This window comes from Streptomyces sp. AK08-02 (assembly GCF_033795085.1).
Lineage (GTDB): Bacteria > Actinomycetota > Actinomycetes > Streptomycetales > Streptomycetaceae > Streptomyces > Streptomyces echiniscabiei.
The window spans coordinates 230,686-279,066 of the sequence record NZ_JARAZV010000018.1 but is presented as its reverse complement, the minus strand read 5'-3'; the positions used below and the strand labels follow the sequence as shown (position 1 = coordinate 279,066).

41 protein-coding genes and 2 pseudogenes (1 of these 43 only partly in view) are annotated in these 48,381 nt (G+C 70.9%); 28 read left to right on the top strand and 15 right to left on the bottom strand.

Features of this window, described 5'->3' with window-relative positions; genetic code table 11:
- Positions 1–202 precede the first annotated feature (202 nt).
- The 7 genes from PV734_RS34710 to PV734_RS34680 form a co-directional block, all read right to left on the bottom strand.
- Entirely contained in the window at positions 203–2,932 is a 2,730-nt protein-coding gene (locus tag PV734_RS34710) for a fumarate reductase/succinate dehydrogenase flavoprotein subunit (protein WP_319293451.1), read from the bottom strand.
- A 15-nt stretch (positions 2,933–2,947) separates the two neighbouring features.
- On the bottom strand, positions 2,948–3,715 hold the full coding sequence (locus PV734_RS34705) for an ABC transporter ATP-binding protein (protein ID WP_319095766.1): 768 nt from the start codon (positions 3,713–3,715) through the stop codon (positions 2,948–2,950).
- Positions 3,712–4,566 carry an ABC transporter permease gene (locus PV734_RS34700; protein WP_319095767.1) on the bottom strand — a complete coding sequence of 285 codons (855 nt, stop codon included), beginning with the start codon at positions 4,564–4,566 and terminating at the stop codon, positions 3,712–3,714. The genes PV734_RS34705 and PV734_RS34700 overlap by 4 nt, the downstream gene beginning before the upstream one ends.
- The gene (locus tag PV734_RS34695; RefSeq protein ID WP_319293450.1) at positions 4,563–5,936 is read right to left on the bottom strand and encodes an ABC transporter substrate-binding protein; all 1,374 of its coding nucleotides are present in this window, start codon (positions 5,934–5,936) and stop codon (positions 4,563–4,565) included. Before PV734_RS34695 ends, PV734_RS34700 begins: the two co-directional genes overlap by 4 nt.
- Positions 5,937–5,950: 14 nt before the next feature.
- Positions 5,951–6,178, bottom strand: a complete 228-nt coding sequence (locus PV734_RS34690; protein ID WP_006376935.1) for a ferredoxin family protein — start codon at positions 6,176–6,178, stop codon at positions 5,951–5,953.
- A 55-nt stretch (positions 6,179–6,233) separates the two neighbouring features.
- Complete coding sequence (locus PV734_RS34685; RefSeq protein ID WP_319095769.1) at positions 6,234–7,004, bottom strand: GntR family transcriptional regulator; 771 nt, start codon at positions 7,002–7,004, stop codon at positions 6,234–6,236.
- Between the two features lie 178 nt (positions 7,005–7,182).
- Positions 7,183–8,787 carry a carboxylesterase/lipase family protein gene (locus PV734_RS34680; protein ID WP_319293449.1) on the bottom strand — a complete coding sequence of 535 codons (1,605 nt, stop codon included), beginning with the start codon at positions 8,785–8,787 and terminating at the stop codon, positions 7,183–7,185.
- A 184-nt stretch (positions 8,788–8,971) separates the two neighbouring features.
- Here PV734_RS34680 and PV734_RS34675 point away from each other — a divergent pair.
- From PV734_RS34675 to PV734_RS34660, 4 genes and pseudogenes are all read left to right on the top strand, one after another.
- Positions 8,972–9,274 (top strand): annotated as a pseudogene (locus PV734_RS34675) (transporter); the annotation flags it as partial.
- Between the two features lie 90 nt (positions 9,275–9,364).
- A pseudogene (locus tag PV734_RS34670) lies at positions 9,365–10,076 on the top strand (hypothetical protein).
- Positions 10,077–10,303: 227 nt separating this feature from the next.
- A complete protein-coding gene (locus PV734_RS34665; protein WP_319293448.1) occupies positions 10,304–10,867 on the top strand; it encodes a hypothetical protein in 564 nt (187 codons plus the stop codon).
- A 265-nt stretch (positions 10,868–11,132) separates the two neighbouring features.
- The gene (locus PV734_RS34660; protein ID WP_319293447.1) at positions 11,133–11,594 is read left to right on the top strand and encodes a VOC family protein; all 462 of its coding nucleotides are present in this window, start codon (positions 11,133–11,135) and stop codon (positions 11,592–11,594) included.
- On the opposite strand, the gene PV734_RS34655 is transcribed toward PV734_RS34660, so the two are convergent.
- Positions 11,571–12,266, bottom strand: a complete 696-nt coding sequence (locus tag PV734_RS34655) for a helix-turn-helix domain-containing protein (protein WP_319095773.1) — start codon at positions 12,264–12,266, stop codon at positions 11,571–11,573. The genes PV734_RS34660 and PV734_RS34655 overlap by 24 nt on opposite strands.
- Before the next feature lie 309 nt (positions 12,267–12,575).
- On the opposite strand from PV734_RS34655, the gene PV734_RS34650 reads away from it, so the two are divergent.
- Positions 12,576–13,694, top strand: coding sequence for a S8 family peptidase (locus PV734_RS34650; protein ID WP_319095774.1), 1,119 nt, complete (start codon positions 12,576–12,578; stop codon positions 13,692–13,694).
- 120 nt (positions 13,695–13,814) lie between these two features.
- On the opposite strand, the gene PV734_RS34645 is transcribed toward PV734_RS34650, so the two are convergent.
- Positions 13,815–14,981: a YihY/virulence factor BrkB family protein gene (locus PV734_RS34645; RefSeq protein WP_319095775.1), complete on the bottom strand. Its 1,167-nt coding sequence runs from the start codon at positions 14,979–14,981 to the stop codon at positions 13,815–13,817.
- A 726-nt stretch (positions 14,982–15,707) separates the two neighbouring features.
- Here PV734_RS34645 and PV734_RS34640 point away from each other — a divergent pair.
- The 21 genes from PV734_RS34640 (at position 15,708) to PV734_RS34540 (ending at position 40,519) form a co-directional block, all read left to right on the top strand.
- A complete protein-coding gene (locus PV734_RS34640) occupies positions 15,708–16,940 on the top strand; it encodes a heparan-alpha-glucosaminide N-acetyltransferase domain-containing protein (protein ID WP_319095776.1) in 1,233 nt (410 codons plus the stop codon).
- Between the two features lie 52 nt (positions 16,941–16,992).
- Positions 16,993–19,524: a Pls/PosA family non-ribosomal peptide synthetase gene (locus PV734_RS34635; RefSeq protein WP_319293455.1), complete on the top strand. Its 2,532-nt coding sequence runs from the start codon at positions 16,993–16,995 to the stop codon at positions 19,522–19,524.
- A complete protein-coding gene (locus tag PV734_RS34630) occupies positions 19,521–21,908 on the top strand; it encodes a non-ribosomal peptide synthetase (protein WP_319095777.1) in 2,388 nt (795 codons plus the stop codon). Before PV734_RS34635 ends, PV734_RS34630 begins: the two co-directional genes overlap by 4 nt.
- 54 nt (positions 21,909–21,962) lie before the next feature.
- The gene (locus tag PV734_RS34625) at positions 21,963–23,021 is read left to right on the top strand and encodes a TauD/TfdA family dioxygenase (protein ID WP_319293446.1); all 1,059 of its coding nucleotides are present in this window, start codon (positions 21,963–21,965) and stop codon (positions 23,019–23,021) included.
- Positions 23,018–24,067: a 2,3-diaminopropionate biosynthesis protein SbnB gene (sbnB, locus tag PV734_RS34620; protein ID WP_319293445.1), complete on the top strand. Its 1,050-nt coding sequence runs from the start codon at positions 23,018–23,020 to the stop codon at positions 24,065–24,067. Before PV734_RS34625 ends, sbnB begins: the two co-directional genes overlap by 4 nt.
- Before the next feature lie 94 nt (positions 24,068–24,161).
- Entirely contained in the window at positions 24,162–25,157 is a 996-nt protein-coding gene (gene sbnA / locus PV734_RS34615; protein ID WP_319095780.1) for a 2,3-diaminopropionate biosynthesis protein SbnA, read from the top strand.
- 76 nt (positions 25,158–25,233) lie between these two features.
- Positions 25,234–26,868 (top strand): acyl-CoA dehydrogenase family protein, encoded by a 1,635-nt coding sequence (locus PV734_RS34610; RefSeq protein ID WP_319293444.1) that lies wholly within the window; start codon positions 25,234–25,236, stop codon positions 26,866–26,868.
- A gap of 335 nt (positions 26,869–27,203) precedes the next feature.
- Complete coding sequence (locus PV734_RS34605) at positions 27,204–28,520, top strand: GAF domain-containing protein (protein WP_319095782.1); 1,317 nt, start codon at positions 27,204–27,206, stop codon at positions 28,518–28,520.
- Positions 28,521–28,711: 191 nt separating this feature from the next.
- Positions 28,712–30,109: a hypothetical protein gene (locus PV734_RS34600; RefSeq protein ID WP_319293443.1), complete on the top strand. Its 1,398-nt coding sequence runs from the start codon at positions 28,712–28,714 to the stop codon at positions 30,107–30,109.
- Positions 30,110–30,264: 155 nt separating this feature from the next.
- Positions 30,265–30,837 carry a GNAT family N-acetyltransferase gene (locus PV734_RS34595; RefSeq protein WP_319095784.1) on the top strand — a complete coding sequence of 191 codons (573 nt, stop codon included), beginning with the start codon at positions 30,265–30,267 and terminating at the stop codon, positions 30,835–30,837.
- 150 nt (positions 30,838–30,987) lie between these two features.
- The gene (locus PV734_RS34590; protein WP_309486338.1) at positions 30,988–31,071 is read left to right on the top strand and encodes a putative leader peptide; all 84 of its coding nucleotides are present in this window, start codon (positions 30,988–30,990) and stop codon (positions 31,069–31,071) included.
- 124 nt (positions 31,072–31,195) lie between these two features.
- Complete coding sequence (locus PV734_RS34585; protein WP_319095785.1) at positions 31,196–32,890, top strand: nitrite/sulfite reductase; 1,695 nt, start codon at positions 31,196–31,198, stop codon at positions 32,888–32,890.
- Positions 32,887–33,066 carry a hypothetical protein gene (locus tag PV734_RS34580; protein WP_319095786.1) on the top strand — a complete coding sequence of 60 codons (180 nt, stop codon included), beginning with the start codon at positions 32,887–32,889 and terminating at the stop codon, positions 33,064–33,066. Before PV734_RS34585 ends, PV734_RS34580 begins: the two co-directional genes overlap by 4 nt.
- Positions 33,063–33,773 carry a phosphoadenylyl-sulfate reductase gene (locus tag PV734_RS34575; protein WP_319095787.1) on the top strand — a complete coding sequence of 237 codons (711 nt, stop codon included), beginning with the start codon at positions 33,063–33,065 and terminating at the stop codon, positions 33,771–33,773. The genes PV734_RS34580 and PV734_RS34575 overlap by 4 nt, the downstream gene beginning before the upstream one ends.
- Entirely contained in the window at positions 33,773–34,366 is a 594-nt protein-coding gene (gene cysC, locus PV734_RS34570) for an adenylyl-sulfate kinase (protein WP_319095788.1), read from the top strand. The genes PV734_RS34575 and cysC overlap by 1 nt, the downstream gene beginning before the upstream one ends.
- Positions 34,363–35,304, top strand: a complete 942-nt coding sequence (gene cysD / locus PV734_RS34565; RefSeq protein WP_319095789.1) for a sulfate adenylyltransferase subunit CysD — start codon at positions 34,363–34,365, stop codon at positions 35,302–35,304. The genes cysC and cysD overlap by 4 nt, the downstream gene beginning before the upstream one ends.
- A 1-nt stretch (position 35,305) precedes the next feature.
- Complete coding sequence (locus tag PV734_RS34560) at positions 35,306–36,643, top strand: sulfate adenylyltransferase subunit 1 (RefSeq protein WP_319293442.1); 1,338 nt, start codon at positions 35,306–35,308, stop codon at positions 36,641–36,643.
- A gap of 280 nt (positions 36,644–36,923) precedes the next feature.
- Positions 36,924–38,021, top strand: a complete 1,098-nt coding sequence (locus PV734_RS34555) for an ABC transporter substrate-binding protein (protein ID WP_319095952.1) — start codon at positions 36,924–36,926, stop codon at positions 38,019–38,021.
- Between the two features lie 34 nt (positions 38,022–38,055).
- The gene (locus PV734_RS34550; protein ID WP_319293441.1) at positions 38,056–38,841 is read left to right on the top strand and encodes an ABC transporter ATP-binding protein; all 786 of its coding nucleotides are present in this window, start codon (positions 38,056–38,058) and stop codon (positions 38,839–38,841) included.
- Entirely contained in the window at positions 38,828–39,748 is a 921-nt protein-coding gene (locus tag PV734_RS34545; RefSeq protein ID WP_319095792.1) for an ABC transporter permease, read from the top strand. Before PV734_RS34550 ends, PV734_RS34545 begins: the two co-directional genes overlap by 14 nt.
- 6 nt (positions 39,749–39,754) lie before the next feature.
- A complete protein-coding gene (locus tag PV734_RS34540; protein WP_319293440.1) occupies positions 39,755–40,519 on the top strand; it encodes a sirohydrochlorin chelatase in 765 nt (254 codons plus the stop codon).
- 24 nt (positions 40,520–40,543) lie between these two features.
- Here PV734_RS34540 and PV734_RS34535 read toward each other — a convergent pair whose 3' ends face one another.
- Positions 40,544–41,587 carry a ketopantoate reductase family protein gene (locus PV734_RS34535; RefSeq protein WP_319293439.1) on the bottom strand — a complete coding sequence of 348 codons (1,044 nt, stop codon included), beginning with the start codon at positions 41,585–41,587 and terminating at the stop codon, positions 40,544–40,546.
- A 49-nt stretch (positions 41,588–41,636) separates the two neighbouring features.
- Here PV734_RS34535 and PV734_RS34530 point away from each other — a divergent pair, with 49 nt between their 5' ends.
- Positions 41,637–42,473, top strand: a complete 837-nt coding sequence (locus PV734_RS34530) for an aldo/keto reductase (RefSeq protein ID WP_319095795.1) — start codon at positions 41,637–41,639, stop codon at positions 42,471–42,473.
- A 14-nt stretch (positions 42,474–42,487) separates the two neighbouring features.
- On the opposite strand, the gene PV734_RS34525 is transcribed toward PV734_RS34530, so the two are convergent.
- Positions 42,488–42,895, bottom strand: a complete 408-nt coding sequence (locus PV734_RS34525) for a nuclear transport factor 2 family protein (protein WP_319095796.1) — start codon at positions 42,893–42,895, stop codon at positions 42,488–42,490.
- Entirely contained in the window at positions 42,892–43,473 is a 582-nt protein-coding gene (locus PV734_RS34520) for a DUF1697 domain-containing protein (RefSeq protein WP_319095797.1), read from the bottom strand. The genes PV734_RS34525 and PV734_RS34520 overlap by 4 nt, the downstream gene beginning before the upstream one ends.
- A gap of 235 nt (positions 43,474–43,708) precedes the next feature.
- Here PV734_RS34520 and PV734_RS34515 point away from each other — a divergent pair, with 235 nt between their 5' ends.
- Positions 43,709–45,979: an MMPL family transporter gene (locus PV734_RS34515; RefSeq protein WP_319095798.1), complete on the top strand. Its 2,271-nt coding sequence runs from the start codon at positions 43,709–43,711 to the stop codon at positions 45,977–45,979.
- Positions 45,980–46,085: 106 nt separating this feature from the next.
- Here PV734_RS34515 and PV734_RS34510 read toward each other — a convergent pair whose 3' ends face one another.
- The 3 genes in view from PV734_RS34510 to PV734_RS34500 are tightly spaced (each overlapping or abutting the next) and all read right to left on the bottom strand, a layout consistent with a single transcriptional unit that may run on beyond the window.
- Positions 46,086–47,360, bottom strand: coding sequence for an ABC transporter substrate-binding protein (locus PV734_RS34510; protein WP_319293438.1), 1,275 nt, complete (start codon positions 47,358–47,360; stop codon positions 46,086–46,088).
- Positions 47,360–48,193 (bottom strand): carbohydrate ABC transporter permease, encoded by an 834-nt coding sequence (locus tag PV734_RS34505; RefSeq protein ID WP_319293437.1) that lies wholly within the window; start codon positions 48,191–48,193, stop codon positions 47,360–47,362. The genes PV734_RS34510 and PV734_RS34505 overlap by 1 nt, the downstream gene beginning before the upstream one ends.
- A protein-coding gene (locus tag PV734_RS34500) for a sugar ABC transporter permease (protein ID WP_319095801.1) crosses the window boundary here: on the bottom strand, positions 48,190–48,381 show its final stretch. The gene runs 750 nt beyond the window's last position; only the last 192 of its 942 coding nucleotides appear in the window; its start codon lies beyond the right edge, outside the window — the gene reads right to left on this strand; the stop codon is at positions 48,190–48,192. Before PV734_RS34500 ends, PV734_RS34505 begins: the two co-directional genes overlap by 4 nt.

The following is a 48,381-nucleotide window of genomic DNA, read 5'->3' as shown; positions in this document are numbered from 1 at the left end:
ACACCACCCCCCAGGTCATTCGTTCGACAGGGGGGAACAGTCATGCCGGACCCGGAGGCCAGCGGCCCTCTTGCAGGACCGCGAAGAAGATAACGGGGGGGGGACACACCTCCCGTAGCGACCGGTTCATCCGCCCCATGCCCCATGCCCCATGCGGTGCGGCGGTGACGCGGAAGGGCGCGTCACCGCCGTGCCGCCGTCACTACAGCCGGGCGTAGGCCCGTACGTCCGCGTCCGTGTCCCCCGCCACCGAGGCGAGGGCGTCGGCGACCCCCGGGCGGCCGTCGTGGCGGCGCAGCGCTCGGACGGCGGCCTTGCGTACGTCGGCGAACGCGTCGGACAGTGCCTCGGTCAGGGCGGGAACCGCCAGGTCCGGTGCCGCCGCGCCGAGGGCCGTCGCCGCGCCCGAACGGACCTGCCAGGCGGGGTCGGTCAGCGCGGCGGTCGCCGCCGTGTCCAGGGGCGGTGGGCAGCCGGTGGTCGCGAGGGCGGTGAGCGCGGCGGCCCTGACCAGGGCGTCGGTGTCGGCGAGTAGGGGCTTGAGGTCGTCCGGGGTGCCGACGGTGCCCAGTCCGTGGGCGGCGGCGACCCGAACCTCGCGTGAGGTGTCGGCGGCGGCGCGGGCCAGTTCCGGTACCGCGTCCACCGACACCAGGGCCCGGACCGTCTGGATGCGCACCCCGAGATCGGGATCGGCGAGGGTGCGGGCGTACAGCTCGGCGGAGCCCAGGCGCAGGGCGCGCAGGACGTCGAGCGCGGCTGCCCGTACGCCCTCCCGGCCGGGGTCGTCCAGGGCCAGCGCGGTGACCAGGGCGTCGCGCAGGGCCTCCTCGGGCGGCAGCACCTCGACCAGTTCGCGCAGTGAGCCCGCCGCCGCCTCGCGTACGCCCGGGTCCGGGTCGCCCAGTGCGGTTGCCAGGGCCGGGCCGGTGCCCTCGGGGGTGGTCTCGGTGAGCGTGGCGACGGCGGTGCGGCGTACGGCCGGGTCGGGGTCGGTGAGGTAGGGGTGGAGGTCCGGCAGGCCGGGCTGGTCCTCGGCGAGGGCGAGCAGTTCGAGGATGCGCGGGGAGGGCGCGGTCGAAGTGGGCAGGACCGTACGGGACTTGACTGTTCCCGAGCCCACCGGGGCCACCTCGCGCGAGCCCGCCGTCGCCACCTGCTCGGGGTGGACCTCGCCGATCACGCTCATCTCGCCGCCTGTTGGCTCGAAGCCCTCGACGGGGACCAGGTAGGGCGCCACCGGCCGGGTCAGGAACTCCATCGAACCGTCCGCCGCCTTGCGGACGTTGAGGTGGCGCAGCCAGTCCTCGTCGTCGCGCTGCGGGATGTCGGTGCGCTCGTGGTAGAGGCCCCAGCGGCTCTCCGTACGGGCCAGGGAGGAGCGGGCGGCCAGTTCGGCGCAGTCCCGGATGAAGTCGACCTCGGCGCAGCGCATCAGCTCGTGCGGGGTCTTGCCGCCCATGCCGGCGATCTCACCGCGCATCCGCTCGAACGCCTCGACAGCCAGGGAGAGTCGGGCGCCGCTCTTGGGCGGGGCGACGTAGTCGTTGACGAAGCGACGGAGTTTGTACTCGACCTGGGGCTGCGGGGGCCCGTCCGGATTGCGGAGGGGGCGGTAGATCAGCTCGTGTGCCTCGCGGAGCTGATCGGGCGGCAACTCGCCCTCGTAGGCGCGGTGTTCGGTGGCCGCGTCGGCTCCCGCGAGGTCGCCGAAGACAAAGGCGCCGATCATGTAGTTGTGCGGTACGCAGGCCAGGTCACCGGCCGCGTACAGGCCGGGGACGGTGGTGCGGGCGTGCTCGTCGACCCAGACTCCGGACGCCGAGTGGCCACCGCACAGGCCGATCTCGGAGATGTGCATCTCGATGTCGTGGGTGCGGTAGTCGTGGCCGCGGTTGGCGTGGAAGGTGCCGCGGGTCGGCCGTTCCGTGGAGTGCAGGATGTCTTCCAGGGCGGCGACCGACTCCTCGGGGAGGTGGCTGAGCTTCAGGTAGACGGGGCCTCGCTCGCTCGCCACCTCCGCCGCGAACTCGGCCATCATCTGGCCCGACCAGTAGTCGGAGTCGACGAAGCGTTCGCCGTGCCGGTTGACCTGGTAGCCGCCGAAGGGGTTGGCGACATAGGCGCAGGCCGGGCCGTTGTAGTCCTTGATCAGGGGGTTGATCTGGAAGCACTCGATGCCGCTGAGTTCGGCGCCCGCGTGGTACGCCATCGCGTAGCCGTCGCCCGCGTTGGTGGGGTTCTCGTACGTGCCGTAGAGGTAACCGGAGGCGGGCAGGCCGAGGCGTCCGCAGGCGCCGGTCGCCAGGATCACCGCACCGGCCCGTACGGTGACGAACCGTCCGGTGCGGGTGTCGAAACCGGCCGCGCCGACCGCTCTTCCGCCGGCGGTGAGGACCCGTACCGGCATCACGCGGTTCTCGATGCGGATGCGCTCGCGCATCTCACGGCGGCGCAGCTGCCGGTAGAGGACCTTCTTGACGTCCTTGCCCTCGGGCATCGGCAGGACGTAGGAGCCGGAGCGGTGGACCTGGCGGACCGCGTACTCGCCGTGCTCGTCCTTCTCGAACTTCACGCCGTAGGACTCCAGGCGCTGCACCATGGCGAAGCCGCGGGTGGCGGTCTGGCGGACGGTGGCCTGGTTGACGATGCCGTCGTTGGCGCGGGTGATCTCGGCAACGTAGTCGTCGGGTTCGGCCCGGCCGGGGACGACCGCGTTGTTGACGCCGTCCATGCCCATGGCGAGGGCGCCGGAGTGGCGGACGTGGGCCTTCTCCAGGAGCAGGACGTCCGCGCCGTGCTCGGCGGCGGTCAGCGCGGCCATGGTGCCGGCGGTGCCGCCGCCGATGACCAGGACGTCGCAGGTCAGCTCGTCGGCGTCATGGAGGGAGGGGATGGCCGTGACCGTCGTGCCGTGCGTCGTGCTGTCCATCGGGAGGGAGACCTTTCAGGTGCTGAGGGAGGCGAGGATCTCGCGGCGCAGGGCGACCGTCGCGGGCTCGCCGTGGGCCGCGCGCTCGCGCGGTCGGGGTACGTCCAGGACCTGGCCGGTGCCGAGGAGGGCGACGCGGTCGCCGAGGAACACCGCCTCGTCGACGTCGTGGGTGACGAAGACGACCGTGGCCCGGGTGCCGTTGAGCACCTCGACGAGCAGGTTCTGCATCCCGGCCCGGGTCTGCGCGTCCAGCGCCCCGAACGGCTCGTCCATCAGCACCGCGCGCGGGCGCCCGGCCAGGGCGCGGGCCAGCTGTACGCGCTGACGCTGGCCGCCGGACATGCGGTGCGGCAACTGGTCCTCGCGGCCGGCGAGGCCGACCTGGGCGAGCCACCGCGTGGCCTGTGCTCTGCGTTCGGCGCGCGGCAAGCCCCGTATGGCGAGCGGGAGTTCGACGTTGCGGCGGGCGTTGCGCCAGGGCAGCAGGCCGTCCTCCTGGAAGACCAGAGCGCGGTCCGCCTCCGGGCGGGTGATCGGGCGGTCGTCCTGGCTGACGTGTCCGTCGAGCGTGGGCAGCAGTCCGGCCAGGGTCCGCAACAGTGTCGACTTGCCGCAGCCGGACGGGCCCACGACGGTCAGGAGTTCGCCGGGGGCGATGTCGAGGTCGAGGCCGTCGAGCACCGGCAGTCCCGGGCGCCCGATGGTCGCGCCCAACAGCCGTAGCCGTACGCCTCGTGGGGCCTCGGTCTCCACCGTGGAGGTGCTGACCTGGGTCGTCATGAGGCCGCCCTCCCGGACGCGTGCGCAGTGGCGGCCGGGCGGCGGACCTGCCGGGGCACCGCCCGTTCGGCGGCAGGGCGCGGCAGCCAGCGGGTGACGCGGCGCCCGGCGACCTCGACGGCCGTCGAGGTGAGCCAGCCGAGGAGGCCGATGGTGGCCATGCCGACGAGGACGCCCGGGTAGTTGACGATCGTGTAGTCCTGCCAGGTGCGGTAGCCGACGCCGTACTGGCCGGAGATCATCTCGGCGGAGATGACACAGATCCAGGACACGCCGATACCCACCGACAGCCCGCCGAGGATGCCGGGCAGCGCGCCCGGCAGCACGACCGAGGCGAGGATGCGCAGCCGACCGCCGCCCATCGTCAGGACGGCCTCCTCCCAGACCGGGGTCAGCGCCCGGACGGCGTGCCGGGTGGAGACCAGGACGGGGAAGAAGGCGGCGGTGAAGGTGATGAAGACGATGCCCTGTTCGTTGCTGGGGAAGAGCAGGATCGCGACCGGGACCAGGGCTATCGCCGGGATGGGGCGCAGGACTTCGAGCAGCGGGCCCAGGAGGTCGGCGGCCAGCCGGGAGCGGGCGATGGCCGTGCCGACCGCGATCCCGGCCACGGCGGCGAGCGCGAAGCCGGTGAGGATGCGGGTCAGGCTGTCGGTCAGGTCCTGCCAGTAGAGGGCGGTGCCCAGACGGTGCGCGAACTCGTCGGCGACCTGGGTCGCCGTCGGGAACTGGGCGAAGCGCAGCCAGAGGTTGACGTGCCGGCTGGTCAGCAGCTGCCAGATGCCGAGCGCGGCGAGCAGCGAGGCCGCGCGCAAGGCGTAGCGGGCGTACGGGGACGAGGGGGCGCTCATTTCGCCGCCTGCTTGAGCGCGTCGGCGTAGCTGACGATCCGCGCTCCGGGGTGGGCGGCGGTCCAGGCGTCGGCGGTGGCCTCGGTGACGAAGGGCTCCAGGTCGGTGCCGTCCTGGACCCAGACCGACCTGTCGGCGAACCAGCGGGTGCCGGTGGTGGCGTCGGGGACGTACGCGGCCCGTACGGCGGCCCTGTGCCCGGCGACGTAGCGCAGGAGGGCGGCCGGGTCGGCGTAGGTGCTGGTGGTGGTCGCGCCCTTGAGCCAGACCTCGGGCCTGGAGGCGGGGGCCGTGGTGGCGGCGGCCTTGGCGTATCCGGTGCCGTAGGCCTTCTTGAGGTAGCTGTCGTCGACGAAGTCGGAGACGTCCACCGGGCCCGCGAGCTTGGCGGAGACCAGCAGCGGGACGTCCTTCTTCAGGGCGGCGACCAGCTCGGGCTTGAGGGTGGGGTCGAAGGTGGAGATGCCGCCCTCGCCGTTGTAGAGGTAGACGACCTCGGCGGGGAGCCCGGTGACCTTCGCAACCTTCTCGGCGGCGGTGACCGGGTGTGCGTCGAGATACGCGGTGGCCTTGATCTGGGCGGCGAGGAAGGCCTCGACGACCGCCGGGCGCTGGTCCGCGAAGGCGTCGCGCACGGTGACGCCGTGCAGGGTGGGCAGGCCGAGCGAGCCGCCGTCGTACAGGGCCTTCGCCTTGCCCTGGAAAGCGAGCAGGCCGGGCCAGGCCACGAACTGGGAGAGCGCGTCGACGCTGCCCGCCTCCAGCGCCGAAGCACCCACCGCGGGCTGCTGGTTGAGCTTGCTGACGTCCTTGTCGGGGTCCAGCCCGGCCTGTTCCAGGGCCCGTACGAGGGTGCCGTCGGCGGCCGAACCGACGCTCGTCGACACCTTCTTGCCGCGCAGGTCGGACAGCGACTTCAGCTTCGAATCCGGGGCGGTGACCACGGTGTTGAGGGCGCCGCGCGCGTTGTAGCCGGTGACGGAGACCATGCGGGTCGGGGCGTTCAGCTGCTTGCCCCGGGAGGCGTTGATGAGCAGCGGGAAGTCGCCCATGGAGCCGATGTCGACCTTCCCGGCGACCATCGCGGCGGTGATCGGCGCGCCCGTCGCGTAGTCCTGCCACTCCACCTTGTAGGTGATGCCGTCACGGGCGCCCTGGGCCTTCAGCGCGCTCTCGAAGTAGCCGAGGGAGCGCAGCAGGGTCCCCGCGGTGACGGTGTTGATGGTCTTGGACTGGTAGCCGACGGTCACGGTGACCGACTTGCTGTCGCTCGCGTCGGCGGAGCCGCCACAGGCGGTGAGCGGGAGGAGGAGGGCGGCGGCGAGGACGGCCGGAGCGATTCCGCGATACGGGCGGGGCGTGCTGGACATGCGGGTGGGACCTTTCACCGGAGGAGGTAGGGCATGTTGACGGTGACCGCGCCCGTGGGGCAGCGGGCGGCGCACGGGCCGCAGTACCAGCACTCGTCGACGTGCATGTACGCCTTGCTGGTGTCCGGGTCGATGGCGAGCGAGTCCAGCGGACACATGTCGACACAGAGGGTGCAGCCGTCGATGCACTTGGACTCGTCGATCGTGACGGGCACGTCGGCACGCTGGGGGACGAGAGGCATGGCTGTCTCCGGGAAGTGGGTGAAAGGGGGTACGAGAGGTTCGGGAGGAGGGGAATCAGCTGGAGCGGTGGAGCAGTCCCCGCATGGTGATCCGGTCGCCCCGGAAGCGGATGAACTCCAGGTCCACGGGCCGCCCGTCGGACAGACAGGTGAGCCGCTCCAGCATCAGTACGGCCGCTCCGCGCGGGGCCTCCAGGACGGCGGCGGAGTGCGCGTCGGCGGTGACGGCCTCCAGGGTGATCTCGGCGGTGCCCAGGCGCCGGCCGGTGATCTGCTCCAGCAGCCGGAAGACGTCGGTGTTCTCCAGGTCGGCGCCGAGGAGTTCGACGCCGATGTCCATCGGGATGTAGGTGAGGTCAAGCGACAGCGGCACCCCGCCGAGGCGGCGCAGCCGTTCCACGTACAGGACCTCGGCACGCGGTCGCAGTCCGAGCCTGGCGGCGACCGGTCCGGGCGCGGGAACCGGGCTCATGGTGCGGACCTCGTTGGTGACGTGGCCGTGCTCATGGAGGGTCTCGGCCAGTCCCATGAGCCGGTCCAGGCCGTGCGGGTACTTCTGACAGGTGACGACCGTCCCGACCCCGGGCAGCCGCTCGACCAGTTGTTCGGTGCGGAGCAGGTCCAGGGCCTGGCGGACCGTGTTGCGGGACGCGCCGTAGTCGGCGCCGATGGCGTCCTCGTGCGGGAGTACACCGTCGGGAAAGCCGTCCGTCAGAAGCTGGTGGCGCAGCAGGTCGGCGAGCTGCCGGGCCCGGTCGGCGCGCAGCCTGCGGCGTCGCGCAGCCGCGACGGGCGCGGTGTGTTCGCGAGTGCGGTCGGCGGGCATCGGGGCTCCCAGCGGGGCGGGGGTTCGTGTCCCCCGGACCATAACCGTGGGCCGTCCCCCGTGGTGTTGCGGCAGTGTTGCGCCACCGGGCCGCGGGTCGCGCACCGGTGTGAGCTGGCGGTTTGCCCCGCCGGGCGGCAGATCCGCCACCCGGCCGAATCCTGTCGGGCGGCTCCGGTCAGCGCCGGTGGACGGCACCGGGGAGGCGGAGGCGTCGTACGACCGACCTTGTCTCCATGCCGCGCAGGAGGGCACGAGGCCGGGGGGACTCCTCCGGAGCGGTGTCCGGCGGCGCGGTGTCGGCCGCCCACAGGGTCATCTCGCGGTCGCGCGGCCCCTCTACGGTGTGCGGGTCGCCGTCGCCGAAGACGCGCACGGGGTGCGAGGCGTCCCAGGGCCGCCAGCCCGGGTCACCGTCGACGGCGAAGCGCACCCACGCCGTGTGCGTGGCATCGGCGAGCTCCTGCGGGGCGTCGTCGCCCGCGAGCCTGCCGGACTCGGGGGTTCGGCAGCTGTCGAACACGAATCCCAGTTCGATGGAGTGGCAGGCGCCCAGTCCGGGCCTGGTGGACGGCCAGGCGAACTCGTAGACATAGGCCCGGCCGCCCTCACCACCCCTCCCGCCCTCGCCACGTGCTTCCGCGAGTCGGTGCAGCGGTACCCGGAGCAGGTGGTCGGTGACCAGCTGGCCGACCAGGTCGGCCGGGCCGGCGTCGGGGTGCAGGGTGCGGTAGCCGCGCGGGACCTCGGGGCCGCAGTGACAGCGGGCCATGGCGCCGGCCAGGGCGACCGCGCCGAGCCGGTCGATACGCTCCAGCAGCCCGCCGGGCACCAGCCACAGCCGGTACTCGTCCCGGGTCCAGCCCAGCAGCAGGTCGACGTCGGCGGCGGCCCCGTCGACGAGGGCCTCCAGGGGGTCGCGGGGGACGAGGTCGCCGTCGACGACGATGCCGAAGGCGGGTCCGCCGAGGACCGGGCTGCTCAGCCGCCCGACCTCGCCCTGGACGCGCAGCAGCAGTTCCCGGTCGACGGCGGCGAAGGCCTCGGCGGTCGCCGGGATCTTCAGCCGGGCCGCCATCCGGCGCACCATCCGCCGTACCTTGTCGCGGTCGCTCACCTCGGGCGGCCCGCTCTGCAGCACCGCCCGCCGGAAGAGCCCCCGTGCGCGTGGGGAGGCGAGCAGCGCGCCGATGCTGATGGCGCCGGCCGACTGGCCGAAGACGGTGACCCGGTCGGGGTCGCCGCCGAAGGCCGCGATCGACGCCCGCACCCACTCCAGCGCGGCGAGCTGGTCGCGCAGGCCCGGGTTCGGGGGTGCGTCCGGGAAGAGGCCGTAACCCTCCACGCCCAGGCGGTAGTTGACCGAGACGAGAACCACGCCGTCGCGGGCGAAGGCGCGGCCGTCGTAGACGGGCACGGCGGACGAGCCGCGGGTCAGGGCGCCGCCGTGGATCCACACCATGACCGGGAGCCGGGCCCCTCGGCCGGGCTCCGGTGTCCACACGTTGAGGTTGAGACAGTCGTCGCCGGGGACCACCGGGTCCGACAGCAGCCGGGAGAAGACCTCGGAGTACGGCGGTTTCGGCGCGGTGGGACCGAAGCCGCCCGCGTCGCGCACCCCGTCCCAGGGGGTGGGCGGCACGGGCGGCCTGAACCGGCGGGGGCCAACGGGCGGCGCGGCGTACGGGATGCCCCGGAACACGGCGATCCCGTCGCCCTCGTATCTGCCCCGGACGTCCCCGTAGGGCGTCCGTACGACGGGTTCCGTCGGTTCTGCCGTCATCTGCTCACCAGCTCCCTCGCCGCCGCGCGTGAACCGTTCAGATCACAGCAACACATGACCGGCCGGTATTCCTGCGGAAGGAGCCTTTCGGTGGGTGACGGTGCGGCTGTCCGGCGTACATCAGGGTGCCGAAGCCGAGCCGGCCGAAGCCGCCGCTCGTCGTGCCGTGGTCACCTCCCCCGCCTCGGCCGTCGTCTTCACCCTCTTTGTCCCCCTGTGCCTCTACCGCGGCCCCCTCAACGTGTTCGGGCTCGGCGCGGGCATCGCGGGCGTCCTCATCGCCACCGGCATCTACCCCGCGGCCGTCGTCCTCGGCATGGCCACCTCGTACAACCAGGTCTTCGGCGTCGCCGGCCCCACCAGCACCCAGACCGTGTGGAGCGCCCAGTACGCGGGCGTCACTCCCCAGCGGGTCATGGTGCGCACCCTGCCGTACGTCTGGGCGGTCGCTCTCGACGGCCTGTGCGTCACGGCCGCCGCCCACCTCCGACCCGACGGACCCGTCCGAACCCGATCGACACCTCTCACCCGACAGACACCTCATGACCCGACAGAACCGCTGTCACTGGAGTCCCCCATGCACGAGCACCATCTAGACCGGCGTCTCCTCCTGCGTGCCGGCGCCGCTCTCACCGTCGGGACGGCCGTGGGAGCGCAGCCCGCGACCGCCGCACCCGGCGGGTTCCCCAACTACACATACGTGCGAACGCTGTTGACGGCTTCCCAGCTCAAGTACAACCCCACCGACGAGATCGGCCCGCTCGTCCGACGGGATCCACTTCACGTACGACAAGGTCGTGCTGTCGACGTCGATGCTGCCGGCCGGCACCACGGAGACGTCGTACGCCCGGGTCTTCCGCCACGACCTGCCCTCGCGAGGCGCCCGCTACGTGATGGTCTTCATGACCAACGACACCACCGACCACCGTGACATCCAATGGGGTTGGTCCGCCGACGCCCGCACCTGGACCTTCGACCAGGAGCCGCTGATCCGGCACAGCGACGTCGGCGCCGTCAACATCGGCGGCGCGCATCTCCTCCACCGCGACAACAGCACCTACGTCGTCTACAACAAGGACAGGTCGAGCGGCGGCGACATCATGATCACGGAGGTCGGCAACGACTTCAGCGAGCGCGGCCACCTCGGTGTCTTCTACAACTCCCACAACGCGTCTCCCGAGAACGGGCGCGCCGCGGCGCCTTCCTTCGGGACCGACGGCGGCGTCCCGTACATGATCTACGAGGCCGGAGAGCGGCTCTCGGGATCCATCGCCGTGGCCCGGGGCTGACCCGGCGTCGCCTCGACTCCCCATGACCACGTGCCGCAAGGCGGCACGTCGACGAACTGCCGTCCGCAGCCGATGTGTCGCTGTTTCACGGTTGTGCGACAGCGGTGTCCCGATGGACAGACGGACGTGCCCCCGGAGCCCCATGGCTCCTCTTACCCAACGCAAGATCCGGAAGCCGGCGGAAACGCCGCCGGTCTTCCATTCCCCCTTGGAAGGAACCACCCCTGATGAAACGCCACCTGCGCAAGGCCGTTTTCGCCACCGCCGCGATCACCGCCGGGCTGCTGATGACGGCGTGCCAGAGCGGCACCGACGACAGCTCGTCCGACAGGAGCGCAGCGGACAAGCCGTCGGCCTCCCAGACCTCGAAGAGCGCCGGCTCCGACCCCAGTGCCACTCCCGGCTCCGACTCCAGCCCGGGTTCCGGCTCCGACACCGACGCCACCCCCGCGCCCGACTCCGACACCGGCTCCGACACCCGCGACACCGCCGTCGAGGGCGTCAACAAGGGCAAGGGCGTCAGCGGAACCTGGTTCGGCACCGTCTCCTACCTGGCGCCGGGCAAGTACACCGTCTCCGACTCGAAGGGCACCGAGCAGGAGTTCTTCGTCGCCGAGGACACCAAGATCATCGGCTACGACGACATCTGCGACGCCGTGAACACCGGACCGGGCGGTGAGGGCGGCGTCGAGTGCACCGAGGCCCAGCTGGAGAAGGCGGCCAGGAGCGGCTTCAGCGCCGAGGTCGTCATCGGCAACGGCATCGCGACCACCATCACCGACGACCACTGAGCCACACCGCACGGCGAGTCACGGTGGGCCGGGCCGCGCGAGACCCCGGCCCACCGGACGGGTCGGCGGCCCGGTGACGGCGTACCGCCTGCCGGTCCGAAGGGGTCGCCGGACCGGCGACCCCTTCGGGGCGGACGGGCCCGGCTACTCAAGCCGGGCAACCGGGGCAACCGTGGGGGGCGGCGGAAACAGGACACCCCGGCCGGCGGCGGACGCGTCCGTTTCCTTCAAGACCGGTCGTCGGCACAGCGCCTAACGTGGTCGTATGACCTCACGACCGACCCCGAGCCCGACCCGCCGTCCCACCCCCCGGTTCGACGCCATCGGCATCGTCACCGCCGACCTCGCCGCCTCCGTCGCGTTCTACCGCCGACTGGGGCTCGACTTCCCCGAGGGGGCCGAGAAGCAGCCGCATGTGGAGGCCGAACTCGGCGGCGGGGTGCGGTTGTTGCTAGACACCGAGGAGACCGTCCGTTCCTTCCACCCCGGGTGGCGGCCACCCAGCGGCGGCGGGAGGATCGCGCTGGCGATGCTGTGCGGCTCGGCCGCCGAAGTGGACTCCCTGCACGAGGAGTTGGTCGGCGCCGGATACCGCAGCGAACTGAAGCCCTGGGACGCCGTATGGGGACAGCGGTACGCGTGTGTACTCGACCCCGACGGCAACGGCGTCGACCTGTTCGCACCGCTGCCCCCGGCCGCCCCCTCAACCGCCCCCGCCGCCGAGTAGCCTCCGGAGCGGCATTCCCGTCAACTCCCTTACGTCCCGGGCGAGGTGGGCCTGGTCGGCGTACCCCGCGAGAGTCGCCGTCGCCGCGAAGGGGACTCCCTTCCGGGCCAACGCGAGTGCCCGCTGGAGGCGGAGGATACGGGCCAGCGTCTTGGGGCCGTATCCGAAGGCGGCCAGGGAACGGCGGTGCAACTGGCGTGTGCTCAGGCCCAGTTCGTCGGCCGTACGTCCCACCGGGCGGCCCGCCCGCAGGGCCTCGACCAGGCCGGCCAGCAGCGGGTCGGGCGGGGGCGTCCGAGCCGCTCTGCGCAGAGCCAGCTCTTCGAGTGCCGTCGCCGGGTCGGGCGCCGCATCGACTCGCGCCCTCAGGCGTCCCACCTCGACGGCTCCCCACAGGTCGGTCAACTCGACGCGCCGGTCCCGGAGTTCGTGCGCGGGTACGCCCAGCAGGGCCGGTGCCGTGCCGGGGTGGAAGCGGATGCCCGCCCAGTGCGCGGGGGCGCCTTCGGGGACGTACGGGCGGGTGTCGGGCCCGGCGACCAGCAGTCGGCCCTCGCTCCACAGCAGGTCCATGCAACCGTCGGGCAGTACGGGGCGCGCGACGCCGGACCGGTCCGGGGCTTTCGTCCAGACCGTCGCGCCCGGCAGCCGGGATGCCCGTTCCTCGTACACACCCGAAAGGCTACGCGGCCCGGCGGTCACGGCCGGCGGAGCCGACCCGGGCGTGAAGCGACCGATATGGAGCGCCGGACCCACCGCTCGACCCCAGGTCCAGGAACTCTGCGCCCCGGGACCTGGACGCCACCCCGCCGGAGAGAGACCGGCGCGCGGCCGGTCGGGTCCTGCGTCGGCGGGGTGGTCGTCCCCCGCCGGCCCGAGATGCCCCCGGCACGGCCGCGCATGCCCGCCGGAACCGCTCGTCCGCCGTGCTCGTCTTGTGCGCTGACTGTGTGCGAGCCAGGAATGCGGGGGAACGTCGTGATGCGGAACGTGACGAAGGCCGGTCTCACGGTGATGGCCGTAGTGACCGTACTCGGAGCCGCTGCCTGCGGCGGAGACGCCGGCGCGGCGGCCGGAACCGGTGGGACACCCCCCGCGCACGGCGGGGAGTCCTCCGTGACGCCCGCCGGGGCCGGGGTGTCGTTCGACAAGGCGCCCGCGTCGTCCGGCATCGTGGGCACCTCGTCCGGGGCGGCGCGAAGCACGGCGGCATCCATCACCCGGCACGTGCCGTGGAACCTGGACATTCTCGACCAGCGGTCGCGACCCCTGAACGGCAAGCTCACCACCACCGCCACGGGCAAGGGCGTTCACGTCTACGTGATCGACACGGGGATGGACATCGCCCACACGGAGTTCGGCGGACGCGCCCACCTGGGCGCCGACTTCGTGGGCGCCCAGGACTCCCGCGACTGTTTCAGCGAGGACGGTGTCGGCCACGGCACGTTCGTCGCGGGCGTCATCGGCGGGGCGAAGTACGGGGTGGCGCCCAAGGCGCAACTCGTCCGGGTCCAGGGCATCCTGTGCGAGAGCTCCGGCGGCGGCTCCCCCGCCGCGGCCGAGGCCGCTGTGGTGAAGTCGGTCAAGTGGGTCACCGCGCACGCGCAGAAGCCCGCGGTGGTGAACATGTCGCTCAACCTCGACCACCGGTCGGCGGCCCTGGAGTCCGCCGTGAAGAAGATGGTCGACGCGGGGATCCCGACGGTGGTGTCGGCCGGCAACTTCCATGACGACGCCTGCAAGCACTCCCCGGCCGGGGTCCCCGGCACGATCGTCGTGGCGGCCTCCACGACGAACGACCGCCCGTGGAGCGACGGCGGCTCCTACGGCTCGGGGTACGGACGGTGCGTGGACCTGTACGCCCCCGGCCAGAAGGTGACCGCCGCCCTCGCCGGCGGTGGCACGGCCACGGAGGACGGCGGCGCCACGTCCTGGGCCGCGCCGCACGCGACCGGCGTGATCGCCCTGTACCTGTCGGCCCACCCCCACGCCACGGCCGACCAGGTCCACACCTGGCTGGACCGCACGGCCACCCGCGGCGTCCTGCACGGCGTACGCTCCGACACTCCCAACCGGCTGCTCAACACCGGGGGCCTCTGACCTGGCCCGGTCCTTCGGTCGCGCCTGATGGTCCGCGCTCAGACGGCCCCGGAGGCGGCCGTGTTCCTTGGGGAGCTGTCCGAGGAGCCGACTCCGTACGGGAGAACGCGCGATCCGGTCTCACTTCTCGAGCGACGGCCCGTCCTCCGTCTTGGGGCTGCTCTTCGCGTGGGTCCGCAGCCGGGACGTCACGTCCTCCGGGGGCAGGAAGCGCGACCAGCGTTCCGGGAACTCCGAGGGCATGTCGCAGTCGTCGGGGTCGTCGTCGGCGTCCTCGTGGGGCTCGTGGGAGTGGACGACGGCCATCCGGGCGATGTACTCGGCGGCCTCCTCCTCACGGATCCGTTCGTTGGCCGCACGGGCGGCCGCGGTGGCCGCGGCCGGCCAGACGCGGTCGATGGCCGCGTTGACGGCGGCCCCGACAAGCACCGCGAACGCGGACACCCCGACCCACAGAAGCACGGCGACGGCCGCGGCGAGCGAACCGTAGATCGTGGCTCCCTCGATCGTCTTGGTCAGGTAGATCCGCAGCAGGAAGCTGCCGAACACCCACATCGCGAGGGCCATCAGCGCGCCCGGGACGTCCTCGATCCACGGTGAGCGCACCGGCACCGACACATGGAACAGCGTCGTCAGGAAGGCGATGGACAGCAGGATCACGACGGGCCAGTAGAGGACCTGTACGAGCGTCTCCGACCACGGCAGGACATTGAGCACGGCGTCCGGGCCCGCCACCATCAGCGGCAGGGCGACCGAGCCGATCAGCAGCGCCACGACGAACAGCACGAAGGCGACGAGCCGCGTCTTGACGATGCCTCGGACGCCGTCGAGGCCGTACATGACGGTGATGGTGTCGATGAAGACGTTCACCGCGCGAGAGCCGGACCAGAGGGCGAACAGGAACCCTATGGAGATGACGTCGGGCCGGCCGCCCTTCATCACGTCGTTCAGGATCGGCCGGGCGATCTCGGCGACGCCCTTGTCGGACAGCACCGTGCGGGACGCCTCCAGGAGATTGGTCTCCAGGCTGGTGATGGTGTCGGTCCCGGTCCAGTCGTCGACGTAGCCGAGCAGCCCGATGAGGCTCAGCAGCAGGGGCGGCACGGACAGCAGCGTGAAGAACGCCGCTTCCGCCGCCAGACCCAGGATCCGGTACTCGACGCACGAGTTGACGGTGTCCTTCAGCAACAGCCATGCGGTCCTGCGCTTGGAGACGTTCCGGTAGAGGACGCGCGCGCGGTGGAGCCGGCCGCTTGGGCTCTCGGGAAGTTCACTTGCTGCCTGCACGCCCTAACGGTATCGGGCGGGCACCACCCCTCTCACCCTCCGGTGCCCCGGTCGCGGCGCAGCGCCCGTGGGCCGCTCCCCTCCCTCCGTTCCCGTGACGCGGCAGAAAACGAAGAGAAACCCAGCGGAAACCGGCCGGAACGATACGGCAGATAAATCGAATACTATTTCTGTCATGCCCTCGGCGGCCATTTTCCGGCGCTCGTAAACGGAATACCGCCCGGCAATTACACCTGCCTTGCGGAAAGCTTCCTGGTGAGGCGGGCGAACACTCAGTCGGCATCTGTACGAAAAGTCGTGACTCTGTAACAGGAAAGCGACATTACGTCGAGCGACCTTGACCCCTTCATAACCGGGTCGAAACAATTCGGATTGCATTCGCCGGGGCCACACCCGCCCAGCCGCAATCCACGTGATCCGCAGGAAAACCCGCACGCCGACGTGCGGATCCACGACTTGCCGCCCGCCGCACCCATCGACAGTCCCAGCTCGTAGCCATTCGACCCGCACGCCATTCCCCATATCGCGTCAGCTGTCACTCCCGTTCACAGCAGCACCACGGACGAACGGCGGACGCGAAATCCATCGCGCCAATTTACGGAGCGACCCATGCCTTTACCAAGGTTTGCCTCGCGATCCCGGCCCTCCAGGTCGAACCACTTTTCCACCGGAGATCCGGTCGTTGTCCAGCGGGAAAAAGCGGCAGCCGCACCACGCATCGCCGGAGTGGACGTGGCTCGCGGCCTCGCCCTGCTCGGTATGTTCTCCGTGCACGTCTTCGGTGCGTTCGAGCCTGACGATTCACCGACGGTGGCCTGGCAGTTGGCGGGCGGCCGGTCCTCGGCGACCTTCGCACTGGTGGCCGGGGTCGGCCTGGCCTTCACCACCGGCGGCAGTGCGCCCCGGGTCGGCCGCGGCTCACTCGCCGCCGTCACCGCCCGGGCGCTGACCGTCGGTCTGATCGGGCTGCTGCTGGGCTACGCCGCCAACGCGGGCGGCCTCGGCGTCGACGTCGTCCTCGTCTTCTACGCCCTGCTGTTCCTGCTCGCCCTGCCCCTGCTGACCCTGCGGGCAAGGACGTTGGGCTGCGTGGCCCTCGCCCTGGGCGTGGTCGCGCCGTTCCTCGTCCACGTGCTGCGGGCCGTGCTGCCCGAACCCGCCTTCGACGGTGATCCCACGCTCCAGGACGTGGTCACCGACCCGGCGGGCCTCCTCGGCGACCTCCTCGTCCACGGCCCCTATCCGGTCCTGGCCTGGACGGCGTACCTCTGCGCCGGCCTCGCCATCGGGCGCCTCGACCTCTACGACCGACGCACCGCGACCCGCCTGCTGGCCGCCGGGGCGGCGCTCGCCGCCGCTTCCTGGCTGGCCTGCTCCTGGTGGCTCTACCGCTGGGGCGGCCTGGAACGGCTGCGGCGGACCGAGTTCCCGGACGCGACCGGGCCGCACGCCCGCGACCAGGTTCTGTGGGACACCCCGGACGGCGAGACCTGGTGGTCGATGATCTCCCGCGCCCCGCACTCCACCTCGCCGTTCGACCTGCTGCACACCCTCGGCGCGGCCACGGCCGTGCTCGCGGTGGCCCTGCTGCTGACCCGGGTCTCCTGGGTGCGGCGCGCGCTGCTCCCGCTGGCGGCTGCCGGAAGCATGCCGCTGACCCTCTACAGCGCCCACGTCCTGTTCCTCGCCACCGGAACGCTGAACGGCTCTCCCGGGATCCAGTACGCCGTGCTGGTCGCGGGCTCGCTGCTCTTCGCGGTCGCGTGGCGGCTCACCAGGGGCCGGGGGCCTCTGGAGGTCCTGGTCGCGAGGGCGGCCCGGAAGGCCCGGGCGTGGGAACGCGACAGGCGGGCCCCGGGAGGCCCGCCCGATCCGCCGGTCCACCGATCGGAACCCGCTCGACCATCTCGACCAGCCGCACCAGCCGCACGAGGCGGAAGTCAGGACCAGCACCGCTAGGGAGCTCATTGTGGGGGGAATAGTGAGGGGAAATCCGATCGAGTCGGCGCAGCTGCCGCCGACCGATCCGACCAGGCGGACGTCCGGCGCCGGGGGCGGCACCGAGCGGATCCTCGCCGAGGTGCTCGCGGGTGTCGTGAAGAGCGACCATGTCCCGCTGGACAGCCACTTCTTCGAAGATCTCGGCGCCAACTCGCTGGTCATGGCGCACTTCTGCGCCCGGGTCAGGAAGCGCGACGATCTGCCGCCGGTGTCGATGAAGGACGTGTACGGCCATCCGACGATCCGGAGTCTGGCGGCGGCGCTCACCGACGCCCCTGCCGAGGCGCCCGTCGCGCCGCCGGCCGAGGCCCCGGTGCCCGGCAGTACCTCGCGCTATGTGCTGTGCGGGGCCGCGCAGTTGCTGATCTTCGCCGCGTACTGCTTCCTCGCCGGGCTCGTCACGGTCGAGGGCTACCGGTGGATCGGCGCCGGTTCGGGGGCCGCCCACGTCTATCTGCGGTCGGTGGTGTTCGGCGGCGCCGTGTTCACCGGGATGTGTGTGCTGCCGGTGGTCGCCAAGTGGGTACTGGTCGGCCGGTGGCGGGTGACCGAGTTCCCCGTCTGGGGACTCGCCTATCTGCGCTTCTGGACGGTCAGGGCACTGCTGAACGCCAACCCGATGCGCCTGTTCACCGGGAACCCGCTCTACGTGCTCTACCTGCGGGCACTCGGGGCGCGGATCGGCAAGGGCGTCACGATCCTCTCGCCGGCCCTCCCGGTCTGCACCGACCTGCTCACGGTCGGCGCGAACACGGTCATCCGCAAGGACTCCTACTTCCTCTGCTACCGGGTCGTCGCCGGACGCGTCCGGACCGGACGGGTCACGCTCGGCAGCGATGTCCACATCGGTGAGAAGACCGTCCTCGACATCGGCACGTCGATGGGTGACGGCTCCCGACTCGGCCACGCCTCCGCGCTGTTCGAGGGCCAGACGGTACCCGCGGGTCTACGTCGGCACGGCTCGCCCGCGCAGCCCACGGACGTGGACCACGTACGGATCCCCGAGGCCCCCTGCTCCACCCTCCGCCGGGCCGCCTACGGCCTCGCGAGTCTCCTCCAGCTTCTGCTGGTGTACGTGCCGTTGGCGGCCGGGGGCGGGTTCCTGCTGCTCGACCTGGCCCCCCGCCTCAAGGCCCTGGTCGACCCGGACCTGGCCGACATGAGCTCCGTCCGCTTCTACGCCGAAGCCGTGGGCCTGTCCCTGGCGCTGTTCGGCGGCGTGATGGTCGTCGGAGCCGTGACCGTGTCCCTGGTTCCCCGGCTGCTGAACCTGGTGATCAGGCCGGGTCAGGTCTATCCGCTGTACGGCCCGCACTACTCGGCGCAGCGGGCCGTGGCGCGTCTGACCAACCTCAGGTTCTTCAAGTGGCTGTGCGGCGACAGCTCGTACATCGTCCACTATCTGCGGGCCATCGGTTACGACCTCTCGCACGTCGAGCAGACCGGCTCCAACTTCGGTACGGAGGTGGGGCACGACAACCCGTACCTGGTCTCGGTGGGCCGCGGCACGATGGTCGCCGACGGGCTGTCCGTGCTCAACACCGACTACTCCGCCACGTCCTTCCGCGTCTCGCGCGCGTCGATCGGGGCGCACAGCTTCCTCGGCAACCACATCGCGTATCCCGCCGGGGGCCGCACCGGGGAGAACGTGCTCCTCGCGACCAAGGTGATGGTGCCGCTCGACGGCGAACTCCGGGAGAACGTCGGCCTGTTGGGCTCGCCACCGTTCGAGATCCCGCGGTCGGTGGAGCGCGACAGCAGCTTCGACCATCTGCGGGAGGGCGACGAGTTCCACCGCAGGCTCGCCGCGAAGAACCGCTACAACCTGCGCTCGATGGGCCTGTTCCTGTTCGTCCGCTGGCTGCACTCCCTCCTCCTGACGGTGCTCGGCTTCGCCGCCCTCGCCGTGCACGGCACACACGGCGTCGCGGCCGGCGCGCTGGTCGGCGCCTCCCTGGTCCTCGGGCTCGTGCTCACCGCCGGGTACTACGTGCTGGTCGAGCGGCTCATCACCCGGTTCCGGCGGCTGGTGCCGCGGTTGGTGTCCATCTACGACCCGCACTTCTGGTGGCAGGAACGGCTGTGGAAGGTGCCCGTCGACTTCCTGGTCGTGTTCAACGGGACGCCGTTCAAGAACCTGCTGTGGCGGCTGATGGGCGTCCGTGTCGGGCGCCGGGTCTTCGACGACGGCGCCATCATCACCGAGCGCACGCTCACCACGATCGGCGACGACTGCACGCTCGGCGCCCACAGCAAGATCCAGGCCCACTCGCAGGAGGACGGCACCTTCAAGTCCGACCACATCGTCCTCGGCTCGGGCGTCACGCTCGGCACCGGCGCGCTCGTCCACTACGGCGTGACGATGGGCGACGGCTCCCAACTCGCGCCGGACTCCTTCCTGATGAAGGGCGAGGACGTGCCGTGCCTGGCCCGCTGGGGCGGCAACCCGGCGGTGGCCCTGCGCGGCGACCAGATCGCACCCGGAACGGCCGACACGCACATCACACACATCGCACAGACAGCAACGGGGGCAGTCCTGTGAACACCATTCCACGCTGGATCTCCGACCGGACGCCGGGCGCGCCCGAGCAGGCGCGGTACGCGTCGTACGAAGTCCCGCTCGACACCGGCCTGTCGAGGTCGGCCTCGTTCGAGTCCGCGCTGCTCGCCGCGCACGCCAAGGTCCTGGCCCTGCTCTCCGGTGAGCGGGAGGTCACCACCGGGTACGTGGCGGTGAAGGGCGAACGGCCGGTGCCCCGCCGGATGGTGGTCGGCCCCGGCTCCTGGCGGGAGCTGCTGGCGCTGACGGACCTCGCCGACGAGCCGGCTGGGTCCAAGGGTCCCGACGAACCGGACGAGGCGTCGTACGAAACCGTGCTCGACCCGCACGGCGGGGAACCCGGCGAACCTGGCGAACCCGGTGAACCCGGAGCCAACGGCGTCGTGCTGCGTCTGAGCGTCGGTGAGCACACCCTGCGGCTGAGTCACCGCACCGACGTCCTCGACGCCGGCGCCGCCGCCCGCATAGCCGGCTACCACCTCGCCGCGCTCTCCCTGATGACCGCCGAACCGGACGCCGACCACGAGCGGCACAGTCTGCTGTCCGAAGACGAACTCACCTTCCAGCTCGACGGGTTGGCGGGCCCTGACCGCGAACTCCCGGACCGTCGGGTGCACGAGCTGTTCGAGGAGCGGGTGCGGAAGCACCCGGACGCGGTCGCGGCCGTGCGGGACGGGACGGAGTGGACCTACCGACAGCTCAACTCCCGCGCCAACCAGCTCGGTCGGGCACTACTGGCCCGGGGACTGACCCGCGAGGATGTCGTCGCCGTGGTCACCGAGCGCAACCTCGACTGGATGGCGGCCGTGCTCGGGGTACTCAAGGCGGGCGGTGTCTATCTGCCGGTGGAGCCGCACTTCCCGGCCGAGCGCATCGCCGCCACCCTCACCCGCGCCGAGTGCGCGTTCGTCGTCACCGAACACGGCAGCACCACGACGCTCGACGCCACGGGCACGGACGTCACGGACGTACCGAGGCTGTACGTCGACGAGATCGGGGCCGAGGGGCACGCGGACGACGACCTCGGAGTGGTGGTCGACGCGGACCAACTGGCCTACATCTACTTCACCTCCGGATCGACCGGTGAGCCCAAGGGCGCCATGTGCGAGCACGCGGGCTTCGTCAACCACGTCCTCGCCAAGCTGGAGGATCTCGGCGTCGGCGAGGGCCAGGTGGTCGCGCAGACCGCTCCCCAGTGCTTCGACATCTCCCTGTGGCAGCTGGTGTCCGCGCTGCTCGTCGGCGGCCGGACGCTGCTGGTCGGGCAGGACGTGATCCTCGACGTGCCCCGGTTCGTGGACACGATCGTGGACGGCGGCGTCAATGTCCTCCAGATCGTGCCGTCGTATCTGGAGGCCGTACTGGCCGAGTTGGAGCGGCGGCCCCGCCGGCTCCCGGAGCTGCACTGTGTGTCGGTCACCGGGGAGGCGGTGAAGCGGGAGCTGGTGCAGCGCTGGTTCGCCGCCCAGCCCGGCATCAGGGTCGCCAACGCCTATGGTCTGACGGAGACTTCGGACGACACCAACCACGAGGTGATGGACCGGGTCCCGGACGGGCCGCGCGTCCCGCTCGGCCGGCCCGTGCGCAACGTACGGGTGTACGTCGTCGACGAGCATCTCGCGCCCGTGCCGCTCGGGGCGCCCGGGGAGATCGTGTTCTCCGGGGTGTGTGTCGGGCGCGGGTACGTCAACGACCCCGAGCGCACGGCGGCGGCGTTCACCGTGGACCCGTACCGGCCCGGTGAGCGGCTCTACCGCAGCGGTGACCACGGGCGCTGGCTGCCCGACGGCAGGCTGGAGTTCCTCGGCCGCCGCGACACCCAGGTCAAGCTGCGGGGCTTCCGGATCGAGATCGGCGAGATCGAGAACGCGCTGCTTCGGGTCCCTGGGGTCCGGGACGGCGCCGTGGTGGTCGTGCGGGGGGCGCGGCTGGCGGCGTTCTGCACCGGCGGCGAACTCGTCTCCGTGCGGGAGCGGTTGGCCGAGTCGCTGCCCGCGTACATGGTCCCGGCGACCGTGCACTGGCGGGAGCGGCTGCCGCTCACCGCCAACGGCAAGACGGACCGCAGGACGCTCACCGCTCTCGCGGAGGAACTGGCCTCCGCCGAGGACGGTGCCGGGGACGGCGTGCGTGGGCCGGAGACCGCCGGTGAGCGGCGTCTGGCCACCGCCTGGGCCGAGGTGCTCGGCGTGCCGGCCGACCGGGTCGGCCGGCTGGACCACTTCTTCGACCGCGGCGGCACCTCGCTGTCGGCCGTCCGGCTCGCGATCGCCCTGAACCGGGCGATCACCCTCAAGGACGTCGTCCGCCATCCGGTCCTCGCGGACCTGGCCGAGCTGCTCGACACGTCGGCCGCGACCGCCTGACGACGGACGCCCCGCCAAACGCCACACCGCCACGTCGAAAGGAACGACGACACCATGACACTCTCGTCCGCCTCACCGGCACCGACTTCCGTGCCGGGAGCGGCACTTGTCGGCCTCGAACTGCTTCCCGGCCGGCCCCCTGTCCTGCGCACCCCGCCCGTCACCGACGCGGCCCAGTGGGCGGGCGCCCACCGCGGCGCGCTGCGCGCGGCAGTCGCCGAGCACGGCTCGCTGCTGGTGCGCGGCCTCGGCCTGCACGAGCCCGCCGCGACCGGCGCCGTGCTGCGGCGGCTGGCCGACGGCCTGATGAGCGACCAGGAGGCCTTCGCGCCCCGGCGGCGGTACGCCGACGGCGTGTACTCGTCGTCCAAGTGGCCGCCGAACCAGCCGATGTGCATGCACCACGAGCTGAGTTACGCGCTGGAGTTCCCCGGTCTGCTGATGTTCGCCTGTCTCGAAGCGCCCGCCGAGGGCGGCGCGACCGGGGTGGCCGACTCCGCGGCCGTCCTCGACGCACTGCCCGCCGAACTCGTCCAACGCTTCGAACGGGAGGGCTGGTTGCTCACCCGGACGTTCAACGACGAGATAGGGGCGACGGTCGCCGAGGCCTTCGGCACCTCCGACCGGGCCTCGGTCGAACGCTACTGCCGGGCCCACGCCATCGAGTTCAGCTGGGAACCGGACGGCTCCCTGCGCACCCGTCAGCGTCGCGGCGCCGTGCTGCGGCACCCGGTCACCGGCCGTCGCTGCTGGTTCAACCAGATCGCGTTCCTCAACGAGTGGACGATGGACCCGGAGGTCCACGAGTACCTGGTCGACGTGTACGGCTCCGACGGCCTCCCCTTCAACACCCGCTACGGCAACGGCGATCCGATCGGCCTGGACATCGTCCAGACCCTCAACGAGGCGTACGAGGCGCACACCGTTCGCGAACCGTGGCGCGGCGGAGATCTGCTGCTCGTCGACAACATCCGTACGGCACACAGCCGCGAGCCCTTCGAAGGGCCGCGCGAGGTCCTCGCCGCCCTGGCCGACCCGGTCCGCCGCACCGACTCCGCCGACCCGACCGACACCACCGGTTCCGCCGGTTCCTTCGAAGGGACAGCCTCATGACCACGAATCCTGTCACCGCCCCTGTCACGGTCCCGCCGTTCTCCGTCATCTCCGGCGAGCAGGTCCAACAGGCCCTCCAGGGAAGGGAGTCGGACGTCGTCGACCTGGTCGAGGCGGTGTACCGGCTGCACGGGGCCGGAGACTCGGTGAACCCGCCCTCGTACTTCCTGCGGTTCCCGGACCGTCCGTCGTCGCGGATCATCGCGCTGCCCGCGTCGATCGGCGGGGACGTACGGGTGGACGGGCTGAAATGGGTCTCCAGTTTCCCGGAGAACGTGGCGGCCGGGATCCCCCGGGCGTCGGCCGTACTGATCCTGAACGACCACGGCACTGGCTATCCGTTCGCCTGCCTGGAGAGTTCCATCATCAGCGCGTCCCGTACGGCGGCCTCGGCAGCGCTGGCCGCCGACCGGCTGAGCCGGGGGCGCGCCCGGCCGACCCGGGTGGGATTCGTCGGGACCGGGCTCATCGCCCGCTACATCCACACCTATCTGGCCGCCACCGGCTGGGAGTTCGACGAGACGGGCGTGTACGACCTGTCCGCCGACAGCGCGGCCGGCTTCCGGGGCTATCTGGAGCGGTCGGACGGCGGCGGCAAGGTCACCGTGTACGACAGCGCCGAACAACTGGTCAGGTCCAGCGACTTGCTGGTGTTCGCCACGGTCGCCGCGAAGCCGCACATCCACGACGTGTCGTGGTTCGACCACCACCCGCTCGTCCTGCACGTCTCGTTGCGCGACCTCGCGCCCGAGGTCCTGCTCGCGTCGGCGAACTACGTCGACGACGTCGAGCACTGCCTGAAGGCGGAGACCTCGCCGCACTTGGCCGAACAGCTCACCGGCGGGAGGGAGTTCATCGACGGCACGCTGGACGACGTCCTCACCGGGCGGACAAGGGTCCCGGTGGACCGGCCGGTGGTGTTCTCGCCCTTCGGCCTCGGAGTACTCGACCTCGCCGTCGGCAGGTTCGTCCACGACGAGGTGGCCCGCCGGGGCGAACTGCGTGTCGTCGACGGCTTCTTCCACGAACTGCGGCGGCACGGCTGACCTCTTCAGGGGGTCGGACGCAGCGTCCGTCACCGGATGCCGTGCCACGGATCAGGCGTGCCGAGGAGAGGCGCGCCGCACACAGGGGGACAACATGCCAGTCATTTCCCAGCCGTCGGACTTCAACGAGGATGAGCTCTACGTCGACCTCCGGGCCACCGTGGGACTCCCCCTCTTCCTGAAGTGCGAGGGTTTCAACTTCGCCGGGTCGATCAAGATGAAGGCCGCCTACGAGATGGTGACGGCCGCCGAGCGGGACGGCAGGCTGCGGCCGGGATCCGTTCTCGTGGAGTCCTCGTCGGGCAACCTGGGCGTGGCGCTCAGTGTGCTCGCGGCGAGCCGGGGCTACCGGTTCCTGTGCGTGACGGACTCGCGCTGCAACGCGCAGGCGATCCGTCTGATGGAGGCACTGGGCAGCCGGGTGCACGTGATCGACCAGCCCGACCTGCGTGGCGGCTTCCTGGGCGCCCGGATCGGGTACGTCCGCGCGCTGTGCGCCTCCGACGAGCGGTATGTCTGGCTCAACCAGTACACCAACCAAGGGAATTGGCGGGCTCACTACCGTACGACGGCACCGGCGATCGCCCGCCGGTTCCCGGGCCTGGACGTCCTGTTCGTCGGCGCCGGCACCACCGGCACGCTGATGGGCTGCGCGCGCTGGTTCTGGCAGTGGAACCGGCGGGTGCGGATCGTCGCCGTGGACGCGGCCGGCTCGGTCACCTTCGGGGGGCCGCCGGGACCCCGGATGATCCCGGGGCTGGGCACGAGCGTACGGCCGCAGCTGCTCGACGAGTCGTACGTCGACGAGGTGATCCGCGTGGAGGAGGCGGACGCTGTGGGTGTCTGCCGCCGGCTGGCCTCCCGGGGCTTCCTGTTCGGCGGGTCCACGGGCACGGTGATCAGCGGGGCGACGCAGTGGCTGGCCCGGCACGACGGCCGCGACCTCACGGCGGTGGCGATCGCCCCGGACCTCGGGGAACGCTACCTCGACACCGTGTACCACCCCGGGTGGCTGGAGGCCCACCAGGGCGAGCAGGGGATGACCCCGCTGGCCGCCGACGAACTGGCGGTCCTCTCCCGGCCGGCCTGACGGGCGCACCTGGCCCGGGGTGCTGTGCCGCGCGGGAATCATGTGAACACGCCGTACCGGGAGGTACGTTCTTCGCATGGCAGCCAGCACCCACACCGTGACCAACCAGGTGCCGCCCCTGGTCGGATATGACGTCTTCGCCGCCGACAGGGCCCTGGTGGCGGCCGTCGAGCGGCACCTGGATCCAGGGCTTCTGGACGAGGCCCGGGAGGACCTCTCCGGGCTCGGGAGGTCCACCGGGTCGGCGCAGGTGCAGGAATGGGGGGCGCTCGCCAACGAGAACCCCCCGAAACTGCGGACGCACGACCGGTACGGCAACCGGATCGACGAGGTGGAGTTCCATCCGGCCTGGCACCGGCTGCTGGGCAAGGGTGTCTCGGCGGGGCTGACGGCGGCCTGGACGCGACCGGGCGGTCATGTGCGGCGGGCCGCCGGGTTCGTGGTCTGGTCGCAGGCCGAGGCCGGCCACGGCTGCCCGTTGTCGATGACCCACGCGGCGGTGCCCGCGCTGCGCACCGACCCGGCGCTCGCCGCCGAGTGGGAGCCCCGGCTGACGTCCACGGTCTACGAGGAGGGGCTCGGCCCGGCGGACCGGAAGGCCGGCGTGCTCTTCGGGATGGGCATGACGGAGAAGCAGGGCGGCAGCGACGTACGGGCCAACACGACCGTCGCGAGGCCCCTCGCCGAGGACGGGACGTACGAGCTGACGGGCCACAAGTGGTTCTGCTCGGCGCCCATGTCGGACGGTTTCCTGGTGCTGGCGCAGGCCCCCGGCGGGGTGACCTGCTTTCTGCTGCCGCGCGTCCTGCCCGACGGCACGCGCAACGAGTTCCGCATCCAGCGGCTCAAGGACAAGCTGGGCAACCGGTCCAACGCGTCCGCCGAGGTCGAGTTCGACGGGACGTGGGTGCGCCGGGTCGGGGACGAGGGGCGCGGGGTGCGCACCATCATCGAGATGGTCGCGATGACCCGGCTCGACTGTGTGCTCGGCGCCGCCGCGCTGATGCGGCAGGCGGTGGCCCAGGCCGTGCACCACTGCACATACCGCGAGGCGTTCGGCGGGAAGCTGGTCGACAAGCCGCTGATGCGCAACGTACTGGCCGATCTGGCCCTGGAGTCGGAGGCGGCGACGACGCTCGCGCTGCGCCTGGCCGCCGCCTACGACGACGGCGGTGAGCAGGAACGGGCATTCCTGCGGCTCGCGTTGCCGGCCGCCAAGTACTGGGTGACCAAACGTTGCACCCCGCTGGTGGTGGAGGCGTCGGAGTGTCTGGGCGGCAACGGCTACGTCGAGGAGTCGGGCATGCCGCGGCTGCTGCGCGAGTCGCCGCTCAACTCGATCTGGGAGGGCGCCGGGAACGTACAGGCGTTGGATGTGCTGCGGGCGATCCAGCGGGAGCCCGCCGCCCTCAACGCGTTCCTCCAGGAGGTCGGGAAGGCGCGCGGGGCGGACCACCGGCTGGACGGCGCCATCAAGGACCTGTTGACCGAACTCGCCGACCTGGACGGCATCGAGGGCCGGGCACGGCGGCTGGTCGAGCGGATCGCGCTGGTGCTGCAGGGCTCACTGCTGGTCCGGTTCGCGCCACCCGAGACCGCCGACGCGTTCTGCGCCTCGCGCCTGGGCAACGACTGGGGCAACGCCTTCGGCACCCTCCCCCACACCCTGGCCCTGACGGCGGTGGTGGACCGAGCCCGGCCGGTGACCTGAATACGCGGCCTGTCGGAGCGCGACAGCACTCGACAGGGGCGCGGGGAACTGCGCGACCAGCCCCCACGGGCCGGCAGCCAAAATCCCGCCCAACCCGCGGAGCGCACCGCGGGAGTGGTGCTGCGCCGACACGGCACCACTCCCGCTCACTTGCCCCGCATCGCTCGGGAGCACGGACGCCGCGCACGGCGTCGCCCAAGTTTCAGCCACCGCAGGGCGGTTCACCAGGGTTGCGAGAGGTTGCAACTTGTTGGCGGGTGTGTGCGGAGTGTGGTCTTCCGCGCCCTGGGGGCGGCACCATGAGACATCCAGTCAATACGGGCCGGGAGGACACAGTGGCGAACCCGCCGATGGACGTCGCGCGGCTGGCCGTCCGTGACACGGCGCAGGCGGCGCGGCTGCTCAGCGACGTACGCGCGGCCCGCCTCACCGGGCAACGACCGCGGCTGGCGCCGCGCCCGGTGATCGACCAGTCCTGGGACCGCATGCTGCGCAGTGGCGTCGACCCCGACCACGGCGTCCGGGCGGGGCTGCTGACCAGCGACGAACTGGAGCGGCGGCGCGCGGCGTCCCGGCTGCGGCATGTCCTGCCGGTGCTGCGGCAGGGGCTGTTGTCGGTCGCGGACGCCACCCAGCACATCGTGGTCGTCGCGGACGCGGACGGCAGGGTGCTGTGGCGCGAGGGCAGTACGGCGGTGCTGCGCAGGGCCGACTCGTACGGGTTCGAGCCCGGCGCCGACTGGGCGGAGGACGTCGTCGGGACCAACGGTGTGGGCACCCCGATGGTCGCCCGGCGTCCCGTACAGGTCTTCGCCTCCGAGCACTTCGTACGGTCGCTCGCCACCTGGACGTGCACGGGCGCTCCGATCACCGACCCGCGCGACGGCAGGCTGCTCGGCGTGGTCGATGTCAGCGGGCCGCTGGAGACCATGCATCCGGCGACGCTCGCCTGGGTCGACTCGGTGGCCAAGCTCGCCGAGGCGCGGCTGCGGGAACGGCACCACCAGTCGCTGGAGCGGCTGCGGTCGGCGGCGGCGCCGGTGCTGGCGCGGCTCGGCGGGCGGGCCCTGGCGGTGGACCGGGACGGCTGGACGGCGGCCGTCACCGGTATGCCGTACACGAACCGCGTCGCCCTGCCCAAGTCGTTGTCCCCGGGCCGCCGTTGGCTGCCGGCGCTGGGGCTGTGCGCGGTGGAGCCGCTGGCCGGCGGCTGGCTGATCCGCGCCGCCGAGCCCGAGGCGCGCGGCGCCTCACGGATCGTCCTGGACCTGGGGCGGGCGCGGCGCTCGTCGGTGGCGTTGTCGGGCCCGGCGGGTTCCTGGACCCACGAACTGAGTCCTCGGCATGCCGAGTTGCTGTACCTCCTGGCCCTGCACCCGGCGGGCCGCAGCGCCGCGGGGCTGGCCGACGACGTGTTCGGGGACCCGGCCCGCACCGTGACCGTTCGCGCGGAGATGTCGCGGATACGGCGGTATCTCGGGGCGTTTCTGGAGCACCGTCCGTACCGCTTCAGCGAGGACACGGAAGTGGACGTCCTCCTCCCGGACGATCCGCGCGATCTGCTGCCCCACTCGACGGCGCCGGCGGTGGCACGGGGGCGGGCGGCGGAGAAGGCCGCCGGGGTTCGGACGGCGCCGGACAACGCACCGTGACCCGGTCGTTACACCGGGGTGAACAAACACGCCCGAACGGCCCCCGAACGCAACACAAGCGCATGGATTCCGGCGTATTCGACCAGGCCCGGCGCCCCCTGACGTACCATCCTTCCCACGGCCCCCCACACTGCGTCCCCGGTTTCAACGTACGGACCGCGAGCCGCAGTTGGCCTGCCTCGGGAGGATGAATGAAACATCGCGGCAGACACCGCAGGCAGAGAAGGGGCAGAGCGCTGCGCGGCGTCCTCGCCGGAACCGCCCTCGCCCTGACCGCCGCGGCCACCATCGTCAGCGCCTCCCAGGCCGTGAGCAGCGACAACCCGGGGCCCCTGAAGTCCGTGACGTCCGCCGCGGAGCTGAAGGACTTCCAGCTCAAGGAGCACCTGGCGTCGAAGAGTTCGCTCGACCGGCTGGCCACCTCCATGGGCGGCACGGTGGGCGTGAGCAGTGTCCTTGAGCACACCAACCGCACGATGCGCGCCGCCGGCGAGTGCGCCCCGACCGAGACCGGGGCACTGCCCGTCGCCCCGACCGCCACCCGGGCGTACTGCTGGGACGAGGCCGACTCCGCCAGCAGGCGCTGGCTGCCGCAGTCCGTGACCACCTCCGGTGACGCGGACGAGGACGGCCGCTGGGGCGCCAACCGTGTGATCCTCTCCGGCTGGACGCACAACGACGCCGAACCGGACGAGCCCGAGGTCTCCCAGGGTCTCGCGCGGGTCGCCGTCATCGACGCGAACGACCTGAGCGACATGACGTACCGCTGGGTGCTCCTGGTCGTGCCGACGGAGGACGGCTCGGACTACCGCAAGCTGGAGTCCTCGATCTCCGGCATGGTCTGGTACCAGGACAAACTGCTGGTCACCGCCTCCGCCAAGGACACCGACCGCAAGTCCCTGTACGTCTACGACATGAACCGCATCCAGCGCGCCTCGGTCGACAGTCCGGCGGTCGGCCGGGTACCCGGCGGCTGGTCGGCCCACGGCTACGGATATGTCATGCCCGCCGTCGCCTCGTACAGCCTGACCGGTGGCACGTGCGACCCGGCGGCCGACGACCGCGTCCCCTGTTTCGGCTCGCTCTCCCTGGACCGCAGCTCCACGCCCGACAGTCTGGTCGCCAGCGAGTGGTTCCCGGCGGACGCAGATCAGCGCAGTCGCCTCTGGCGCTACTCGTTCAGCCGCGCGGGCGACCGTTCCGGCCTACTCGCCGCGAACGCCTTCGGCCGGGTGAACGCGGTCGAGGCCTACTCGACGAAGGCCACCGGCATCCAGGGCGTCCTGTCGTACCGGTCGGCGGGCGAGGAGACGGCGGACTGGTACGTCGGTCGCGCCCCCGGCGCCAAGGACCGGCACGGCACCCTGTGGCGACTGGACTCCGACGGCGCGAAGGCCGCCCGCTGCGGCGCCGACGACGGCTCCCGCCGCTGCTGGGGCGAGCACGCCGAGTCCCTCTCCTACTGGGAGGGCACCGGCGAGGTCTGGTCCCTGACGGAACGAGCGGCGGAAACCCGCTCCGGCACACCCGTCCCGGAACGCGTCCTGTACGCCGTACCGCTGTCCCAGATCGCCGACTCGCTGAGATAACGACCCCACGGCCGGAGCCGGGCACTGACAAAGCGGGCGCGCGACAGCGCGCCGCCAGGGGCGCGGGGCTGTATTCGATCTGCGGCTACCGCCGCGTGGGCGCGACCGGCCCCCCACGGACCCGCACCCGAACGAACCATGATTCCCTGATCGCCATGAGCAACATCGCCGTGACCACCTGGTCCCTGCAGCAGACCACCCCGACCGACCTGCTCCCCGCGGAGGCCCCCGACGGGGACGTCAGAGTCGTCCGCGCCGAGGTCGCCTCACCCGAGTTCAGCCGCTTCCTGTACGCCTCGGTCGGTGGCGACATCCGCTGGACCGACCGGCTGACCTGGACGTACGCGCGCTGGCAGGAGTACCTGGAGCGGCCGGGCGTGGAGACCTGGGTCGCCTACGACCGCGGCACCCCGGCAGGCTACGTGGAGTTCGAGCCCCAGGACGACGGGGCCGTGGAGATCGTCTACTTCGGGCTTATCCCCGCTTTCCGGGGCCGGCGGATCGGCGGGCACCTGCTGTCGTACGGGGCCGCCCGGGCCTGGGATCTAGGGGACCGGTGGCCGGGGCTGGCGCCGACGAAGCGGGTCTGGCTGCATACGTGCAGCAAGGACGGGGAGCACGCGATGGACAACTATCTGCGTCGCGGCTTCGCGCTCTTCGACACCAAGGTCGAGGAGGAGGCCGAGGTGGCCGCGCCGGGCCCCTGGCCGGGTGCGCACACCATCTGACCTGCTCAGGAACGGTCGGCCGCGCGGCGTTCGACCTGTCGTGACCCCGCCATGTGACCGACGACACCCCCATCTCGCACTTCGAGACAAGGGTGTCCACATGACGGACAATGCTGGACTGTGTCCAGATCGCCATGACACGCTTCCGTCATGTCTGGAACTGGGATTGCCTTGGTGAGTCGGCGGCACGTCGACCTCGGCCGCATGTCCAGCGCCATCTGTCCGGCGAGCTGACCCGCCCTCAGCACTGCCGATCTCCTCCCTTTGCCTCAGCCTGCGCAGAGCCGCGCCAGTCTGACCATGCGCCCGTACGCGCAGGTAAGAGCAGCTTTCCGCCTGTCCCGAAGGACCAAAAAACATGGCCGCCACCCCGCAGAACCCTGCCGCCGCGCCCCGCCGCAAGGTGAGCCGTCACCGTGGTGAGGGTCAGTGGGCCGCGGGACACTTCACCCCGCTCAACGGGAACGAGCAGTTCAAGAAGGACGACGACGGTCTCAATGTGCGGACACGCATTGAGACGATCTACTCCAAGCGCGGGTTCGACTCGATCGACCCCAACGACCTCCGGGGACGGATGCGCTGGTGGGGGCTCTACACCCAGCGCAAGCCCGGGATCGACGGCGGCAAGACCGCGATCCTGGAGCCGGAGGAGCTGGACGACAAGTACTTCATGCTGCGCGTCCGCATCGACGGCGGCCGGCTCACCACCGACCAGCTGCGGGTGATCGGCGAGATCTCGCAGGAGTTCGCACGCGGCACGGCCGACCTCACCGACCGGCAGAACGTCCAGTACCACTGGATCCGCATCGAGGACGTCCCGGAGATCTGGAACCGGCTCGAAGCGGTCGGCCTGTCCACCACCGAGGCCTGCGGTGACACGCCCCGCGTCATCCTCGGTTCGCCCGTGGCCGGGATCGCCGAGGACGAGATCATCGACGGCACGCCCGCCATCGAGGTGATCCAGCGCCGGATCATCGGCAACAAGGACTTCTCGAACCTGCCCCGCAAGTTCAAGTCGGCGATCTCCGGCTCGCCGCTGCTCGACGTGGCGCACGAGATCAACGACATCGCGTTCGTCGGCGTGGAGCACCCCGAGCACGGCCCCGGTTTCGACGTCTGGGTCGGCGGCGGCCTCTCCACCAACCCGAAGATCGGCCAGCGCCTGGGCGCCTGGGTCCCGCTGGACGAGGTCCCGGACGTCTACGAGGGCGTCATCTCGATCTTCCGCGACCACGGCTACCGGCGGCTGCGCACCCGCGCCCGGCTGAAGTTCCTGCTCGCCGACTGGGGCGTGGAGAAGTTCCGCCAGGTCCTGGAGGACGACTACCTCAAGCGCAAGCTCGTCGACGGCCCGGCGCCGGCCCAGCCCGTCGAGCGCTGGCGCGACCATGTCGGCGTCCACCGTCAGAAGGACGGCCGCTTCTACGTCGGTTTCGCCCCGCGCGTCGGCCGTGTGGACGGCACGCTCCTCACGAAGATCGCCGACCTGGCCGAGGCCCACGGCTCGGGCCGCCTCAGCACCACCGTCGAGCAGAAGATGATCGTGCTCGATGTGGAGGAGGGCCAGGTCGACTCGCTCGTCGAGGGCCTGGCGGCGCTCGACCTCACAGTCAAGCCGTCCCCGTTCCGGCGCGGCACGATGGCCTGCACCGGCATCGAGTACTGCAAGCTCGCGATCGTCGAGACGAAGGCGCGCGGCGCCTCCCTGATCGACGAACTGGAGCGCCGTATCCCGGAGTTCGACGAGCCGATCACCATCAACGTCAACGGCTGCCCGAACGCCTGCGCCCGTATCCAGGTCGCGGACATCGGTCTCAAGGGCCAGTTGGTCCTGAACGACGCGGGCGAGCAGGTCGAGGGCTTCCAGGTCCACCTGGGCGGCGCCCTCGGTCTGGAGGCCGGTTTCGGCCGCAAGGTCCGTGGTCTGAAGGTGACTTCGGAGGAGCTGCCGGACTACGTCGAGCGCGTGCTGAAGAACTTCCAGGCCGAGCGCGAGGACGGCGAGCGGTTCGCCACCTGGGCGGCCCGCGCCTCCGAGGAGGCCCTGTCATGAGCGAGCGCGCTGCCCCCTTCCACTGCCCCTACTGCGGCGACGAGGACCTGCGCCCGAACGAGCAGGGCCACGGCGCCTGGGAATGCGGAGCCTGCAACCGAGCCTTTCAGCTGAAGTTCCTCGGGCTGCTCGCCCGCGGATTTCAGCACCGGGAAACCGGAGGGGACGAGATATGACGACGACTCAGGAAGCCCGTACGACCGACGACCTGAAGGCACTCGCCGAGCAGGCGGGACGTGACCTGGAGAACGCCTCCGCACTGGAGATTCTCACCTGGGCCACAGCCACCTTCGGTGAGAACTTCTGTGTGACCTCCTCCATGGAGGACGCGGTGGTCGCCCACCTCGCCTCCCGTGCCATGCCCGGTGTGGACGTCGTGTTCCTCGACACCGGCTACCACTTCCCCGAGACCATCGGCACCCGCGACGCGGTCGAGGCCGTGATGGACGTCCGCGTCCTCACCCTCACCCCGGTCCAGACGGTCGCCGAGCAGGACGCCCAGTACGGGCCGAAGCTGCACGACCGCGACCCCGACCTGTGCTGCAAGCTGCGCAAGGTCGAGCCCCTGGAGCGCGGCCTCAAGGGGTACGCGGCCTGGGCGACCGGCCTGCGGCGCGACGAGTCCCCGACCCGGGCGAACACCCCGGTCGTCGGCTGGGACGAGAAGCGCCAGAAGGTCAAGGTCTCCCCGATCGCCCGCTGGACGCAGGACGACGTGGACGCGTACGTCGCCGAACACGGCGTCCTGACCAACCCGTTGCTGATGGACGGCTACGCGTCCGTCGGCTGCGCGCCCTGCACCCGCCGGGTGCTGGAGGGCGAGGACGCGCGCGCCGGCCGCTGGGCGGGCCGCGGCAAGACCGAGTGCGGGCTGCACGGCTGATGACCCAGACCCGGACTCAGACCGAGACCGCGACCCCCGAGGACCAGGAGACACCAGTGACGACCGGAGCCACCGTATGGCTCACGGGTCTGCCGAGCGCCGGCAAGACCACCATCGCGTACGAACTGGCCGGCCGGCTGCGCGAGGAGGGCCACCTCGTCGAGGTGCTGGACGGCGACGAGATCCGTGAGTTCATCTCGGCGGGCCTCGGCTTCAGCCGCGCGGACCGGCACACGAACGTGCAGCGCATCGGCTTCCTCGCCGAACTGCTCGCCCGTAACGGCGTCAAGACTCTGGTCCCGGTGATCGCGCCGTACGCGGACAGCCGCGAGGCCGTGCGCAAGCGTCACCAGGAGAGCGGCGCCGCGTACGTCGAGGTGCATGTGGCGACCCCGGTCGAGGTCTGCTCCGTACGCGATGTGAAGGGGCTCTACGCCAAGCAGGCCGCGGGCGAGCTGACCGGGCTCACCGGGGTCGACGACCCGTACGAGGAGCCCGAGACGCCCGATCTGCGGATCGAGTCGCAGGACCAGACCGTCCAGGAGTCCGCGGCGGCCGTCCACGCGCTGCTCACCGAGAGGGGACTGGCATGACGACGACCGTCACCACGGCGCACGGGGGCGCCACGGACGCCCCGTACGCCCTCTCCCACCTGGACGCCCTCGAGTCCGAGGCCGTGCACATCTTCCGCGAGGTGGCGGGTGAGTTCGAGCGGCCGGTGATCCTCTTCTCCGGCGGCAAGGACTCCATCGTCATGCTGCACCTGGCGCTGAAGGCCTTCGCCCCCGCGGCGATCCCCTTCACGCTGTTGCACGTCGACACCGGGCACAACTTCCCCGAGGTGCTGGACTACCGGGACCGCGCGGTCGCGCGGCACGGGCTGCGGCTGCATGTCGCCTCCGTGCAGGACTACATCGACCGCGGGGTGCTGAAGGAACGTCCGGACGGGGTGCGCAACCCGCTGCAGACACTGCCGCTGACGGAGAAGATCCAGGCCGAGAGGTTCGACGCCGTCTTCGGCGGCGGTCGGCGCGACGAGGAGAAGGCCCGGGCCAAGGAGCGCGTGTTCTCGCTGCGGGACGAGTTCTCGCAGTGGGACCCGCGCAGACAGCGCCCGGAACTGTGGAACCTCTACAACGGGCGGCACGCGCCCGGCGAGCACGTCCGCGTGTTCCCGCTCTCCAACTGGACCGAGCTGGACGTCTGGCAGTACATCGCCCGCGAGGGCATCGAGCTGCCGGACATCTACTTCGCGCACGAGCGTGAGGTGTTCCAGCGGGCCGGGATGTGGCTGACCGCCGGCGAGTGGGGCGGGCCCAAGGCCGAGGAGACCGTGGAGAAGCGGCAGGTCCGCTACCGCACGGTCGGCGACATGTCCTGCACGGGTGCCGTCGACTCCGACGCGGTGACACTGGACGACGTCATCGCCGAGATCGCCGCCTCCCGGCTCACCGAGCGGGGTGCCACCCGCGCCGACGACAAGCTGTCCGAGGCCGCGATGGAAGACCGTAAGCGCGAGGGGTACTTCTAGCATGACCACGACCACGGAACTCACCGAACTGGCCGAGACCACGCTCCTGCGCTTCGCCACCGCGGGCTCCGTCGACGACGGCAAGTCCACCCTCGTGGGCCGGCTGCTGCACGACTCCAAGTCGATCCTCACCGACCAGCTGGAGGCCGTGGAGCGCGCCTCGGCGAGCCGCGGCCAGGACGCCCCCGACCTCGCGCTGCTCACGGACGGCCTGCGCGCCGAGCGCGAGCAGGGCATCACCATCGACGTCGCGTACCGCTACTTCGCGACGCCGAAGCGCCGGTTCATCCTCGCCGACACGCCCGGTCATGTGCAGTACACCCGCAACATGGTGACGGGTGCCTCCACGGCCGAGCTGACGGTGATCCTGATCGACGCCCGCAACGGCGTCGTCGAGCAGACCCGCCGGCACGCGGCCCTCGCGGCGCTGCTGCGCGTCCCGCACGTGGTCCTCGCGGTCAACAAGATGGACCTGGTCGACTACCAGGAGTCCGTGTTCGCCGCCATCGCCGAGGAGTTCACGGCGTACGCGCTGGAGCTGGGCGTTCCGGAGATCACCGCGATCCCGATCTCGGCGCTGGCCGGCGACAACGTGGTGGACCCGTCCGCGAACATGGACTGGTACGGCGGGCCGACCTTCCTGGAGCACCTGGAGACGGTCCCGGTCACCCACGACCTCAGCCACTGCCACGCCCGCCTCCCCGTGCAGTACGTGATCCGGCCGCAGACCGCCGAGCACCCCGACTACCGGGGCTACGCGGGCCAGATCGCCGCCGGTTCCTTCCACGTCGGCGAGTCCGTGACGGTCCTGCCGTCCGGGCACGCATCGAGGATCGCCGGTATCGACCTGCTCGGGAAGGCGGTCGACATCGCCTACACGACGCAGTCGGTGACCGTCCTCCTGGAGGACGACATCGACATCTCGCGCGGCGACCTGATCGTGCCCAGCAAGGACGCGCCGCCGACCACGCAGGACGTCGAGGCGACCGTGTGCCATGTCGCCGACGCGCCGCTGACGGTCGGTCACCGGGTGCTCCTCAAGCACGGCACCCGTACGGTCAAGGCGATCGTCAAGGACATCCCGTCCCGGCTCACGCTCGACGACCTGTCCCTGCACCCGCATCCGGGACAGCTCGTCGCCAACGACATCGGCCGGGTGAAGATCCGCACCGCGGAGCCGCTGCCCGTCGACTCGTACGCCGACTCGCGGCGCACCGGCTCGTTCATCCTGATCGACCCGAACGACGGCACCACGCTCACCGCGGGCATGGTCGGCGAGTCGTTCGCGTCCCCGGAGCCCGTCAAGGACGAGGCCGAGGACGACGGGTGGGACTTCTGACATGAACGTCACGGACTACTTCTCCACGTTCGCGAAGGAGGGCGGCCGCGTCGGCAGCGGCGCCCTCGGCAGCGGGCAGGGCGGAGTCGCGCGATGTGCGCGATGACGTACGCGCACCGCCTGCGCGCCCTGTCCCCCCACCGGACGTCCCGACATCGACGAAGACCTGCCGACCTCCCGGCCACGACCTGAGGGCGTGACCGCCGGGCCAACGAGAGGAACCCCTCCCGTGCCTGCCAACCTCCCCCTTTCTCGACTTCGCTCGAATGGGGGCACCCCCATTGCACTCCTCCGCCGCGGCCTCGCCGCAGTGGCCGTACTTCCCCTCCTGACGCTCGCCGCCTGCGGTTACGGGTCGGACTCGAAGGACGACAGCTCCAAGGCGAAGGTCGCCGCCGGCGCCCAGAAGATCGACGGGCTCGACTCCGTCAAGATCGGCTACTTCGGCAACCTGACCCACGGCACCGCCCTGGTCGGTGTGAACAAGGGGTACTTCCAGAAGGCGCTGGGCGCCACGGAGGCGAAGTACCAGGTCTTCAACGCCGGTCCGTCCGAGATCGAGGCCCTGAACTCCGGCTCCATCGACATCGGCTGGATCGGCCCCTCCCCCTCGATCAACGGCTACACCAAGTCCAAGGGCACCAACCTCCGCATCATCGGCGGTTCGGCGTCCGGCGGTGTGAAGCTCGTCGTCAACCCGAAGAAGATCAAGTCCGTCAAGGACGTCAAGGGCAAGAAGATCGCCACGCCTCAGCTGGGCAACACCCAGGACGTGGCGTTCCTCAACTGGATCGCCGACCAGGGCTGGAAGGTCGACGCGGAGAGCGGCAAGGGCGATGTTTCGGTCGTCCGCACCGACAACAAGGTCACCCCGGACGCCTACAAGTCCGGTTCCATCGACGGCGCCTGGGTGCCGGAGCCGACGGCGTCCAAGCTGGTTGCCGAGGGCGCGAAGGTGCTGCTCGACGAGGCGGACCTGTGGCCCGACAAGAAGTTCGTGATCACGAACATCATCGTGTCGCAGAAGTTCCTCAAGGAGCACCCGAAGGCCGTCGAGGCGGTCCTCAAGGCCTCGGTCGACACCAACAAGTGGATCAACGCCAACTCCGACGCGGCGAAGGCCGCGGCCAACGCGCAGCTCGAGATCGACTCCGGCAAGGCGCTGAAGCCCGAGGTCATCGACCCGGCGTGGAAGTCCATCCAGTTCACCAACGACCCGCTGGCCTCCACCCTCAACACCGAGGCGGAGCACGCGGTCAAGGCCGGTCTGCTGGAGGACCCGCTGCTGAAGGGCATCTACGACCTCACCCCGCTCAACAACGTCCTCAAGGCCGAGGGCGAGAGTCCGGTCGACGACGCCGGTCTCGGCGTCAAGTAGTCCCGATCCCGAGAGTTCCCAGGAGGTGACGACCATGGCCACCGCGATCGCCAAGGCCGAACGGGCCGAGTCAGTCGAGTACGCCGCCCGAATCGAGCACGTATCGAAGTCCTTCGCCGGGCCCGCCGGGCAGCAACTCGTCCTCGACGACATCACGCTCGATGTCGCTCCGGGTGAGTTCGTCACCCTCCTGGGAGCCTCGGGCTGCGGCAAGTCCACCCTGCTCAACCTGGTCGCGGGTCTCGACGACCCGAGCGCCGGCACTATCAGGACCGACGGGCGTCCCTCCCTGATGTTCCAGGAGCACGCCCTCTTCCCGTGGCTGACCGCGGGCAGGAACATCGAACTCGCCCTGAAACTGGGGGGAGTTCCGAAGAACGAGCGGCGCGGTCGCGCCGAGGAGCTGCTCGCCCTCGTCCGGCTGCAGGACTCGTACGGCAAGCGGGTGCACGAGCTGTCCGGCGGTATGCGCCAGCGGGTCGCACTGGCCCGGGCGCTGGCCCAGGAGAGCCGGCTGCTGCTGATGGACGAGCCGTTCGCGGCGCTCGACGCGATCACCCGCGACATGCTGCACGACGAGCTGACCCGGATCTGGGCGGAGACGGGTGTCTCCGTCCTGTTCGTCACCCACAACGTGCGGGAGGCGGTGCGGCTCGCGCAGCGCGTCGTCCTGCTGTCGTCCCGGCCGGGCCGCGTGGCACACGAGTGGACGGTGGACATCCCGCAGCCGCGCCGCATCGAGGACGCCCCGGTGGCCGAGCTGTCCATCGAGATCACCGAACAACTGCGTGGGGAGATCCGCCGTCATGGCCAGCAGTGACACGAAGTCGGACCTGACGGACACGCGCCAGGAGCGGGCCGACGGCAGCGGGCAGACCGGCGGCCTGGAGGCCGGCCTGGACGCGCTGGACAACGTGACCGTCGGGCGTACGCCCTTCTCGGTGACCTTCCGCACCAAGATCCTCCCGCCGCTCGTCGCGACCGGCGTGGTACTGCTCATCTGGCAGGCGCTGATCACCTTCAACGTCGTCAGCGACCCGACCAAGCTGCCCTCGCCCGGCGATGTGGCAACCGAGTTCAAGGACGCCTGGCTGGAGGGCAAGCTCCTCGGCTACATCTGGACCAGTGTCGAGCGCGGTCTGCTCGGCTTCCTGCTGGCGCTGGCGATCGGCACCCCGCTGGGTCTGGTCGTGGCCCGGGTGAAGTTCATCCGGGCGGCGATCGGCCCGGTCCTGTCGGGCCTCCAGTCGCTGCCGTCGGTGGCGTGGGTGCCGCCGGCGGTCCTGTGGCTGGGGCTGAACAACTCGATGATGTACGCGGTGATCCTGCTCGGCGCGGTCCCGTCCATCGCCAACGGACTGGTCTCCGGCATCGACCAGGTGCCGCCGCTGTTCCTGCGGGCGGGCCGCACGATGGGCGCGACCGGCTGGAAGGGCGCCTGGCACATCGTCCTGCCCGCCTCGCTGCCGGGCTATCTGGCCGGGCTGAAGCAGGGCTGGGCGTTCTCCTGGCGCTCACTGATGGCGGCGGAGATCATCGCCTCCTCCCCCGACCTGGGCATCGGTCTGGGCGCGCTGCTGGAGAACGGCCGCAATGCCAGCTCCATGCCGATGATCTTCGAGGCGATCTTCCTGATCCTCTTCGTCGGTATCGCCGTCGACCTGCTGATCTTCAGCCCGGTGGAACGGCGGGTGCTCCGCAGCCGCGGCCTCCTGGTGAAGGGCTGACGTCACGTGTTCCAGAAGCCGGTTCTTCTCGTCATCGCCCACGGCAGCCGCGACCCGCGGCACGCGGCGACCGTGCACGCCCTCGTGCGGCGCGTACGGTCGCTGCGGCCGGGGCTGCGCGTGGAGACCGGCTTCCTGGACTTCAACATCCCTTCCGTGCAAGGGGTGTTGGAGTCCCTGGCGGCGGAGGGCGTACGGGACGTGGTCGCCCTCCCCCTCCTCCTGACCCGCGCCTTCCACGCCAAGGCGGACATCCCTGCGGTCCTGCGGGACGCGCCTCGCGGTCTGCGGATCCGCCAGGCGGAGGTGCTCGGCCCGTCGCCGCTACTCATGTCCGCCCTCGAACGGCGCCTGTACGAGGCAGGGTTGACCCCCGCCGACAAGTCCTCGACCGGGGTCGTACTGGCCTCGGCGGGGTCCACCGACCCGGAGGCGATCGCAGTGATCGCCGACATCGCGCGGGAGTGGTGGCACACCGGTTGGTGCGCCGTGCGACCTGCGTTCGCCTCCGCCGGTTCTCCCGCGGGGTTCCCCCGCACCGAGGACGCGGTACGGGAACTGCGGGAGTTGGGCTGCGAGCGCGTCGCCGTCGCGCCCTACGTCATCGCCCCCGGGTTCCTGCCGGACCGCATCGCGCGGGGCGCGGCCCAGGCCGACGTACTCGCGGACGTCCTCGGACCGTCGCCCGAGGTGGCACGGCTGCTGCTGCGGCGGTACGAGGAGGCGGCGCTGCGGGTGCCGTTGTCGGGGCGGGCCGCGGTGAGCGCGTAGGTGTCTCCGGCTATCTGAACCGCCTTACGGGCAGCCGGAGTTGGTGGGTTCCTGAGCAGCCGCGACGGCCTCGTCCGCCAGCCGTACGAGTTCCGCCGAGGGCAGTGAACCCGCCGGCCTCCGCTCCCGGGCGAACGTGTTGGCCAGCCGTTGCAGCAGCTCGTTCAGGGGTGTCGGTACGCCGTGCAGCCGTCCCAGGAGCACGATCTCGCCGTTCAGGTAGTCGGTCTCGATGGTGCCGGTGGCCCGGCTCAGGGACTGCCAGGAGGAGCCGCCACCCGGCTCGGCGCCGGGCAGCGGACGCAGGGTGATCTTGTCGCCGCGTCTCGACCTCGTCTCCTCGGCGCTCGCATACGGGATACCGGCCGCCGCGAGCACCGACTCGCCCTCGGCGTACACCCGCTCGCGCAGCCGCTCGCTCTCCTCGCTGTCCGCCGCACCGCTGAGCGCCCGGATGGCGTTGCCCAGGTTGGTGAGCAGCTTGGCGTACTGCCAGCGCGCCACGTCCGGCACCACCGGCGCCTCGATCGCCGCCGACTTCTCCAGGTCGGCGGCGATCCGGCGGACGGTGTCGTCGGTGCCGTGCGGGTGGCGGCCGAGGAAGAGGATGCCGGTGAGGGGGGCGCCCGGGGCGGAGACGATGCCGGGTTCCTCGTAGGCCGCGGGCAGCCACACACAGACGCCGTACACCCGCCGGAAGCGGCGCAGCGCGAGCCGCGGTCCCTCCACGCCGTTCTGCGCGCAGAGCAACGGCAGCCGCTCGGCGGCCGTACCGCCGCCCTCGACGGGCGCCGGCCCCCAGGTCGCCAGGGCCGCTTCGCTGTCCTGTGTCTTGACGGCGAGGACCAGCACGTCGTCGGCGCGCAGTTCCCCGAGTCCGGCGGGTCCGTCGACGGCCGGCAGACGGTGCGTGTGTGTGCCGTCCGGCGTCACCAGCCGCAGCCCGTCGGTGCGCAGCGCCTCGTACTGCGCGCCCCTGGCGACGAGGACGACCTCGTGTCCCGCCCCGGCCAGCCGCCCGCCGACGGCACCGCCGACCGCCCCTGCTCCGATGATGATGTAGCGCATGCCGATCAGCCTGCCACGGTGCGTGCAGTGCACAGGTAGCGTCCACCGTATGGCTTCGGAAAGATTCACGATCGGTGGCGAGCTTCCGGTCCGCCGTCTCGGTTACGGCACCGCCCAGTTGACCGGCCCCGGCTACTGGGGCCCTCGTGGCGACCCCGCCGACGCGGTGGCCGTTCTGCGCCGGGCCGTCGACCGGGGCGTCACGCTGATCGACACCGCCGACAACTACGGCCCGTCGATCGCCGAGGAACTCGTCGCCGAGGCGCTGCACCCTTACCCGGCGGGGGTGTTGGTCGCCACCAAGGGTGGTGTCGTACGGACCGGCCCCGACGCCTGGCACATCGACGGGCGGCCGGAGCGGTTGCGCGCGATGTGCGAGGCGAGTCTGCGGCGGCTACGGCGCGAGACCATCGACCTGTACCAGCTGCACCGGCTCGACCCGCGCGTCCCGATGGCCGAACAGCTGGGCGCCCTCGACGAGTTGCGCGCGGAGGGCAGGATCCGCCATGTCGGCCTCGACTCGGTGACGGCCGAACAGCTGATCGCCGCGGTCGAGTTGACGTCCATCGCCTCCGTGCAGAACCGCTATCACCTGCTCGACCGCTCCTCCGAGCCGCTGCTGGCACTGTGCGAGGCGCACGGCATCGCGTTCCTGCCGTGGTTTCCGCTGGGCAACGGGGAGTTGGCGTCCGACCCGGTGTGCGCGGAGATCGCCGCCGCGCACGGAGCGACCCCGGCCCAGATCGCGCTGGCCTGGCTGCTGCACCGCTCCCCGGTGCTCTGCCCCACCCCGGGCACGGGCTCCCTCGTACACCTGGAGGAGAACCTGGACGCCTCGGCCGTACGGCTGTCCGGCGCCGAACTGTCGCGACTGGACCGCCGGTAGGTCACTCCAGTAGGTCAGGCTCCGTCGTCGCCGAACGGGGTGGCCTGGTGGAAGTACAGCAGCCAGTCGCCGCCTTCGGTGTCCCGGCGCCACAGTGAACTCCGGTGGGCGCGGCGGCCGTTGCTGTCCGTGTCGAAGGTGAGGTGGACCAGGTCGGGGGCGAGTCGTACGCCGGTCAGGTGCGAGACGGCGAAGGGGCGGGCGCCCGGTTCGGTGGTCGCGGCGAGGGACGCGATGATCGACGCCCGGTCCCAGTGCCGCCCCGAGGCGCCGAACTCGTGGAACCCGGGATGCAGCAGCGCTCCGGTCAGCCCGGGTGAGCCGCGGACCTCCGGGTCGAGCAGCCGCAGTTCGGCCTCGATGGCGGCGTCGACGGCGGGGTCTCGCTCCCCGTCGCGGTGTTCGTCACGCGTCGGGCTCATTTTCCCGGGGTTCCGTCCTCGGTCAGTTCCACCAGCTTGACGACGGTGTTCCAGTTGCGGCTGGTAGCGATGAGGCCCTTCAGGAAGCGGGGCTTGGCAAGCTGCTCGGCGAGCTTGGAGCGGCCGAGGCCGTCGGGTGCGTACAGGTACAGCGCGCGGTCGCCGAGCCGGAACTCCTCGGGGAGGTGGGCGGCCTGGTCGATGTCCGCGAAGCGGGTCTCTTCGACGGGGGTGGAGAAGTAGGTGACGTGGAGTTGTCTGGCCTCCAACTCCGCTGCCGGGAAGGGGCAGTCGTCCCTGATCGCCCGCAGGTGTGCGTGGTCGCGCACGATCACGTCGACGGTGAATCCGAAGTGCTCCGCGATGGCTTTCGCGATCTCCCCGGCGAGGGACTCCTCGTCCCCGCGACCGGCCGCGAAGACGGCGTTGCCGCTCTGCAGATACGTCCGTACGCCGCCGTACCCCAGGCCCTCCAGAAGAGTCCGCAGCTCGGCCATGGGGACCTTCTTGTTGCCGCCCACGTTGATACCGCGCAGCAGCGCCGCATAGGTCGTCGTGGCCTTCTCACCTGTCGTCATCCGCTCACCATAGGGCGGCCCGCTGACAGCGCCCCCGATGAACCACCCCGAGATCGTCTTTTAGATGTAGGGGGCCGGTGTCCTACCCAGTGGGGAGACGCCGGTGTCCGAGGGGAGGACTTCGGCCGGACGCAGGTCACCGGCGAGTACGAGGAGATGGTCTTATCCGGCCCATACCTTCGAACTAAAGGTGATGGCAGGGGGCTGTCGCCGCACACGAGGGGGCAAGCCCGACATGGGGAACGGAGAAACGCGGGTACGCGGCATAGCCGCCCGGGCCGGCGGCTGGAGCGCCCGGCACCGCTGGGCGGCCGTCGGGATCTGGGTGCTGTTCGTCGTCCTGGCGATGGGGCTCGGCTCCGCCGCCGGCAGCGTCGAGGTCAAGGAGAGCGACCAGCTGGGGGGCGAGACCCACACGGCCGCCAAGATCATCGAGGACGCCGGGATCGACGAACCCGCGAGCGAGACCGTCCTCATCCAGGCGAAGGACTCTGGCGTCAAGGCCACGGACGCCTCGTTCCGGGCCGCGGTCGCCGACGTCATGAAGGCGGTCGACGGGACCGGCAAGGTCACTGACGTCCAGTCGCCGTACGACACGAACACCCTCTCGAAGGACGGACACAGCGCGCTCGTCCAGTTCGACATGCGGGGCGACGCAGACACTGCGGGCGACCGGGTCGAGCCGGTGCTCAAGGCCGTCGCGGACGTCCAGAAGGACCACTCGGAGCTGCGGATCGAGGAGATCGGCGGCGCCAGTATGAACAAGACGTTCGACGACGCCTTCGGTGACGACTTCAAGAAGGCCGAACTGTCCGCCGTACCGGTGGCGCTCGGCATTCTGCTGATCGCGTTCGGCGCGCTGGTCGCGGCCCTGCTGCCGGTGGCACTGGCGATCACCGCGATCATGGCGACGATGGGGCTGATGGGCATCGTCAGCCATATCCAGCCGATGGACGACACCGCCAGCTCCGTGATGCTGCTCGTCGGCCTCGCCGTCGGTGTCGACTACTGCCTGTTCTATCTGCGCCGGGAACGCGAGGAACGGGCGGCGGGCCGCAGTCCGGAGGCCGCGCTGCGGATCGCCGCGGCGACCAGTGGCCGCGCGATCATCGTCTCCGGTGTCACGGTGTGCGTGGCGATGGCGGGCATGCTGTTCACGGGGCTCGCCACGTTCGAGGCGATGGGTCTGGCCTCCCTGATGGTCGTGGCGGTCGCCATGGTCGGTTCGGTGACCGTCCTTCCCGCACTGCTCTCGCTGCTCGGCGAGCGGGTCGAGAAGGGCCGGATCCCGTTCCTGCACCCCGACAAGCGGCGCGGTAACGGCAGCAGCGGCAAGGGCAACGGGGAGAGCCGCTTCTGGACGGCCGTACTGAAGGTCGTCCTCGCCAGGCCCGCCGTCTCGCTGCTGGTCGCGGCCGGCGCGCTGCTCGCCGTCGCCGCGCCCGCGCTCGGTATGAAGACCCAGAACCTCACCCTGGACCAGGAGTTCGGCGACTCACTGCCGATCGTCGGCACCTACAACCGCGTCAACGACGCGTTCCCCGGCGGCTCCGACCCCGCCGAGGTGATCGTCAAGGCGAAGGACATCAACGCGCCCGACGTGAAGTCCGCACTCGCCGACTTCCGTGCGCTGGCGGTCAGTTCGGGCGCCTCGCGCGGCCCGGTGGACATCAAGCTGCACGACGCCGAGAACATCGCCTTCGTGTACGTCCCGCTGGTCGGCGGTTCCGACCTGGACAAGGCGGGCGAGAGCCTGGACAAGCTGCGTGACGAGGTACGCCCGGCCACCCTCGGCAAGGTCGACGGTGTCTCGGCGCCGATCACCGGTCAGGTCGCGGGCTCGAAGGACTTCAACGACCAACTGGCCGGCGCGGTCGCCCCGGTGTTCGCCTTCGTGGTCGTGTTCGCCTTCCTGCTGATGCTCCTGTCGTTCCGCTCCCTGACCATCGCGATCACCTCGATCGTGCTCAACCTGCTGTCGGTCGGGGCCGCTTACGGCATCCTGGTCGCCGTCTTCCAGCACGGCTGGGGCGCGTCGCTGGTGGGCGCGGAGGGCGTGGGCGCCATCATCACCTGGCTGCCGCTGTTCCTGTTCGTGATCCTGTTCGGCCTGTCGATGGACTACCACGTGTTCGTCGTCTCCCGGATCCGGGAGGCACATCTGCGGGGCCGGTCGACGAAGGACGCGATCCAGCACGGGGTGGTCACCACGGCCGGGGTCGTCACCAGTGCCGCCGTCATCATGGTCGCCGTGTTCGCCATCTTCGGGACCCTGTCGATGCAGTCCATGAAGCAGATGGGTGTGGGCCTCGCGGCGGCGGTGCTCATCGACGCGACGATCATCCGGGGTGTGCTGCTTCCCGCGGTGATGGCGTTGCTGGGCGAGCGCAACTGGTACTTCCCGAAGTGGCTGAACCGTCTGCCGGACCTGACGCACGACGAGGCGCCGGAGACCCTGTCGTCGCCTCCGCCGCCCGCCGTGGAGGGTGAGCGGGTCGGAGTCTGAGTCACTTGAACATGCCGCAAGTCCCTTGATCTGAGGGCCCGTTGGTCACCGGGGAGCCAACGGGCCCTCTTCCTTGCCCTGGCAGTCGGTGACGAAGGTGTGCGATTCACCGCTGATAGCGCGCCAGCACCAGGTTGCCGTCCCTCTCCAGTCGTTTCCGCAGCTCAGCGAGGTCGATCGCGCCGCTGTAGTACTCCTGGAAAGCCGGGGTCGCGACCTTGTCCTTCCACTCCGGGTAGCCACGGACCGACTGGGCGGGGGCCGAGCGGAGGTGGGCGGCCAGAGCCGTGCCGGGGGCCCAGCCGTTCTTCTGGGTGCGCAGGGCCGGGGCCTTCAGCGCCTCGGTGCCGGTGGGGAGCATCCAGTCGCCGAGGGCGAGGCGGACCATGTTGTCGGGTCGCAGCAGGAAGTCGACGAACTCGGCCGCCTTCCGCTGATGGCGGCTGTCCTCGGCGATGGAGAGGGTCTGCGGGCTGACGCCCTGGGTGAGTCCGTCGGCGCCCGCCGGTGCGGGCAGCACCTGCCACTCGAAGCCCTTCGGCGCCTGTTGCGCGACTTGCTGACGGTAGGAGAAGCCGAGCGGAACCATCGCGTACCTGCCGCCGAAGAACCCGGGCAGGGTGTCGGAGCCGCCGCTGCCCAGCGTCGAACCCGACGCGCTCTTGTCGGAGTTGACCTGGTCGTGGATCGTACGGGGGACCACTTGCTCGGCGGCGCCGAAGCTGACGGTCACCTTGCCGTCGGCGCCTCGGTGGAACAGCTGCCCGCCCGCCGACAAGGACAGGTTGAGTGTGCCGGAGACGGGCTCCTTGAGCGGCCAGGCCACACCGTACTTGCCGTCACCGCTGAGCTGTCGGGTGATCCTCCTAAACTCCGGCCAACTCCAAGGCTGTTGGGGAGTAGGGATCCGTACTCCCGCCTCCTTCAGCCAGTTCGTGTTGGCGATCAGCACACGCGGCTCCTGGAGGAACGGCACGCCGTAGACGCCACCCCCGAAAGTCGTCGTCTCCCAACTCCGTTGCGGGATGTCGGACTTGAGCCGCTCGGGCAGCAGGTCGCGCAGATCGGCGAGGTAGCCGCCGTACGCGAAGTCCGCCAGGTCGTCCGAGGCGTCATGGATGATGTCGGGCGCCTCACCGCCCTCGAAGGAGGTGAGCAGCTGGTCGTGAACACTGTCCCAACTGCCCTGCACGTACTCGACCTTGACGTCCGGATGGGTCGCGTTCCACTCCTTCACCAGCGCCTTGTTGGCGGCGACGGACTCGTCCTGCCAGGCGAGGGACTGGAAGCGGAGGGTGATCCTGCCGTCCGCGTCGCCGCCACCGCCGCTCGTGCAGCCGGCGAGGAGCAGCATGAGGGCGACGAGCCATCGCGCGCGCATCAGCTCTTCACCGCCCCGGCCATCATGCCGCCGGTGATACGGCGTTGGATGATCGCGAACACGACGAGCGAGGGCAGCGTCGCCAGGAACGCGGCGGCGGCCAGCGGACCGAGGTCCGCCACGCCCTCCGCGCCGATGAAGTGGGTGAGGACGACCGGCAGGGTCTGTTTCTCCGGCGTCTTCAGGAGCACCAGGGCGAAGAAGAACTCGTTCCAGGCGGTGACGAACGCGAACAGCGCCGTGGCCACGATCCCCGGTGCCAGCAGCGGCGCCGTGACGGAGACCAGCGTGCGCAGCCGTCCGGCACCGTCGACGGCCGCCGCCTCCTCCAACTCGACGGGCACGGCCCGTACATAGCCGCCGAGCATCCACAGCGCGAACGGCAGCGACCACACCACGTACACCATCACCAGGCCGAATACGGAGTCGATCAGCCGCAGGTTCTTCAGCACCAGGAACAGCGGGATGATCACCAGCACGAACGGGAACGTCTGGCTCACCACCACCCACCCGGTCACCGCCCGCCCGAGCAGCGTGCGGTGCCGTGCCATGACGTAGGCCATCGGGGTCGCGAGGAGTACGGCGACCAGGGCGGCCGAGGCCGCCGCGAACAGGGAGTTCGACGCGGCGTGCAGCAACGGCTGTTCGTCGAAGGCCTGGCGGAAGTTGTCGAGGGTGGGGTGCTTCGGGATCCAGGTGGGGTGCAGACTGCCCAGTTCCCGCGGGGACTTGAAAGCGGTGGACAGCAGCCAGAGGAACGGCAGGGCCAGAAACGCGAGATAGGCGAGAAGGGCCGCGTACTGGCCGACGCGGGCGCTCGTGCTCGTCCTCAACTCTCCTCGCCTCCCCTCAGCCGGCCGGCGAGGAACACGGCGAGCAGGACGGAGATCAGCGCGACCATCACACAGCCCATCGCCGCCGCGTAGCCGAACTGCCCGTAACGGAAGGCCTCTTCGTAGGCGAAGAGCATCGGCAGCCGAGTTCGTCCGCCGGGGCCGCCGTTCGTCAGGACGTACACCAG

Bases quoted from the DNA above. Each gene is read 5' to 3' on its own strand.
- PV734_RS34710 (WP_319293451.1), bottom strand. From the start codon at position 2,932: ATGGACAGCACGACGCACGGCACGACGGTCACGGCCATCCCCTCCCTC.
- PV734_RS34705 (WP_319095766.1), bottom strand. From the start codon at position 3,715: ATGACGACCCAGGTCAGCACCTCCACGGTGGAGACCGAGGCCCCACGA.
- PV734_RS34700 (WP_319095767.1), bottom strand. From the start codon at position 4,566: ATGAGCGCCCCCTCGTCCCCGTACGCCCGCTACGCCTTGCGCGCGGCC.
- PV734_RS34695 (WP_319293450.1), bottom strand. From the start codon at position 5,936: ATGTCCAGCACGCCCCGCCCGTATCGCGGAATCGCTCCGGCCGTCCTC.
- PV734_RS34690 (WP_006376935.1), bottom strand. From the start codon at position 6,178: ATGCCTCTCGTCCCCCAGCGTGCCGACGTGCCCGTCACGATCGACGAG.
- PV734_RS34685 (WP_319095769.1), bottom strand. From the start codon at position 7,004: ATGCCCGCCGACCGCACTCGCGAACACACCGCGCCCGTCGCGGCTGCG.
- PV734_RS34680 (WP_319293449.1), bottom strand. From the start codon at position 8,787: ATGACGGCAGAACCGACGGAACCCGTCGTACGGACGCCCTACGGGGAC.
- PV734_RS34665 (WP_319293448.1), top strand. From the start codon at position 10,304: ATGAAACGCCACCTGCGCAAGGCCGTTTTCGCCACCGCCGCGATCACC.
- PV734_RS34660 (WP_319293447.1), top strand. From the start codon at position 11,133: ATGACCTCACGACCGACCCCGAGCCCGACCCGCCGTCCCACCCCCCGG.
- PV734_RS34650 (WP_319095774.1), top strand. From the start codon at position 12,576: ATGCGGAACGTGACGAAGGCCGGTCTCACGGTGATGGCCGTAGTGACC.
- PV734_RS34625 (WP_319293446.1), top strand. From the start codon at position 21,963: ATGACACTCTCGTCCGCCTCACCGGCACCGACTTCCGTGCCGGGAGCG.
- sbnB (WP_319293445.1), top strand. From the start codon at position 23,018: ATGACCACGAATCCTGTCACCGCCCCTGTCACGGTCCCGCCGTTCTCC.
- sbnA (WP_319095780.1), top strand. From the start codon at position 24,162: ATGCCAGTCATTTCCCAGCCGTCGGACTTCAACGAGGATGAGCTCTAC.
- PV734_RS34610 (WP_319293444.1), top strand. From the start codon at position 25,234: ATGGCAGCCAGCACCCACACCGTGACCAACCAGGTGCCGCCCCTGGTC.
- PV734_RS34600 (WP_319293443.1), top strand. From the start codon at position 28,712: ATGAAACATCGCGGCAGACACCGCAGGCAGAGAAGGGGCAGAGCGCTG.
- PV734_RS34595 (WP_319095784.1), top strand. From the start codon at position 30,265: ATGAGCAACATCGCCGTGACCACCTGGTCCCTGCAGCAGACCACCCCG.
- PV734_RS34590 (WP_309486338.1), top strand. From the start codon at position 30,988: ATGTCTGGAACTGGGATTGCCTTGGTGAGTCGGCGGCACGTCGACCTC.
- PV734_RS34585 (WP_319095785.1), top strand. From the start codon at position 31,196: ATGGCCGCCACCCCGCAGAACCCTGCCGCCGCGCCCCGCCGCAAGGTG.
- PV734_RS34580 (WP_319095786.1), top strand. From the start codon at position 32,887: ATGAGCGAGCGCGCTGCCCCCTTCCACTGCCCCTACTGCGGCGACGAG.
- PV734_RS34575 (WP_319095787.1), top strand. From the start codon at position 33,063: ATGACGACGACTCAGGAAGCCCGTACGACCGACGACCTGAAGGCACTC.
- cysC (WP_319095788.1), top strand. From the start codon at position 33,773: ATGACCCAGACCCGGACTCAGACCGAGACCGCGACCCCCGAGGACCAG.
- cysD (WP_319095789.1), top strand. From the start codon at position 34,363: ATGACGACGACCGTCACCACGGCGCACGGGGGCGCCACGGACGCCCCG.
- PV734_RS34560 (WP_319293442.1), top strand. From the start codon at position 35,306: ATGACCACGACCACGGAACTCACCGAACTGGCCGAGACCACGCTCCTG.
- PV734_RS34550 (WP_319293441.1), top strand. From the start codon at position 38,056: ATGGCCACCGCGATCGCCAAGGCCGAACGGGCCGAGTCAGTCGAGTAC.
- PV734_RS34545 (WP_319095792.1), top strand. From the start codon at position 38,828: ATGGCCAGCAGTGACACGAAGTCGGACCTGACGGACACGCGCCAGGAG.
- PV734_RS34535 (WP_319293439.1), bottom strand. From the start codon at position 41,587: ATGCGCTACATCATCATCGGAGCAGGGGCGGTCGGCGGTGCCGTCGGC.
- PV734_RS34530 (WP_319095795.1), top strand. From the start codon at position 41,637: ATGGCTTCGGAAAGATTCACGATCGGTGGCGAGCTTCCGGTCCGCCGT.
- PV734_RS34525 (WP_319095796.1), bottom strand. From the start codon at position 42,895: ATGAGCCCGACGCGTGACGAACACCGCGACGGGGAGCGAGACCCCGCC.
- PV734_RS34520 (WP_319095797.1), bottom strand. From the start codon at position 43,473: ATGACGACAGGTGAGAAGGCCACGACGACCTATGCGGCGCTGCTGCGC.
- PV734_RS34515 (WP_319095798.1), top strand. From the start codon at position 43,709: ATGGGGAACGGAGAAACGCGGGTACGCGGCATAGCCGCCCGGGCCGGC.
- PV734_RS34510 (WP_319293438.1), bottom strand. From the start codon at position 47,360: ATGCGCGCGCGATGGCTCGTCGCCCTCATGCTGCTCCTCGCCGGCTGC.